This window comes from Methanobrevibacter arboriphilus JCM 13429 = DSM 1125, assembly GCF_002072215.1.
In the GTDB taxonomy this organism is placed as follows: Archaea; Methanobacteriota; Methanobacteria; order Methanobacteriales; family Methanobacteriaceae; genus Methanobinarius; species Methanobinarius arboriphilicus.
Window position 1 is genome coordinate 1 of sequence record NZ_JXMW01000031.1, and the last position, 45663, is coordinate 45663.

Here is a 45663-nt window from a genome sequence, read left to right on the forward strand (position 1 = left end):
TCCATGATATTATCCAAAAAAATCCTTTTTTTAAAATTTATAATATTTTTAAAATAAAATTTACATAAACTTTCCATACTTAGATTAGATTCATGATTATAACATTTAAAATCATACTTAAAATAATTATTAAAATAATTTTTAAATTTATCTTTAAAATAATCTTTAAAATGATTATTATTAAAATAATTAATCAATATAAATAATACTAAAAAAGGAAAAGAAATTAATATACTATTAAATATTATTGTTAATGGAAATGGATAAATAGCTATTACAGGAAAATCAACCTTATATATACTAAATAAGGTTTGATGGTTAATTAAAAATGGTTGAATAGGTAAAACAGAGCTAATTGCTGTAATTAATTTAACATCTCCTCCACCCCATAATCTAATTTTCCACAATATATAGCATAAAACAAAAGTAATTATAGACAATACTATAGAGTTTATAATCATAAGACTATTTTTAAAAATAATGGAAAAAATGAAATTGATTATGATACCTAATAAAAACAAAGTAAATGTCAGTTTGTTTGGAATTTTATAATATTTTAAATCAGAAAATGTAGCTATCATAGCGAATATTAAGACTATTAAAATTGAAGATAATATTAAAATGTTTTCATAGCTAATATTTAAATTATTTAATATCATATTCCATCAATCCATATTTATAACAATATTTGCCTTTATAAAAAGTTTTATAAAGAATTGTAATTATTTGATAAATTATTTATTTGATTAATTTTATATTTGATTAATTATCTGATCAATGAATATATTGATAAAACTACTATTTAAATTATTACTTTTTTTAAAAATAATATTACTTTATACTTCTAAAATTTCTAAATTTATATAAAATTGTTTTAAAAATAAAAAATATAGATAAAAAACATTATAAAAATAACAACTAAAAAACAAAGAAAAAAAACTCTAAATTAAAAATAAAGAATATTAAAGAATATTGATGAAAAATAGGTAAAATAGGCAAAAATATTGATAAATTAAATATTAAAATATTAAAGCCTAAAAATAAACTAAAAAATAAAAACAAATTAAAAAAATAAGCCAAAAAATAAATTAAAAAATTAAACTAAAAAATATAATTAAATAAAAAATTAAATAAAAAAATTCTGAAAATAAAAGTTTAATTATTTATTTTTAGAATAATTAGATGCAGCTTCCATAAATGATACAAATAACGGATGAGCATTATTAGGTCGTGATTTAAACTCAGGATGAAACTGACAACCTAAAAACCAAGGATGATCTGGAAGTTCTACAATTTCTACAAGGAAATCATCCGGAGAAGTACCAGAAATAACAAGACCTGCTTCTTGAAGTTCATCTCTAAACTCATTATTAAACTCATACCTATGTCTATGACGTTCTTTTATGATGTCTTCATTATATGAAAGATACGCCTTAGTATCTTTAATAAGTTTACAATCATAAGAACCTAAACGCATAGTTCCTCCCATTTGCTTAATCTCTTTTTGTTTTTCCATAAGATCTATAACAGGATACTGGATGTCTTTATCAAATTCAGTACTATTTGCATTTTTCATTTTATTTCTTCTAGCAAATTGTATTACCATAGAGTGCATTCCAAGACAAATTCCAAAAATAGGAACATCATTAACTATTGAGTATTCAACAGCATCAAGCTTACCTTCTACACCTCTTTCACCAAAACCTCCAGGAATAAGAATTCCATCAAGTTCCTTCAATTCTTCTTGATCAAGATCATCAACATCAGAGCTAATATATTTAAGATTTAGCTTAACACCAATTTGAGCTGCTGCATGTAATAAAGACTCTCTAATACTAATATAAGAATCTTCAAGCTCTATATATTTTCCAATTATAGCAATAGTAACAATAGGGTCTTTTTTCTGGAGAGATTTAACAGTAGCTTTCCATTCATCTAAATCTGCAGATTTAGTATCTACATCCAATTGTATCCTATTAGCTATAAAATTACCAACATTTTCTTTATCAAGAGTTAATGGAACTTCATAAATAGATGAGGCATCAGGAGCATTAACAACAGCATTAGGATCTACATCACAAAAATGAGCAATTTTTCGTTTCAGATCTTCATCAATAGGATCTTGACTTCTACAAACAATCATATCAGGATTTATGCCTGTACTACGAAGTTCTTTTGTACTATGTTGTGTTGGTTTTGTTTTAAATTCACCTGCAGCATTAAGGTAAGGAATAAATGTCACATGTACAAACATGACATTGTCATGACCTTCTTCATTCCTAAGTTGTCTTAAAGCTTCTAAAAATGGCTGACTTTCAATATCTCCAACAGTTCCACCAAGTTCAATCAAAATAATATCATAATCATTAATCCCTGCGGTTTTTCTTATCATTGATTTAATTTCATCAGTAATATGAGGAATTATCTGAACACAAGCTCCTAAAAATTCTCCTTCTCTTTCTTTTTCAATAACTGACTGATAAACTTTACCAGTAGTGATATTAGAAACTCCTGGAAGCTCAACGTCTAAAAAACGTTCATAATGACCTAAATCAAGATCACATTCCATCCCATCATAAGTCACAAAGACTTCACCATGTTGATAAGGGTTTAATGTACCAGAATCCCAGTTTAAATAAGGATCAATTTTAATAGCTCCTACTTTCAAACCATAGGATCGTAAAATTCTTCCAATAGATGCAGAAGTAATTCCTTTTCCAATTGAACTAACAACCCCACCAGTAATTATAATATATTTTGTCAGAACATCCACTCCATTATTTATTTAAAACACTTTTAAGATTAAAGAATTAAAATAATTTTTAATATGTTAATAATTTTTAATTATATTAATTCAAATATAAATTAAGCTTATTAATATATAATATTAATATATAAAATTAATATAAAAATTAATATGATTATAATTAATTTTATTCTAATTTTATCTAATATTACTTTATCATAATTAATATATAAATTAATATTAAGTAATATTAGATTTTTAAATTATCATCCTACTAACTAAATTATAAGCTTTATCAATTCCCAAAGACCCATCAATCACAGATTTTTCAGTATAAACTTTCACAGTATCTGAAGAATCCTCTTCAAAACTAGAATAAATAGCTAAAGGAACAGGGTCTCTAGTATGAGTTCTAATATCAATAGGAGTAGCATGATCAGGGAGAATAGCTATTTTATAATTTTCATAATCAGTAATATTATTCATTATTTGACCTAAAACATGTTTATCTATTCTTTCAATAGCTTTAATTTTTTCTTCAATGCTTCCAGCATGTCCTGCTTCATCAGGTGCTTCAACATGAACAAATAAAAAATCATTATTCTCTAAAGCATCAGAAGCATATTTACCTTTAGCCTTATAATCAGTGTCAAAATAGCCAGTAGCTCCAGGAACATCAATATTATTTAACCCTGCAAAAACTCCAATACCTTTTAATAAATCCACACCAGTAATGACAGAACCATTTAATCCAAAAATATCTTGAAATTTCGGCATTGAAGGTTTTAATCCTTGACCCCATAACCAAACCATATTCGCAGGCTTTTTATTATTAGCAATTCTTTCTTGATTAATAGGATGATTTTCTAAAACTTCTTTTGAATATAACATTATATTCTTTATATCTAAAAATTCATCAGAACTCCAATTTGTAAAATCATCAATATTTTGACCAACAATATCATGAGGAGGAGTAGTTTTTAAATCAGAAAGTTTTGAACCATTTTTAACAAATAAATGCCTATAACTTATTCCAGAATAGAATTTTCCATCTCCAAATTTATCAATGACTGAATTTTTTAAAAATTCCTTGTTTAAATCATTTATAAGGATAGCAGCTTCTTTAGAAGTTATATGACCTGCATTAAAATCATCAATTTTTCCATTTTTTTCAGTTATTAAATTACAACGAAAAATAACTTCTTCTTCACTAGTTTCAATACCCATGCTGCCTGCTTCAAGAGGACCTCTACCAGTATAATATTTTTGAGGATTATAACCAAAAATACTCATATTAGCTACATCAGAACCAGGTTCAAAATTATTTGGAACTGTATTTAATTGACCCGCCTTTCCTTTTCTAGTTAATTCATCAATATTGGGTTTATTAGCTACTTCTAGAGGAGTTTTATTCTTTAATTCAGATATAGGATAATCAGACATCCCATCCCCTATTAAAATTATATATTTCATATTAATTCCTGTGAATAATAAATAATTATTAAATTTTTTTGTATAATTTTTTAGTTATATAAATTATATTTGTATAACATATAGTTATATAACTTATATTTTTTAGATTTTAGTTATATAATTTTTTAACTAATATTTCTTTTTAATTATATTAATAATATCTGTAAGCATAGCAGAAGCTGTTTCAATAGATCCTGCACCTTTTCCAACAACAGTAACTTCATCTGCAAGGTCAGTTCTTATTGTAGCCATATTTAAAGTACCCTCAATAGCATAAGGACTATTATTTTTAACAAGTCTAGGAGATACACTAAGGCCCTCTTTAGATACTTCAGCTATTAGTTTAATAAGATAGCCTTCTTTTTTAGCTAATTCAATAGCTTCAGAAGTAATCTTTGAAATACCTTCTACTTTAACATCAGAATAAGTAGCTGGAACTTTAAAAATAGAATTAGCTAAAATCACAGTTTTACATGCTGCATCAATACCTTCAACATCTTGGGTCGGATCAGTTTCAGCTATTCCTAATTGTTGAGACTCTTCAAGAGTATTTTTATAGGATGATCCTTCAGTAGTCATTCTTGAAAGAATATAATTAGTTGTTCCATTTAAAATTCCAACAATCGAAGAAATATTTGAACTAGGTAAAGTTTCTTCAGCAAAATTTATAATAGGCATAGCTCCACCAACAGAAGCTTCATACTTAAATTCAGCATTATTTTTATCTGCAATAGCTATCATTTCAGAAAAGAACAAAGCTAAATGGCCTTTATTTGATGTTACAACGTCTTTCCCTGATTCAAAAGCTTTAATAGTTAGTGATTTTGCAGGTTCACCATCATCAATATTAGTGGGAGTAGCTTCAACTAATAAATCATAATCAACCTGATTTAAAACATCCAAACCATTAATATCACAACCAAAATCAGGATATTTAGATAGTGTTCCTTCTTTTTCCTTTGTTTCAATTAAAATTTTTTCATCTAATCCATCACCTGAAATAGCTGAAGAAGATGAATCAGCAACAGCTACTAACTTAAGGTTAACATCAAATTTATCCTTAATATTATCTTTTTTAATGGATATTGCTTCAGCCACTCCTTTACCAACAGCACCAAATCCCATTAAAATTATTTTTAAATCTTTCATTTTTCTTCCTCTAAAAATTTAAAAAGCATTTTTAAAAAAATATTAATTTTTAATATATATGATTTCATAAAATATATGATTATTGAGTATATTATAATCTATAAGATATAGCCAATAAAAAATAATTCATAAAATATAATTCATAAAATATAATTCATAAATATAAGATCATAATTTATGATATAAAATATGATTTATGATATAGAATTATAATCTATGGTATATTTATACTTCATTTACAACTAAAAGTCCTTTATTATCAGCAATATCTTGAATTTTATTGAGAACAATAGATTTTTTACCAGCATCAGATTCAACAATAATCATAGCAGAAGATTCTAATTCTTCTTCAAGTTTAACATCAAGACCAACGACTGATACTCCTTCAAGAGCATTAATCTTATCCATCGTATCTTTAATATCAGTATCAATAACATGACCAATTAAGATAGTACTGAGTTTTTCTTTTACAACTACTCCATCTAATTCAAGAATAGTTATATTCATTTCTTTTAATTTCTCTATAACTTGTTTAAGATTTCCTCTTTCACCTTCAATTGTTATTTGAACAGGAATCATTCCTCTTTCATTTTTAAAATCCCTTTGGTGAATAACAGTTACTAAATTTGTGCCAAGAGTACTAATTGGCTCAAGTACTGATAAAAGCTGCCCTGGAACATCTTGAAGTTCTAGAACTAAGTTCATTTTCATTTTATCACCCTTAAAAATAATGTTTCTATAATTTATACAATTAACATTTAATAAATAAATATAATTTAAATAAATATAATTTATATAAATAAATTTATAAAACAATAAATATCTAAATTTATAAAGTATTATACTCTATTCATAAATTCTATTTATATAGTATATTTATATACTCTATTAATAAATATGATATAGATATTTAAAAAATTTAATTAAAAATATTGATAATTTAAAAATATAAAATAACAATTTAATAAAAATAGATTATTGATAAAGATTTTATTCAAATGATTGAAATATATTGGACTATATAAAATCTTAAGTTTTAACCAATTAAACCTATCAAAATAATTAATATTTAATTATATTTTACTATTATATCCTATTAATAATATTAGTAGTCTCTTAATTAATATTAGTCTATAATTAAGCCTATAATTAATATTAGCATAGTAATTAATGTTATATCTAATTAATCCATTCAGCTTTTTTAACTAGTAAATGACCATCTTTATCGGTTTTAGCATTTTTCATGATTTTTTCTGGATTTTTTTCATTAGCTACATCTTTGCGTGTGAGATTCACATTATCAACTATGTAATGAGTTTCTTCAAGGTCCGGAATATTTTCAAGCGTCTTAGAAAAATCTTTAAGAATTTTTTCTGCATCTTTTTCAATTTTCATTATATAATATTTATTAATAAATTATATATAAAAGTTTTGTATTTTTCATGATTATATGGACTAAAATATAAATAGAAATTCACATTAAATTCACATTGATTTATCTACAAGCAAATAATCAATTGTTTTTAATATAATATCTTCAAAATTCTGGCTTAGATTTATAATAACTTATAAAAGTATAATAATCATTATAAGGAGGGTTAAACCATAAGATGTGAAAAAATCTAAAATTTATAGTCCTAAAAATTATATAAGGTCACAATCCTTGTTTAGAATAATTTATGCAATTTTAATCTTTATTAACCTTAGAATCGTGGAACTTATTGCTATAATTGTTAAAATAAGGATAGTGTAAGATATAATTCCTATTAATTGATAAGAAAATAAATAAATTATACAAACTAATCCCGGTAACAACATTGTAAGGATACCAAAACTCCTTCCAAGCCAATCAAAATATAAAAAATTATCTTTTTTAGTTTCAGAATGTATAGTAGAATTGATCTTTTTGTAATTTTTTAAAAATTTAGAAGTAATTACAAACTCAAGGAATTTAAAAATAACAATGAATAAAAACCAAATTGGAACAACATTCAAATAACATAAAATAGTTGTAGATAAAAATGAATAGAAAATATCTGCAAAAATATCTAAATTAGCACCAAAAGCACTTACGAAATTCAGTTTCCGAGCTAAGTAACCATCCAAAATATCAGATATTATAATAATAGAAAATAATAATAAAGATATTATTGACCCAGTTCCTAAAATTAAATCATATAAAGAAAAAATAAAAGGGATAGTTATTATAATTCTTATTGATGATAAAATATTAGGAATATTTTTAGTTAATTGAAAAATCATAGCGATCATATTGATATTTTAATCATAGTTTTTTACCCCAAACTATAATACGATTAGAATTAATTAACATTTCTTCAATTGGTAAATTAATTGGGCAAACATGATGGCATGAAAGAGATTTACCACATTTATCATAATAATTTTTGTTATAATTATTTATTATTTTATTTTTATGATCATTATTAGGACTTTGATTAATCAGCTTAAATATATTAACCATTCCTAGTGCACCAAGAAATTCACTCTTTTCACTAAAATTTGGACAAATTTCCAAACAACACCCACACATTAAGCATTTGGATGATTGATATTCCGAATCAATGATATTTAAATTTATTTTAGCTGTTTTTTCAAGCCATAAATGATTTTCAACCATTTTTTTAAATATATTTTCTCTATCCACAATTAAATCTTTAACTATAGGAAATTTACTTAGAGGTTCAATAGTAACTATTTTATCCTTATTTGATATATCTTTTAAAAAAGTTGAACATGCTAATGAAGGAACTCCATTAATTACCATTGCACAAGCTCCACATTTCTTTTGAAGACACCCACATTCCCATAAAATAGGTGAAGCATGATTTCCTAAGATATTAATTAATCTTTCTTTAGAATTTATTTCTTCAAGTACTGAAGCTATTGATGAATTAATATCTCCTTTAAATAGAAATGTTTCATAGTATGAGCATTTACCATTGTTTCTTTTTATTTTAATAAATACATTAATCATATTATCTTAAATACATTATATTATCTTAAATACTATATTATCTTAAATAAATTAAACATTATCTTATACATTGATTATTATCTTAAATTAACCTAAATTATCTAATCAAATAAATAAGCTTTCATTTTCTAAAATTAGGAATATCTTCAAAATTAATATTAATTTTATTATTATGATAATTCACAACAGTTATCTTTTTAAAATTTATATCATCAGTTTCTGGAAAATCTAAACGTTGATGAGCACCTCTACTTTCTTTCCTTATGATTGCACTTTTTAAAATAGATTTTCCTAAAATACAAAGATTTTCTATATTTAAATTTTCATAAATACTACTTTTACAGTCATAACAATCTTTGACTTTTTCATTAATCAATTTATTAATTAGAAAAATACCATTTTCAAGCTCTTTTTCTTCTCTAAAAATTCCTAAGCTTTTTTCTAATATATAACTTAATTCAGATTTTATTGAATAAATAGATGTTTTTTTATTTCTATTTTTCATTAAATCAATATTATTTTTTAGATAAGAAATTTCTTTTTTAAATATATCATCATACTCTTTTTTTAAATTTATATCATTTTTAATTTCACTAATATCACTTTCACTAATACTATTTTCAATATTATTAATAATGATATTTTTTATATCTAATTTAGACTTAATATCTTCTATAAAAGTATTTCCAGCAGTCACACCTCCAAATATTGCTCCAAGGATTGAATTTCCACCTATTCTATTTGCACCATGATACTGACAACAACATTCACCTGCAGCATACAAATAATTTACTGAAGAATTATGATGTTCATCGACTTTTATGCCTCCCATAAAGTAATGTATCCCTGGTTGAACTTCAATTGGCTCTTTTTTAGGATTTATATTTAAAAATGTTTCGCAATCCTCTAAAATATCCAATAAGTTATCTTCTAGCTTATCATTATTAATTTGAGTTAAATCTAAAAAGACAGAACTTTTTTTCATACTATTCTCTTTATCTGAAAAGATATTATTATCATTAATATTAGTATTATTATTCATAACATTATTATTCATAATCTTCCAAATTTCTTTAGATACTATGTCCCTAGGCATTAAATTTCCTAATTCAGGGTATTTTTCTTCCATAAAATAGCTTTTCTTATTATTATAATTAGTAAATAATCTTCCTCCTTCTCCACGTGCTGCTTCACTTATTAATAAGTTTTTTCTAGAAAATTTAACAGTTGTAGGATGATATTGAATGAATTCAGTGTTTGCTATGGAAACCCCAGAAACAAATAACTCGGCTGTTGTGATACTATTATTATTTAATGACCCTGTTGTGTTTCTAAACAATCCTTGCATTCCACCAGAAGCAATTATCACACCATCACCTTTTAATGGAATTATTTTATCAGTTTTATTATCAATAATTATGCACCCAATACAATTCCCAGTGTTATCTTTCACTAATTTAAGAAAAGAATGAGAACTTTTTCTTTTGATTAAACCTTTACTTTCATATTTGCGCAATTCTTGTATTAATGCAGACATTATTTGCTTTCCAGAGCTACTTTTAGCAAAAGCAGTTCTTTTTTTCTTTTGACCACCAAAATTTCTAAGATCAATATTTCCATTTTCATCTCTATTAAAAATAACTCCAAGCTGAACTAATCTATTTAGTATTGATGGTGCATTATCTGTTAATGCTTTAACTGCATTAGGATCTGCTAAATACCATCCTGACTTAATTGTATCTTCAAAATGATTTTCTACACTATCATTTTCATTTTTTGAATTTAAAGCAGCATTAATTCCTCCTTCAGCCATCACTGACTGAGACCTTTCAGCAGGCATGTTAGAAATTAAAATAACATTAAAGCCATTTTTAGCTACTGTTAAAGAAGCTGAAATACCTGCAAATCCTGATCCAATAATAATTATATTTGGCATATTGATTCCTACTACTTCATTTATTGTAAACTTAATTAAATTAGTTTATTGTATACTTAAAATTCATAAATAACACATATCAATTTACAACCAAGATATATAATATAGTAATATAGACATTATTAAAAATAATGTAATTGAAGATAAAATTAAAAAAATCTTTCTTTTTCTTTCAAATCCATTTGATATTCCTAATGAAATTAGAAGAGGATTTATATTAGAACAAATATGAATAAACAAAAAGATTATCAAAAGCATTTGACTAATCATGTTAATTGTAGTGAATTTAAAAACAACATACGTTCCATCAATTACTTGTCCATATATACCTAAATGAAAAAAAATTAATACAATTAATCCAAAACCAGTTATACGTCTTATCCAAAATAAAATATTTTTTCTAAAATAATTTTTTATATGACTATTACTAATAGCTATTGAGTTAATAGTAAATTTAATACCAATGAAAATATGAATTATTAATAAAAAAATTCCAATCCAAGCTAACCATTTAAAACTAAAGTATGATATACCAAGTAATACAGTAGATCCTGCAATACCATGTATCAAAATTATTAAAATCAATAAAACAGAAATTATTGCATTAATCTTTCTTATCATACTAATAAATCCTTGATTTATCATTTTCAATAATATTTAATATTGAAAATCATTTATTATATAAATTTACAATATTTCAATGATAATATCAATTATTTTCCATCTTTTTATTGCTAGAAAATATAACAATCGTTATTTATCAATTATTTATAACAATATATAAATTTTACTACAAATTTTATTACAGATTTTATTACAGATTTTATTACAGATTTTACTATAAATTTATTACTAATATATTATTATCATACTTAAATGATAATATATGATAATTTGTTTTTTATTAAGCAATCATGAAAAATAATTATTAAAAGTATAGTTTAATTAAAATTTAATAGTTATACAATAAATATAAACCTATTTGTTATTTAAATAGACATTTCTAATTTCATCAATCTTTTTATTTAAATCAATATCTTTTAAAACTTTTTTAATTAATATTTTATGAATTCCTGAACCATATTGAGCTGCTTTTTTAGGACGTTCTGCTATTTCCTTATCGATACCTATATCAATAGCTATATCTCTTAAAATTCTTTTTCTAAGTAAATCTTCATCAGAATTAATTTTATACTTAATTGGGATTTTAAGAGCAAAGTTAACTAATTTTTCATCTAGATAAGGAACTCTAAGATCAACACCATTAAAAGTAGCTATCTTATCATCTCTTTCAAAGTTAACATCATAACCATATTCAATATCATGAATCATGCTTTCTTGAGCAAATTCAGGGCCTTTTTCTTTAAAAGTTGTTAAATATTTGTAATATCCACCAAATAATTCATCTGCACCTTGACCTGCTAAAGTAACTGATATTCCATCATTAGAAGCCATTTTTGTAGCTAGATATAATGTCATTCCCACTCCAATTTTCATAAGGTTAGGCTCTTCAATAGCATCTAAAACAGGATTTAAACTTTCTCTAACAAGAGTTTCATCAATAATTGTTGTTTTAATAGGAAAATCTAAACTTTTAGCAACCTTTTTAGCATATTTCAAATCTTCAGAGCTTTCAACTCCAACAGTATAGAGGTTAACAGATATATCATCTGAAATATTTTTAAGTAAAGTAGCTAATATTGTACTATCAACTCCTCCAGAAAATATTAATCCAACTTTATCTGTGTTTAAGATCCTTTTATAAGTTGAATCAGTGAGTAGATTTATTAAAGAATATTTTATCTCATCATAACTCATTTTATTAATATCAAGATACTTTAATTTGTTATCTTGATTTTTTGATATATTAATTTGATTTAAATGATTTTTTACATTAAAATCATTATTTTTGTTATAATGATTTGTATTGTTATTATAATTATTATTATTATTATTATTTTTGTTATAATGGTTGTTTTTGTTATAATAATTATCTTTATTACCATTATAAAGATTATAATCAATATCCCATGGATTATTTTTTGGAGGGATTAAATCCCAATTATATAGAATATAACCTGGTTTTAATGATTTAATTTCTGAATCTTTAATACCAATTTTCCATAATGCTTTTTTTTCAGAGCTAAAAGAATTAAATGAATTATTGTTGATATGGTAATATAATGGTTTAATACCTATACTATCTCGAACAATACCTAAATTTTCACCATCAAATACAGCGAAACTATATTCTCCATCAATAATTTTAATAGATTTAATAATTGCTTCTTTTAGATTTGAGTGTTCTTGAAGGAATTTATATATTATTTTAGATAATAAAAGCCCTTGATTTAAATTTTTATTTTCATTCTCATTTAGATGGTCTTTTGTAAATGAAATATTAGTATAATTATTATTAATGTTATTAATATGGTTAATATAGTTATTATTAATATTACTATCCAATAAATTATTCAATTCATTTATATTATAAATTATTCCATCAAAAGCTAAAACAATGTTTTTATAACGAATAGGTTGCGATTCATTAATTTTAAACCTATCAGAATAATTAGAACCAATTCCTAAATTATAATCATCTTTAGAAGAAATATTACAGAATTTATCATTATAAATATAGCTATTATCTGACAAAAGAAATATTCCAGAAATATCATCTTTTTTAAAAGATTTAAAATTGGATTTTAGTGATTTTAGCATGAGATGTAAAATATTTCCATTAAATAATCCTTGTAATCCAACTATTCTAGTCATTGTATCAATATTTCCCATATAAAATAATTATCATATTCACTAATTATATTAAAATAATATAAAATAGTAAATATAAAATGGTATCAAGTAATATAAAATTGTATTAATGTAATATAAAATAATTAAAGCAATATAAAATTATATTAAATAACCATAGCAAATAAACATAGTAAATAACTACAGTAAATACAATATTAAATAACTATATTAAATAATTATATTAAATTTAAAAGTGTTTAATTAGATATCATAAAAAGGAACATAATCAGCAGGATCATCAGAACAAGCTTTACAGATTTCAGTAGAAATCCTTCCTTTTTTATCGATTATCTCATTATTATTGGCATTACTACCTAAGCAAGCTTTGCAACCTTCAGGTACTACATCTTTCTCTTTATGTAACATACACAATATATCTTCAGCTTTTGTTTTTCTACAAATTTCACACATTCTTGGGATTAACTCTCTTTTATCAACTTTTTCATTTTTTAAATCATAAGCTAAATTTTTTATCATTTCTAAAATTTCATCACAAAAACCTACCTCATTTCCTCTTTTATCACTAAGATATTGAGAAACAGCAGGCTGTGTAATATCTAAAACTGCAGAAATTTCTTTTTGTTTCATTCCTAAACTAAAAAGCTCTTTAGCTAAAACAGATCTTATCCCAGGTATTAAATACCATACAACAATTTCACATGGAGGTTTCATTTTTTAACAACTCTTTTCCAATGATTTTTTAATTAATATCAAATTTATTATATTATCCAATTTAATCTTTTAATTATTACTTAATAATTATTTTCTAATAATTATTATCTAATTTATTATAATTATCCAATTTATTATAATACTTCTTTTTAATTATTATAAAAATATATATAAAAAGTACTTGTTTGTAAATCATTCTTATTTATTTTTTTTAAGGGATTCAATTTCTTTTTCTAAGTATTCTTGTCTTTCAACAAGCTTTTCTAATTTTTCTTCAACTGGATCAGGGAGTTTTTGATGTTCTTGATCCATTGCACATTTTCTTTTTTCATGAACAACTCTTCCTGGAACACCTACAACAGTTGAGCCCATAGGAACATCTTTTAAAACAACAGAACCTGCTCCAATCTTTGAACCATTACCAAGATATATATTACCAATTACAAGTGCACCTGATCCAATAACAACACCATTACCAACAGTAGGATGTCTTTTTTCTTTAACTGTACTTGTTCCACCAAGCACAACACCTTGATACATTAAAACATCGTCCCCTATTTCTGCAGTTTCACCAATAACTACACCCATTCCATGATCAATAAAAACCCTACGACCAACTTTAGCAGCTGGATGAATTTCAATACCTGTAAAAAATCTATTTATAGATGCAATAAGTCTTGCTGAAAAATAATGATCATGATTCCATAAATAATGAGAAATTAAGTGATACCAAATAGCATGTACTCCAGAATAGCAGAAGAAAATTTCAAATGAGCTTCTTGCTGCAGGATCTCTAATATGCACCATTAATAAATCTTCTTTAATTCTTTTAAACATAATAATCAATTTATAATAATTTATAAATATTATATAAACCATACAAACTAGTAAAAATATATTACTAGTAAATGAATTATTAATATTAAGTAATTAACATTAAAATAATTTAATAAATACTAGAAGTATCTATATTAGAAGTATCTATATTAAAATTATCTCATTATAATATAATTCTCTTTATACTGTTCCATATATAATATAATTTTATTAATAGTGTTTATTAAAAGCAATATCATTAAAATATAATTATATGATTAAATCATAGCCATGAAATCTAAATATATATTAATATATAATATATTAATATATCTAATATATTGATATATAAACTATTAATACAAAAGTTGTTACTATATCATAAATTAAATATAATTAATCACTTAATAAATGGCTAATTTGATCAGTTGTAATAATTCCTTCTATTTTAAAATCATCATCAACTACAGGCAAACAAGAAATATCATTCTCTCTCATTTTCCTTGAAATTGAGTCTATAGTTTCATCAGATTTACAAGTAATTACATTCTTTGTCATTATTTCATCGAGACTACTACAATTAAGAGCTATAGATTTAGACAAATCCCATGCTGTAACAATTCCAAGTAACCTATTATCTTCATTAACAACAGGGAGATGAGTTACATAATCAGACATCATGAGCATTGCAACATCTTTAAGTTCCATATCCTTTTTAATGGTTGAAACATTCTCATCCATAAGATCTTCTGCTAATGTATTAGTTAAAAAATTAGCCACAACATAGTTAAGTTGCCCTCCTTCTAAAAGAAATGCATCATGACCATATGTAGATTTTAATTCAGCATAGCTAACATCAACACTATTAGCATTCAAAGCCATTAAAATATCTTTAGATTGATCTGGAGGATAAAGCCAATCAGAATCAATAGCTATTACTTGAACCTTAGATTTAATATTCTTAAAACCTTCAATTAATGAGCCATTACTTGAAAGATCAAAATAATCTATAGCTTTAGTTATATAAAGATAAGAATTAGCATCAAAACGCTTAACAAATGCATCTCCTTGATAGTGAAGATAGCTCTCAACCTGGAAATCCATAGAAAAATCATAGCTAACTTCTTTTTTATCTTTAAGATCTCTTCCAAATTTTTCATACATGGATTCATCACTAAGATAAGTAATATGGGCTATCATCCTAGCTAAAGCAAGACCATTTCTTGGACCAATTTCTTTGTCATAATAATCCCCATTATTCCAATGAGAATCTGTAATTATTGCTTGACGCCCTACTTCATTGAAAGCTATTTGTTGAGGTGAAGAGTGAGCTGTAGTTGCTATAGGGATAGCTTTTTTAACCATATCAGGATAAGAAACAATCCATTGTAAAACTTGCATTCCACCCATAGATCCACCGACAACAGCTAATAGTTTATCGATATTTAAGTTTTCTACAAGTTTCTTCTGAGCTTTGACCATGTCTTTAATAGTGATAACTGGAAAATCTAGATTATATGTTTTACTTGTAGCTGGGTTTATAGAAGATGGTCCAGTTGATCCACTGCAACCTCCAAGAATATTAGAGGAAATAATAAAGTATTTTTCACTATCAAGTGCTTTTCCAGGACCTATTAATATTTCCCACCAGCCAGGTTTTTTATCTTCATAATGCCAACCTGCAGCATGTGCATCACCAGACAATGCATGGCAAACTAAAATAGCATTATTTTTTTCCTTATTTAATTTACCATAGGTTTCATAAGCTATAGTAACATCTTTGAGAATCTTTCCTGATTCTAATTTTAAATCTTTATCCATGTTGAAAAATTTAGTTTCAACAGAACCAACAGACTCTTTTTTCATAGTAACAACATATATTATATTTTTCATTAATATTAATTTTTCTAATAGATATTTTTTCTAATAGATTTTATTTTATTACAGTTTATTTTATTACACATTTTAATATATTATTTAATATATTATATTTTATTTTAATATACCTTTTATTTTAATATTATATTTTTCATTTTAATATATTTATTTTAATTATATTTTATTTTAATTATATATAATTTAATATTATTTTTTAATATAACCTATAATTTATTTTAATTGTTAATTAAATACATTTAATATTATATAATATTACAATAGTTATAATTTAAGTTAGAATCTTGATATTAAGAATAAAAATAATCTTAATAAATAAGAATAAATATTAAATTTAAATATTAGATGTAAATAATTAGACTTAAATATTCAATTTAAATATTTAATTTAAATATTAAATTTAAGTATTAAACTTAGATAAATATTGAACTTAAGAAATAAGCATTACATTTTAATATAAAAATCATGATAAAAATATAACTATAGTAATATTTATTATATTAGTAAATTTTGATTAATAAATATTTTGATAAAAAAGTAAGAATTAAAAATAAAAAATTAGAAAAAAAGTTAAAAAATAAATTAAATTAATATAAAACTTATTAGCTAATATTTTTTAGCTAATAGAAGTTTATTTAAAGTAAATTTATTTAATAATTTAACATTTAACTATTGAATTAATTAATAGCTTTATTTAATGCTTGATCAATATCAGCTATAATATCTTCAACATCTTCCACTCCAACAGATAATCTAATAGAATCAGGAGTAACACCAGTGGTTAATTGTTCTTCTGGGCTTAATTGAGAATGAGTAGTTGAAGCTGGATGTATAACTAAAGATTTAGAATCTCCAATATTAGCTAAGTGAGATAATAATTCAACACTATTTATGAACTTTTTACCTTCTTCAATTCCACCTTTAATACCAAAACCAACTAAAGCACCGAATCCTCCTTTTAAATATTTTTTAGCATTTTTATGAGATGGATCGTCCTCAAGTCCAGGATAAGTTACCCAAGAAACAGCATCATGACCTTTTAAGAATTTAGCTACTTCAAAAGCGTTTTCACTGTGTTGTTTTACTCTTAAAGATAAAGTTTCAGTTCCTTGCAATAACAAGAATGCATTAAATGGACTTAATGTTGGTCCAACATCTCTAAGGAAGTTTCCCCTAGCTTTTATAATATAAGCTAATTCACCAAATGCTTCAGTATATACTAAACCATTATAAGCAGGATCTGGTGTTGTAAATTCTGGGAATTTTCCATTAGTCCAATCAAATTCACCACCAGTAATAATTAACCCTCCAAGAGTAGTACCATGACCACCAAGGAATTTAGTTGCAGAGTCAACAACAATATCTGCACCATATTCTATTGGTTTTACAAGTCCAACAGCAGCAGTATTATCAACAATTAAAGGAATATCATTTTCATGAGCTATTTTAGCTAATCCTTCAAAGTCAGGAATATCCAATTTAGGGTTTCCTAGTGATTCAGCAAACAATGCCTTAGTATTTGAATCTATAGCATTTGCATAAGCATCTAAATCTTGAGAATCCACAAATTTAACTTCACGCCCAAAGTTAGGGAAAGTATTGTTGAATAAAGAGTAAGTACCACCATAAAGGTTGTCACCAGATACAATATTTTCACCTACACTAGATAGGTTTAATATTGAAGTTGTTATTGCAGCAGCACCTGATGAAAAGGATAAACCTGCGATCCCTCCTTCAATAGCTGCAACTCTTTGTTCAAGAACATCGTTAGTTGGATTTGTTAATCTTGAATAAATCTGTCCAAATTCTTGAAGTGCAAAAAGATTTGCTGCATGATCTGTATCATTAAAAACATACGAGGTTGTTTGATATATAGGCACAGCTCTTGCACCAGTTACCGGATCTGGTTCTTCTTGTCCAGCATGTAATTCATTAGTCCTGTTTCCATATTTTTTGTTATTATTGTCAGTCATTTTAAAAACACCTTTAATTTTGAGAATTTTAATGTTATTAAATTTAAATCTATTTTAACATTAATCTATCTTTAATATTAATCTATATTAATAAGTTTAAATATATAATCTATATTAATATATCTATATTAATATAAGTTTAATATATATTATATACTAGTTTTTATTATATACTAGTTTTAATATTTTTACTATAACTGTTATTTAACTAGATAAGCTTGACATAAAATAGGATTATCAATATAATACTTATTTAGCTATTAATTGAGATAGATATCTAATTAATCTACTATTTTTGTATATTTTATATTTTTATATCCTATTTAGAGATATTAAATATATTGTTTCTAATTAATGAAAATTAAAATTTAATATAGAATTCAATTATTATCAGTATTAAGAAAATTATTATACATTCTAATCTAATATTACTATTATAAATCAATATTATTTATCCTAAATCAATATTATTTAATATCATTTAATATTATATTTTCATATATTATATTTTCAGTTTATAGATTGTTTAATACTTTAATAAATATTTAATAATATTTAATATTGATTTTCTGCTTATGTATATAATGTTTTTTCTTAATATAACAGTGTAATATAACTATTGTTATATTTTACTTATAAATGTTTTGGTTAGATAAGTTAATGATAAAAAATATCCACTAAGATTTATATTATTATATAAAATTATATAAAATATTACATTATGAAATATTGTTTTCTTTTTCTTTTTTGTTTTCTTGAACTCTAAATTCCACGATTTTTCTTATTAAATCATAGGGTATAGGTTCATTATATTGGAATTGGACAGTGCCTTTAGATGTTTTGTACTTTGAAAGATCCTCTTTAAAGTTTTCAATTCCATTTGGGTTTGGATAAAATCCAATATGTTTTTTATAGGCTGCAAAATGAACTAAATTTTTGTTTAAGTAAAAAGTAGGTATTCCCCAACTTATTTTTTCAGTAGCCTCAGGTGCAACTTCTTTTATTGTTTTTCTAATCTTTTCTAAGATTTTCTGAATATTTTCAGGAAAATTTGATATATATTCATCAATAGTTTCAACACTATCTTCTCCCATAATTTCACCATTTAACATTTTATACAAAATATTATTAGTATATATTATGTTTTTTATAACTATTATTTTTTTTACTATATTTCTTTTCTTTCTTATTATTTTTTTATCCTTCATTTTTATTATTTTTTTTCCTTATCCTTATTTTTATTATCCTTTTTTTTGTTATTATTAGTTATTATTAGTTATTATTGATTATTATTGGTTATTATTTGTATTATTAATATTATTATTAATGACATTAGTATAATTATTAGTTTTACTATTAGCATTGTTATTAATATTATTAGTATTATTATTAAGATTAATATCGATATTAATATTACTATTAAGATTAGTACTGATATTAGTATTACTATTAATATTAATAGTATTATTATTAAGATTAATATTAAGATTAGTACTGATATTAGTATTACTATTAATATTAGTATTGATATTACTATTAATATTTAATATATTATTTATTTTAACAATATTCAGAAATAATTACATTTATATATAATGATAACAAATATAACAATTGTTATATTATATATTTTTGTTATGTTGTATTTTATGTTATTATATTATACCTCTTGTATAATCTACATCCAAATACTATAATTATCAACATTTATATAGTATAATTATTAATATAACAATTGTAATATAAACTATTAATTATATTTTCATTTTATTTAAGCATTTGGTGTGGTTTAATAGAATATTAAAAATATATTTAATAGCAAATATTAACTAATAGAAATAATATATAAAATCAAAGAGGTAAAAAATGTTAATATATAATACAATGAAGCGGGAAAAAGAGTTCTTTGAAAAAAAAAGATATAACAAAAACATTAATCTCTTTGTTTGTGGCCCTACAGTTTATGATGATGCTCATATAGGGCATGGTCGAACATATATAGCCTTTGATATGATAAAATCCTATTTAGAATTTATTGGATACTCAGTATTTTATATAGAAAATATTACTGACATTGATGATAAAATTATCATGCGAGCTAAAGAGAATAATACTGACCCTGCAGATTTAGCTATATATTACGAAAAAAGGTTTAAAGAAGATATGGAAAAGCTTAATGCTGATTCTGTAAATCTTTATCCTAGAGCTACATATCACATGAATGAGATTTTCAATCAAATTCAAGTATTAATTGATAAAGGATTTGCTTATGAAACTGAAACTGGAGTTTATTTCGAAACTTCAAAATTTAAAGATTTTGGAAAACTTTCTAATAGAGATTTAGAAAAGCTTGATTCTCATAGAATAAATGTTGATTCAACAAAAAAAGATCCTAAAGACTTTGCTTTATGGAAAAAAACCAATGAAAATCCATACTATGAATCTAAATGGGGAAATGGTAGGCCTGGTTGGCATATTGAAGATACTGCAATAACTGAAAAATACTTTGGTCCTCAATATGATATTCATGGTGGAGGTCTTGATTTAATATTCCCACATCACGATGCAGAAATAGCACAGATGGAAGCAATTTCTGGAAAAGAGCCACTAGTAAAATATTGGATGCATACAGGATTTTTAAATGTTGATGGTGTTAAGATGTCAAAATCCCTTGGAAACTTTATAACAATTAGAGATTTACTTGAAAAATGGGATCCTATGGCATATAGGCTTTTCGTACTATCAACCCACTATAGAAGTCCTATTGACTTTTCTTCAAAATCATTAGAACAAGCCTCAAAAAATCTTGATAGATTGAATAAAACAATAGAGAATTTAAAAGATACTTCAATAAAATTAGAAGAATTTTCTTCTATTAAAATTCTTAATGAAACAAATGAAATAGAGTCTAAAAATTCTAAAAATAATTTAGATAATAACTTAGATAAAGATAGTTTAGATAAAAATAACTTAGATAAAGATAATTTAGATAATGATAATTTAGATAAAGTTAATTTAGCTAAAGAGGAATTTTTAAAAAACATGGATGATGATTTTAACACTCCAAAAGCATTAGCTACAATTTTAAGCTTTACAAAAATTATTAATAACAATATTAAAATAATAAATGAAAAAGAAGCTAAAGAACTTGGTATAGCTGATTATAAATTTATTCAAGAATCTTTATCTCTTTTAAAAGATTTTAATTCTGTATTTAGGCTTGATTTATTTGATAAAAAAGAGGAAGTTGAAGAAGATAAATCTTCTGAGTTATTAGAAATTATAATAAACACTAGAGAAAAATTAAGAGAATCTAAAAATTATCAATTATCTGATGAAATTAGAGATAAATTAAATGAAATAGGAATCAATATCGAAGATTAAGAGGAATCAATTTTAAAATTAAGAAGAATCAATATCAAAGACTAAAAATAACTATTTCAAAAGATTAAGAATAATTTATTTTAAAATCATAAGATAATCATAGATTAAAAAAAAGAAATATATTGAGATGAAAAAAATGACTAGTAAAAAAATTGCAAACAATGTATCTGAGTTAGTAGGAAATACACCATTACTAAAAATAAATAATCAAGACCCTGATTTAAAAGCAGAGTTAGTAGGTAAATTAGAGTCTTTTAACCCACTTAGCAGTGTAAAAGATAGAATTTCTGTTGGAATGATTGACAAAGCTGAAGAAGAAGGTTTAATAGATAAAGGCACAGTACTTATCGAACCAACTAGTGGAAATACTGGTATTGGACTTGCTTTTGTTGCAGCTAGTAGAGGTTATAGACTTATTTTAACTATGCCAGATACAATGTCAATTGAAAGAAGAAAGTTATTAGCTATCTTTGGAGCAGAAATTGTATTGACTCCTGGAGCAAATGGAATGAATGGTGCAATAGCAAAAGCTGATGAATTGTTAGAAGAGATTGATAATAGTTTTTCAGTTCGTCAATTTTCAAATCCAGTGAATGTTGAAACACACTATAGTACTACAGCTGAAGAAATTTGGAATGATACTGATGGAAATGTTGATATTGTTGTAGGTGGTGTAGGTACTGGAGGTACAATAACTGGAGTAGGTAAAAAATTAAAAGAAAGTGATAAAAATCCTGATGTTAAAATAGTTGCAGTTGAACCTGCATCTTCACCAGTACTATCTGGAGAAAATCCAGGACCTCATAAAATACAAGGAATAGGAGCAGGATTTGTACCAGACATATATCAAAGTGAGTTAATTGATGAAATTATTCGAGTAAAAGATGAAGATGCTTCAAAAACCATGCTAAGCTTAGCTGCAAAAGAAGGAATTCTTGTAGGAATTTCATCAGGAGCTGCAGCATATGCAGGAATTCAATTAGCTAAAAAAGAGGAGAATAAAGGAAAAAGAATAGTAGTAATATTACCTGATACTGGTGAAAGATATCTTTCAATGGATTGGGTATTTGAAGATATTTATAAAGAATATTCTGATGTATTATAAATAAAGGTCAGATTTTATAAGTCTATCTATTTTATAGGCTGTATATAGGTCTGTATATTTTATTTTCTAATATCAATAATATCTCTAATATTGAATAATATTAAAAAGACCTATATATTATATAATTATTAATATTCTTTTTATCTTCATATATTTTAAATTCTTAAATTATCTTAAATTATATATACGAAAATTGTTTTTATAAAATTATAAGTATATTAACCAGTTAAACTATATTAATCAAGTTAATTAATAATAATAAGTTAAAAAATCATATTAAAGCTATAAATATCTCTAATAAAAATATTTTTAATAAATATATCTTTAATAATAATATTTCTAATAAAAATACATTCAATACTAACAAATATTTCAATACTAACAAATATTAATATATCTCTAATAAAAATACATTCAATGCTAATATATCTAATAAAATATAAAATAATAAATATAAAGTTTTTTTTAGAATAATGAGAATAATAAGAATAATAAAAATATATTTAAAAGTATATTTAAAAAAGTCTATTTAAAAATATATTAAAAATATATTAAAAGTATATTAAAAGTATATTAAAAGTATATTTAAAAATAAATATTATTATTAAATTTTCAATAGTTTTAATATAAAAGAAAAAGATAATAACTATTGATATATTACTGATTAATTTTTATATATAATGATAAAAAATAACCTAAAATTTAATATTTAAATAAATAATAAAAATATTATATAATAAAATTATATAATAAAAAATATTGTATAGTAAACTAATCAAAGGAGCGATATTATGATATATATGGATCATTCAGCCACAGCACCTGTGAGAAAAGAAGTATTTGAAGTTATGGAACCCTATTTTACAAAATCTTTTGGAAATGCATCTACGTTCTATTCTCTTGGAAGAGAAGCAAAAGCAGGAATGGAAGAAGCTAGAGAAAATGTAGCTAATTGGTGCAAATAATGATGAAATAATATTTACAAGTGGTGGAACTGAATCTGACAATATTGCTATCCAAGGAATTGCTTATAAATTAAATAATGCTGGGAAAGGAAACCATATTATAACCTCAGCTATCGAACATCCTGCAGTAATGGAAACTTGTTCTGCACTTGAAAAAAAAGGGTTTGAAGTTACTTATCTTCCAGTTTATGAAGAAGGAATTGTTAAAGTAGAAGATTTAAAATCAGCTATAAAAGAAGAAACTATACTAATAACAATTATGCATGCTAACAATGAAATTGGAACTATTCAACCTATAGCAGAAATTGGAAAAATAGCTAAAGAAAATAATATTAAATTCCACAGTGATGCTGTTCAAAGTGTTGGAAAAATCCCCGTAGATGTAAATGAATTAAATGTTGATTTATTATCTATATCATCACACAAAATATATGGACCAAAAGGAGTCGGAGCATTATACATAAGGAAAAGAACTAGATTAGAACCTATTCTATATGGAGGAGGTCAAGAAAAAGATTTATCTCCAGGTACTGAAAATGTTGCAGGAATCGTTGGTTTAGGTGAAGCTTGTAGACTAGCAAAAGAAGAGTTAGATGAAAATATTCCTTATATAACAAACCTTAGAAATAAGCTAATTGATGGAATATTAAATTCTGTTGAAAAGTCTTATATAAACGGAGATATTGAAAAAAGGCTTCCAGGAAATGTAAATTTCAGATTCACAGGAATTGAAGGTGAATCATTAGTACTTATGCTTGATGCAAAAGGAATAGACGGTTCAACTGGATCTGCGTGTTCATCTAAAAAACTTACTGCTTCCCATGTTTTAAAAGCTATAGGTTTAGAAGATGTTGATTCACACGGGTCTTTAAGATTAACAATTGGTCCTGAAAATACAGAAGAAGAAGTTAATACTGTTATTAAAGAAATACCCCCAATTGTTGAAAAACTTAGAAGTATGTCTTCAATCTGGGAGAAAGAAGAGTCTTTATTGAAAAATAATACAAAAAGATGTGATATCGATTAATATACTTCATATAATTAGATATTAATCATCTCTTAAAAGTAAAATCTTATAAACATTAAAAAATAAATATAAACAATTAATACTATCAAATAAGATATTATATTATCAAATATATATTATCAAATAGAAAATTTTTAAGGTGAAAAAATGTACTCAGAAAAAGTTATGGATCATTTTACTAATCCTAGGAATGTAGGGGAAATTGAAAATCCTGATGGAGAAGGAACTGTAGGAAACCCTACTTGTGGAGATATGATGACCATTTATATTAAAGTAAAAGATGATAAAATTGATGATATAAAATTTAAAACATTTGGTTGTGGTGCAGCTATAGCTACAAGTAGTATGATAACTGAATTAGCTAAAGGAAAAACAGTTGATGAAGCATATGCTATTAGTAGAGATGATGTAGCTGATTCTCTTGATGGTCTTCCAAAAGTTAAAATGCATTGTTCTAATCTAGCTGCAGATGCTCTTCAAAAAGCTATTGAAGACTATAGATCCAAAAACAATTAATTTTATATTTTAATACTTTAAATCTAAAAAATTTATTCTTCAATAAATTTAATTAATTTCTAATTTAATTAATTTTTATTTCTAATTATAATAATTTTAACTATATTTTTAATTATAATACTCTTAACATTAAAATACTTTTAATAATAATATTTTTAGCTATATTTTAATGTTAATTGCTTAATATATATCTTTAATAATAATATTATTAATTAAACATTCTAATTATAATATTGTTAATTTAGGATTATAATATTATTAATAACATTATTAAATTTCTAGTTTTTCAATAGCTTTTTGTGCAGCAATTTGTTCAGCTTCTTTTTTACTTTTACCAGTTCCTACTCCGATTTCCTCATTATCAACTAATATTCCTATAACAAAAGTTTTATCATGAGGAGCACCATATTCTTCGATTAGTTTATATTCTACATTAAGCTCATTAGCATCGCCATACTCTTTAATTTTAGATTTAAAATCAGTAAAAAATATTATTTCTTCATCAATAGCAGGAAAAACAGTTTGTGAAAGAAACTCTCTAGTTTTTTCTATACCTTGATCTAAATAAATTGCACCAAGAAGAGATTCAAAAACATCAGCACTAATTGAAAAGATTTCATTTATACTAACTTTATTATCATCAAGTTCTAATTTTATCATATTTGTTAGGCCTAATTCATGAGAATAGTTAGCTAATGCAGTTTCACAAACATAATTAGACCTTAATTTAGTTAAGTCCCCCTCTCCAATGTTTTTATATTTTTTGTATAAGTAATCTGAAACAATCATACTAAGTACAGCATCCCCTAAAAACTCTAACCTTTCATAGTCATAGCTAATATTATGTTTTACACCATAAGATTTATGCATAAAAGCCATATTGAAAAGTTTAGGATTGTTTGGAATTATATTAAATTTATCAAGTATCTTCATTAAATCACGAATGTTTATAATTTATTAAAATTGAAATAAAATCATTGTAACTATTATAAATAATATTCAATATAAAATGATAGCAATATTATCTAAATAAAATTATCTAATAAAGCAAAAATAAATTTATCTAAATAAAATTACAATTGAAATATTATATTATTTTATAAAAAATTATCTAATAAAAAAATTATCTAATTATTTAACATTAATGTAATTACCATATAATATTATTAATCATAATATCATTATATATTTTTTGCTATAATAATTATATTTAATATACTATAATATTATTTTTGTTAATATCTAGTATAAATATTATTATAATAAATAATCATAGTATTAAAATTATCTATTATTGTTGATATTTTAAATAAAAATTAATTAAAGAAAATTAATTGAAAAAATTAATTTAAAGAATTAATTTAAAGAATATTATGAAAGAATACTTATCATATGCTCTAGGATTATCCATTTATATTCTATTTTATATACTATATTTTTCAATAAGTTACGACCCTTATTGAAAAAATTGGTAATTCCTTATATTTCTGTAAATAACTATAAATCATAAGATAAAGATATTTTCCACAAAATGAAATAATACTTTAATAATATTTTAATAGTATTTTAATAATATTTAATAATATTTCTTTAATTATATCTTTATTAGGATAAATAGTTATGAAATGGATAAACATGAATAATTATGTAATAAAATAGTATAATCTATTTTATGTTCATAATTTTTAATATAATAAATAGTTATAATTCTATTAAACTTTAGAAATTTAATAGTTTAAAATTCTAAGGTTTAAGAATTTAAAATTTAAAAAAGTTTAAGAGGGTTTTATATGATATTAAACTGGCAAAAAGAGATAACAAATATTGATCCTGGAATGAAATTTAGAAGTGAAGGTGGCTGGCTTAAAACCATTGAAAAATTAGATAAAAGTGTTTCTAATGGATATTCATTAGTTGGAGATTTTGTAAAATCTGGTGATTTTGAAGAAGATTATTCAGAAGGATTATATTTAGATTGTAATAAAGAACAAGGAAAAAAGAAAAAACAACAAACTGATTATCGATTATTTAGATTAGCTAATGGTCAATTAAGACTTTTAGATATGATTATTGATGGAGAAGCCAGTTGGGCATGTGAATTTTGGGATACAATAGAAGAAGAATTAGAAGAATTTTAAATTTAATACTAATATAGTTTTATTGAACTAAATATAGTTATATTAAATATAATCATATTAAATACAGTTATATTAAATAAAATTCTATTAAATAAAGTTCTATTAAATACAGTTATATTAAATATAGTTATATTAAATGCAGTTATATTAATATATATTAATCTTAATGCATTATAATTTTCTATTAATTAATTTTCTAATAGAATCTAAAAGAATTCCATTTAACATTAAAAATAATCCTACTATTATTAACATTATAGCTATAACAGTAGGGCCAAAGTTAATACTTGTACCATTTAAATAATCATTTAAAAACCATATACCACTAATGATTCCTATTAAGAAAATTATAAACCCTGGTAATGTAAAGTAAATAAGAGGTCTTCTAAGTTCCATATCCTTAATTATTTTTAAAAGAACACCAACTCCATGAGTAATAGGATTTTCAGTAGACCCATCTAAATCATATCGGACAGTTATTGGAACTTCAACAACTTTGATTCCAGCTTCAGCAGCATCAGAAAGCATTTCACTTTCAATTCCAAAACCAGAATCATTAAGCTTAAAAAAAGGAATAGTTTTTTTTGAAAATGCTCTGAAACCACTTTGAGAATCAGTGATATTTAATCCTGAAGATATATTAGTAGCTTTATCTAAAACTTTTTGACCTACACGCCTATACCCAGGAGTATCATCTTCTTTTGAACCTTCTAAATATCTACTACCATTAACAAAATCAGCTTCACCTGAAATTATAGGTGCAACAAGTTGTGGAATTTCATCAGGGTTATTTTGACCATCACCATCAATTGTAACTATTATACTAAAAAATTCATCATAATTATTATTCTCGTTGAATGCATGAACAAAATTAAATCCTGACTTTAATCCTTGACCTTTTCCTAAATTACTAGAGTGAGAAATAACTTCAGCACCAGCTAATTTAGCCACATCTTCAGTTTTATCAGAACTTCCATCATTAACAACAATAACCTTATCCACATATTGTAAAGTTCTTAAGATAACACTTCCTAAAGCAACTTCTTCATTGAATGCAGGGATAATAGCTACAATTTTACTCATTTTATTACCTTATTTTAAAAACTAATCAATATTATAAAATTCTTTCATCCATTCAACAGTTTTTTCAATTCCTTCTTCAGGAGAAACCTTAGGTTCATGTTTTAAATCACGAATAGCTTTTGAAAAATCAATAGTTTTTACTTTTGTAGTGAAAGGTTCAGCTTCATGATAAGTTACAAGAGAGTCATCTATACCTACTGCATTAAGAACAATATCAGAATATTCTCTAATATCTTTTTCCCATTCTTGCTTACTTCCAACATTATATACTTCACCAGGAATGAAATTATCTACAATATTAGCAAAGGTATTTGCAGTATCTCCAACATAATCAATAATACGTTTATGTCCTTCATAAACATCATAACCTTGATTGTGAAGAGCTTTATAAATAAAAATTGGAATGAATCCTTTATATGGAGAATATTCTTCATGAGGACCATAACAATTTACAGGGCGAACTCTAACAGTTTCAGTTTCAAACATTGTAGCTGAATTCATACACATTAATTCTCCAGCCCATTTAGTAATTGCATAATCATTCATTTGATAAGTATCCTTTATAGGATTGTTGATCATTACATCTTCACCCATAACTCCATCATAATCACCATAAACTTCAGCAGAAGAAAAGAATATCATCTTAAAACCAAGTTTTTCTTGTAGGCGAATCATGTGTTTGGTTCCTATAACATTAGTTTCCCATAAGTTTTCATAGTAACCTTCACCATTCCATCTACCATACTCGGCAGCTAAATGATAAACAAAATCAAAGTCATCATTTTCCTCAAAGACACGTTCAATCTGACGATACTTACCAACATCAGCACGAATATAATTATCCCTTGGTTTATGTAAAAGGTCGCAAGCTAAAACTTCGTGACCTCTGTTTCTTAATTCATTACATAAGTTAGTTCCAATAAAACCTGCCCCACCAGTAATTAATATTCTTTGTGTCTCCATATAAACTCCTCATTACTTTTATACTTATGATTCTATGTTTATTTACCTATTATAAGCATTATATCATTATTATATCTAGTATATTGTGTAATTAATTATTTAATATAATATTATGTAAATATTTTCTAATATACTATTTATTAATATAGTATTAAATATAGTATTTCTTAATATACTATTTCTAATATTATATTTCTTAATATAATATTTCTTAATATAATTTCCTAATATAATATTTTTAATATATTGTATAATAATACTATGTAAATATTTTGTAATATAATAATTTATAATATACTGTAGTATAATAATTATGTAATATACTGTATATTGTAATTTATTATAGTTATCATAGTTTAATTATATACTCTTTTAATTATCTTTTATATTTAATATGCTCCTTATTTTTATATTTGGCATATTTTTCATATTTTATAAAATATTCATCAAGATTATTAGGATAATTACTTCTAATAAAATCAAATGAACTTAGATTTTTAAAATCATTGATAATTTCTTTTAAAAGAAGTATTTCTTCTCTTGAATCATCTAAAAGTTCTTTTGTAATTTCTAATCTATGTTTTTGCTTTAAAAATTCATCAGATAATTTTTGAGAATCATTTAATTTTTTTTCAATATCAATAGTTTCATATTTGATGATTTCTTTTTTAAGATTGTCTTTCTCATTTCTAATGTCTAATAAACGATTCTGACAATATTCTAATTTATTTTCAACTAATTCTAATTCAGTTTTTGTTTTAGATAATTCTTTTTTAACTCTTTCAAATTCTTCTTTTAAATTAGAATCCATTTAAATCACTGAAATTTTATATTATTAAGCAAAAAACAAGAATAAGGGAAGAATATTAAATAATTATAGCTATTGAAATTATAATAATAAAGTTAATAACAATATACTAAATACAATATAATAAATAATCCATATTAATATTAAAAATAATACTATTAAAAATAAATATTAAGAATATAATTGAAGAATAATCAATAATAGCATTACTAACATTATTAAAAGTTGTTAATAATAATATAAGAGTAATTAATAGTATACATTAATAAAATTATTATATTATATCAAAAAATTAATCATTTAAAGCTATAACATCCTTTAAATATTTTATTAATTCATTTTTAGCTTCTTCATCATCCATAGCAAATTCTATAGAAGTTTTTAGCCATTCAATCCTATTACCAATATCATAGGTTTTTCCTTCAAAAACTTGACCATAAATACTATCTAATTTTGCTAAAGCATCAGTTAATTGGATTTCTCCACCAAAACCAGGTTCAGTATTCTCAATATGTTCAAAAATATCTGGAGTTAGAACATATCTACCCATAATAGCTAAATTAGAAGGTGCTTCTTCAACTTTTGGCTTTTCAACAAGTTTTTCAATATTATATAATAAACTTTCAACTTCAGTTCCTTTTATTATACCATATCTTTCTACTTTTTCACAGGGAACTCTTTCAACAGCTATTGCAGAAGCATTAAACTTTTTATAAACATCAATTAATTGTTGTGTACAAGGAATGGTACTTTTTGTTATGGTATCACCTAGCATTACAGCAAAAGGTTCATCTCCAACATGTTTTTCAGCACAATAAATAGCATCCCCAAGACCTTTCTGAGTCTTCTGTCTTACATAATAAATATCAGCAAGATCAGAGATTTCTTTAACTTGTTCTAGGTAATCATTTTTATTATGTTCTTTTAAATGATATTCAAGTTCAAAAGATCTATCAAAGTGGTCTTCAATAGGTCTTTTACCTTTACCAGTGACTATTAAAATATCTTCAATTCCAGAAGCTACTGCTTCTTCAATAACATATTGGATTGTTGGTTTATCAAATACTGGTAACATCTCTTTTGGTTGAGCTTTAGTAGCAGGTAAAAACCTTGTTCCTAAACCTGCTGCTGGAATAACTGCTTTCATAATAACACTCACATTATAATTGTAATGGTTTATAATAATAATTTAATTTATAATAGTTTATAATATATAGTTCATAATATAGTTTATAATAATAGTTTATAATAATAGTTTATAATAATAGTTTATAATAATAGTTTATAATAATAGTTTATAATAATAGTTTATAATAATAGTTTATAATATAGTTATATTCATCATAATTGTATTTAAACATATCTAAATATATAATTAATCTTATTTAATCTAATATTATTAGTTTTATAATAATAATTAAAGAGATTAAAGAATTAATTATATAAATGAAACTTTAATGTTAATGAAACAATAAACAACAAAAGAAGATGAATAATGAAATAAAATAAATAATGAAATAAAATTAATAATAAAATAAACAACAAATAGAAATAAAACTACAAACAATTCAAAAATAATATTATTAAAAATATTATTAAAAATAAATCAGCTTATAATATTGTAAAAATGGTGCAGGGAACGGGATTCGAACCCGCGAAGGGACTAACCCAATAGGCCCTCAACCTATCGCCTTTGACCGCTCGACCATCCCTGCAAAAGAATAGACACTAAACCAAATGGAATTTATGTCTAATAAATTAATATTAAATAATACTAAGTAATTAAAACAAGTATTTATTGTTATTTCTCTTTAAGTATTTAAACTTTTCTCTTATTTTATATAAAAAAATTATAATTTTATAGTTATATAATTAATATCATGGCTTTATAATTATTATATCTTTATAATTATTATAATTATAATTATTATATGACTAATATCATAAATTTATAATAATATTGTAATTTATAGTTTATATCTTAGCATAATAACTCCTACTCATCCCTACTTATTTTTTTTTTTGAGTAGACTACTGCTGTTGAAGATTTTTTAAGATTAAGATTAGAAGCCTTAAAAACAAACTTATTCTGCTTTTTATCAAAAACATAATTAGTATTTCTAGATTTACGAACCTTAACCAAACTATAAGTCTTAGGAATATTAATAACATAACTATTAGAAACCAGCCAATGATACCGATTCTTATAAATATGTTTTTGAACTACAGTATCACGACCATTCCAAACATTAAGCTTTCTCTTAATCTTAAAACTAATTTTCACAACCTTATCATAATCCAAACTATTAACAAAAACCTTCAAAATCCTTGTCTTCTTATCAAAAGAATACTTAACATTATTTGAACCAACAAAACTCACCAAATTATAAGCAGCATTGATGTTAAACTTAAATACTTTAGACCCAGTCAATTTCCCAAAGTTACGAATAAGATAACTATACTTTACAATCTTTTTACCCACTTTGTCAGTAGAAATAATTTTAGAAAACTCTTGCTTTTGAATATCAACAGCCAAAACACTAAAACTAGAATTCTTAGAAACAGCATTAGTATAATTAACATTACCACTATAACCCACACTTAAAACATGATCACCTATACCAATACTAGAAGATTTAATTGTGATATTCCATTTGCCATTAACAAGAGGAACATTCCAAGATTTACCACTAACTTTCACAGTAACAAAGCCAGTTGGAAAACTACCGCCCACAATTCCAGACACATTACCACTAACAATAATACTCTTACCATAATTAACATCACCCACACGACTAACAAAAACCTCAGGATGAGCAGGAGTAATACTAAAACTTAATTTATCATTAAATGCAGGAGTATAATTATTATCACCATCATAAGTTACATTAACAGTGTAAGATCCTGCACCATTATCAAAAGCACTAGAATTAGTAGTTTTAAAAGTATAACTCCAGTAACCAGTATTATCCAAATCAACAATCACAGCATTACCATTGTTAAAGTGTATTGTAACATTACCAGTCGGAACACTTCCCACACCAACAACATTACCTGTAACAGTAACATTATTTCCATAAACAACATCATTTACAGGATTAACAATAAGCACAGGACTAGTCTGGAAAATATTAAAGCTTATTGTATCATTAAGAGCATGAGTATAATTATTATCACCATTGTAAGTTACATTAACAGTGTAAAATCCCAAACCATCAGTGAAGAAACTATGATCAGTAGTATTGAAAGTATAACTCCAACCACCAAGAGTATCTAAACTGATAGTAATATTTTCACCATTATTAAAGTGTATAGTAACAGTTCCAGTTGGAATAATACCCACACCGGTAATAGTTCCGGTGACATTAAAAGTATTACCATAAGTTTGATTATCTACATTATTCACAGCAATAACTGGAGTAGCATGATTAACAAGAACAGAACTAACAGTGTTAGTGTTAGTATAATTCACATTACCGTTGTAATTTACTTTAACGGTATAGGTTCCAGCAGATCCTATGGCAGTGCTATTAAGCACTAGATTCCAAAAGCCATCTGTATTGTTAATATTTGCAAGTGTTGAGTAGTTACCAATAGTAATATTAACAGTTAATTGAGGGGTGATTCCAGTTATTCCAAGAATGCTACCATTAATAATAATATTTTCGCCAAAAATAAGATTATTTATGGGATTGACAATTATGGATGGTGTGAAAGGGTTAATATTTAGAAGTAGAGTATCATTGAGATAAGTTAGATGATTGGTATCACCATTATAAGTCACATGAATGTTGTATGTTGTGTTAGCATCACCCACTTCAGTACTGTTAAAAGATACACTCCAGAAACCACCATTAACAATACCGGTATGTGTTTGATTACCAATAATCACACTCACATTACCAGTAACAACAGTTCCAAAATCTGATGTAACAGTGCCAGAAACAGTGAAATTACTTCCAAAGGTTATATTATTAACTGGATTAACAATAACACTTGTATTGGCCTTAGTAAGATTCACAAACATACTAACATTATTTTGACTAGTATAATTAATATCACCAGAATAAATTACTACCACATTATAATAACTTACATTACCAACATCAGTAATGTTTATAGTTATGTTCCATTCACCAGATCCATTTAGTGAAATTGTCCTTGTGAAATTACCAATAGTAACATTCACAGTTCCAGTTGCATTAGCAGTTACATTAACAATTCTACCAGAAACAATAAAATCATCACCATAAATCACAGAACTAACAGAATCAACAATAACAACTGGACTAGCTTTATCAATTGTCACTGAGCTAATAATAATTGTATCAGTATAATTATCATCACCATAATAAATTACACTGAAATTATAAGTTCCAGCAGACCCCATACCAGTACTATTAAACACTACAAACCAATTACCATCACCCACAAAGGTTACATTATACAATTTACCATTAATCAATAAAACCAAATCATCAAACTTAGAAGCATTAGTTGGGATAACACCACCAACACCAAGTAAAGTACCATTAACAATGACATTATCACCAAATGTAACATTAACAACAGGATTAACAATCAAAATTGGAATAGTTTTAGAAACATTGAATGCAATTTGTTTTATTTCAGAAGCATTATAATTAATATCTCCATTATACTGGACATTAACAATATGAGTATTATTTGCAGGAATACCAATATCTGAACTATTTAGAGTAATATTAAATGATCCATCAGGATTTAATGAAACAATAGTATTAGTATAATTACCAATGCTTATATTCACATATCCAGTGGGAGTAACACCTACACCAGTAACAAAACCAGAAACTGTGAAAATATCACCAAACACCACAGTACCAATATTGTTAACAGTGATTATAGGAATAATAGATGAAACTTTAAAGGTTACAGTAGTGTTAGATTCATTATATTTATCTTCACTTCCAATGAAAGCAACATTGAAATTATAAATACCAGTAGGAAGCATGCCCAGGTTTATAACACCAATACCATTAATAAAGTACACAGTGTAAACTGTATTATTGATAGTTACATTATAATAATCATTATCAATTGGTCTACCATTACTAAGAGTTGCATTAATTGTTAAATTAGATTCTACACCATAAAAAGTATCAACAGCAGTAACATCTAATATTGGTTGAGTTTTAGGTACATTAAATATTGTTGAATTGGTAAATTCAGCATGATCAAAATCACCATCCCAACTCACAACAACAGTATAATTACCAACAACTTTTGGGGTGAAAACATAATTCCAACCTTCAGCAAAGTTAATAACAAAATCATCAAAAATACCATAGGGCGTGATGATACTAATATTGAGAACAACATTATATACTGGTTCTCCAACAGAATTAATTAAAGAACCATTAATAATTATATCATGTCCAGTCTGAATATTATCAGAAACACTGATAGTACTATTTACACTAGGTGCATATTTTACTAAATAATATATATTCTCTAAATCAAAATTAGTACTCATACGGAAATATGAAGGCATATATATAGTAGGTTTATAAGAACCATTGAATCTACGAGAACTATTACTTATTATAATAGCTGTAGGATCAACATTATTAGTATACATTATTATTAGGTCAATTATGAAATCAGGTAAATAATCAATCTCACCAAAGCCACCATCATTAAACAGTGCAAAAACATACTCAAGTGTTAAACTATCTGGACCACGGTATAAAAGAGTACCATTATTAAATATCACACTAACGTCATTAGCTGTTAAAGTAATAACATACCAATCAATAATAATAAGAGTTCCAGAATTGTTTTGATAATACTTTGTAATATTATTGTTTCCCCACCAATTATAGCTAGCATCAGTATTTGTACCATTATCAACTAAACTTATAGGGTTAACAAGACGATTATAATTAACAATAGTATTCCGAGCAAGATTTCCAATAATTATACCATAAGTATTATTAATTACACTACAACCTCTAATAAGAGTATCATTACCATTAATTAACAAACCAACACTATTATATGTGATATTAGAATTAATAACACTATTATTACCACCTTCAACAATCACACCAGTTGAATTCCCAGTAATATTAAACCCACTAATAATAGAATCAATTATAGTATTATTATAAGTATTTTTATCAAAAATAACACCATTATAATTAGCACCAGGATTATTAAAATCAGATAAAATAGTATAATTACTATTATTACCACTGAGCCTAATAATATACAAATTACCATCAAAAGAAGCATAATTCCAATTAACAATATAATTCAAATTATTAAATAAAAATACAATAGCATAGGTGTTATTATAAAAATCAGTATCTTCAGAAACAAAGCTGAAATTCCCATTTGTTGTTGTAAAAGCCTCATTATTATTGTTAAAAGTAGAACCTGAAAAACTAACAATACCACCATTATTATAAATAACACCACGGTTAGCAGTATTATTAGTGAAATTAGAACCAATAATACTTATATTAACATTGTTATTATAAATAGCACCACCATTACCAGTAGTAGAAATAGCATTAAAAGTAGAATTTATAATAAGTAAGTTATTACCTGTATTATAAACACCCGCACCATTAGTACCAGAAATATTAAAGAAAGTAGAATTCACAATATTACAATTATCAGCAACATTATTAATATTAGAATAAGTGTTAGTAAAAGTAGAATTAACCACATTTAAACCTTCTGCATTATTAGTATTATAAAGAAAGGCATTATTATTGGTATTATTAATAAAACTACAATTAAAAATACTCAAATTTTTACCTTCAGAATAAAAAGTAAATACTCTACTTTTATTATCAATGAAAGTACAATTAATCATCGTGAAACCGTTACCAATAACACGAATTCCCGAAATACCATTATTACCATTTGTATTAATAGTATTTGCTGAATTGTTGAATAATTTACAATTAACTAGTGTACCATTAATACCATTCCAATAGATAGCACCACCACTATAAGTTAAACTTAAAGAAACATTACAATTTTCTACAGTACCATTAGTACCACTCCAATAAATAGTACCTCCACCATAATTATTATTCTGATCATTAACAATAGGACAATTAACAGTATTGTTAAAGAATTTAGAATTATAAAGTCCACCGTTTAATCCAGTCCAATAAACACCACCTCCCCAGTTATTAGCATGATTACCAGTGAAATCACCACCATTAATATAACCAAGACCCGTATTATAAATAGCACCACCAATACCACCAATATTATTAATGAAAGCAAAATTAGTAATATTTAATATTCCAGTAGAATAAATAGCTCCACCATAATTAGTAGCAGTATTACCAGTAAAATTAACACCACTAATAGTCACATTACCAACATTATATATAACACCACCATTAGTAGCATTATTACCAGAAAAATTACCATTACTAATAGTCACAGTAGCATTATTATATATAACACCACCATAAGTAGCATTATCACCAGTAAAACTACCACCAGTAATAGTCACATTACCAACATTATATATAACACCACCATTAGTAGCATTATTACCAGAAAAATTACCATTACTAATAGTCATAGTACTAGCATTATTATATATAACACCACCATTAGTAGCATTATTACCAGAAAAATTACCATTACTAATAGTCATAGTACTAGCATTATTATATATAACACCACCATTAGTAGCATTATTACCAGAAAAATTACCACTATTAATAGTCAAGGAAAATTTACCACTACCATAAATAGCACCACCTTCCTCTGCTGTGTTACTAATAAAAATAGAATTGGAGATAGGAATAGTGATTCTTTGGGCAGAAGAAGCCGTTGAATAAATAGCGCCACCCCTCCCTGCTGTGTTATTAATAAAAGTAGAATCCATGATTGTTAGTTTCGGAACATTCGAATAAGAAGAAGACGCCAGCGAAATAGCACCACCACTAGTTCCTGTGTTATTAATAAAAGTAGAATTATATATATGAAAATTATTTCCAGGAGCATCAGCCCAATTTATATAAATAGCACCACCATTAGTTCCTGTGTTATTAATAAAAGTAGAAGAACTAATATTAAGAAAAGCGCTACCATGAGTCCCTTTACCTATACTAATAGCACCACCATTAGTTCCTGTGTTATTAATAAAAGTACAGTTAATGATATAAATAGTTCTTGTAGATAACCGAAGACTATTATATCCTCCGATTATAGTTAAATTCACTAAACTAACAGTTCTATCCCAAGTAATAATATTAATAAAAAATGATCCTTCTAAATTTATAGTGACATTTTTATTTTTACCAGCGATCTTTAAATTTTTATCAAAAGTTATATTACTATTATTTTCGCCAGAATATACACCTTCATCTAAAATTATCACATCATCATCAGATGCATTAGCTACAGCCTGTTTAATTCCACCATCTGTTTCATTACCAATCTCTATATCAGCTGCATCAACAAAGTTAATTGAAGATATAAGAAGAATTGTAAAGAATAATAATATAAAAAGCGTAGCTAACAATTTATTACATGAATCAGGTTTATTATTAATAGTATTCATAATATACACTATAAAATTTTAGATCATTAAGGATTTGTTTATTTTAAAAAACAAGTGAATACTCACTTTTTATAATTAATATAAAAATTTCATATATGAAAGATATTTTAAAATAAATAGTTATATTATATAAGAAGAAAGTTATCACCAAAATGTAGAAAACATTCACTTTTGAATATTTAATTATTGATAGTTATAGTATATAAAGTTAACCCTAAATCAGATGGTTCACAAGAATCAGATTTCATTATAAAAACAACCTCCGCCCCCCCCCCCCTTTAAGAATAAAAAATAAGCTAAAAAATAATAAAAAAAAGATTATAAACTGTTAAAATTAATAAAAATACTATAATATTTTATAAAAGAAAAATTTAAAGGCTATGAAAATAGCTAGTATTCACTATTAAAAAATAATATTAAAAAATTATAGTTTTTCAATTTCATCCAAAGAAAGACCAGTAATTTTAACTATATCATCAAATGAAAAATTGAAATCTTTCATTCTTTTAGCTACATTCAATTCATTTTGTTCTATACCCTCTTTCCTACCTTGCTCAATACCTTTTTCCATACCTTCTTTCCTACCTTTTTCCATGCCCTCTCCTATACCTTCTTTCTTACCTTCATCTTTAGCATAAGCCATTTCACCCATATATTTTAAATCAGCTTGTTCTCTTTTATTCAATTCATGTAGAAAAGCTTCGTCTTTTAATAATTCTTCAACCTTTTCATGAGCTGTTTTTATATTTTCATCTTTACTCATAGCCATTTCTATCATCTCCCTTGTGCTTTTTTTATCTAAAAATACCAGCCATCTGTGTAAAGGATTATCAAAATCAATGCTTTTTAGTCTTCTAAAAGCAGAAACATTAACATTAATAATCTTTATACAGCCACTGTATTCACAATTTAATTCTGTTTTATCTATCATATTAAATTTTCGACTAATTATATTATTTTTACAAAATCCAAAATCAAGGATATTAATTAATATATGTGACTTTAATCTTTCCAAACCTCCTTTTTCAGCAGAATTAGAAAATTCACGAGATATATAAAGATGACTTCTCCTTCTAAAGTATTTTTCACCCTGCTTTTGAACTTCAATATTAACCACACGACCATCAAAAGATTTAGATCTTAAATCTAAAATACAATTTTTATTATTAACTACTTTACCTGATAAAAATTTATTATCAATTATTTCTAAATTAAAAACACTCTCCTCATTATTTTCAACTAAAATAGCATTAATCAAACCAGTCAACTGCCTTTCACAACCTTTACTTGCCATATAATTACTAAAGAGAAAATCATATAAAGGATCATAACCTCTTAAAATTTCATAAATAATAAAATACCTCCTAAAAAAAAATTAATATTTTCAACAAGTAAAATATTAAAAAAGAAGTATAAAAGCTTTATTCAAAAATAAAAGTAAAATTAGCATGAAAAGACAAAATTGAAACAAAAATAAAAAAATAAAACCAAAAAGAAAAATTCATATTAAAAAAAAATTAAAAAATAGAAGAAAAAAATAAAAAATTAATAAATACCTAATAAAAATTAATTTATAGCTAATCTTAATATAAAAAATCCTAAAATATAGGTCTTAATATAAAATAGCTATAATATAATGAATAAGATCATCCTCTTGGTTCTTTTGCTTTATATCTTAAACCCTTGTAACCACATTTTCTACAAGTTTTAGCTGCAGCGGGATTACGAGCATTACATTTTAAACAAATTTTAACCTTAAAGATTCTATTTTCAGCTTCTTCAAATCTGGCCATTAATAATCCTCCATATAATCATTAATCAGTAGTAATAAATTTTAAATATGAGATATGTAAAATTTAGTAATTGATTTATTCAATCTCATAAATATATTTAATCTCATAAATATTATATTATGGAATAAAATAAGAATTTCTCTAATATCCACAATTAATTAAGAACATTAAAGTTTATTAATTTAATAGTATTTAAAGCTTTAGTTATTTTCAAAAAAAAATAATGCTTAAAAAAGAAGCCTTAATTATAAAGCCAAACACCAGCTGTATGATTACTACTTGAATTTTCAGCGATAATTTCATTATTTTTTAATATTTTAATTTTTAAATCTTTTTTACTTCCATAATGAGTACTATTAACATAAACGAATAATTTATCCCCATTTTGACGTTTTATAGTAAAGTCTAGTGGTCCTCCACCCATAATAGTTTCATGAGTGGTTGTTCCATTTAAAGTTAGTTCATAGTAACCAATCCATTCTCCTTCAGAAACAACAGATAACTCTTCTTCATAGGAACCATTATCAACATAAATAATAACTGCCAAACCAATAACTGTTATTACCCCAAGAATTATTAAAAGCTTTTTATTCATTATTTCACCATAAATATATATTAAAATAATATAATTTAAATATCTAATAAAACATATGAATATTATTATTTTTAATATAATTTAATTGTTGTTATATAATTTTCATTTAATTTAATAGTTTTTATATTAATAAAAATTAGCTAAGATTAATAAAATAACATTAAATAGTTATGAAATGTACTATGCAATAATATTATAATATGTAATAATACAATAATTATAATATTTAATAATACAATAGTATGTACTGTTATACAATAAGATAAATTATACAATAATAAAAATATTTATAAAAACCACACTAAAATATTTATAAAAACACAGAAAATTAATTAAAGTATATAAAATATTACTAAGTTCTCTTAGAGGTGATATAATGGATAATAAAGAAATAATGACAATTGTTGGAATGTTTATAATACTTATAATCTTAATTGTGATAATTAACAATTTATTTTCAAATGGAATCACTAGATTTTCTATAACAATTCTAGTTGCGATTGTTATAGGATTAATTATTAGAAAAACAATAAATAAATCTAATAAATAAACCTAATAAATAAATCTAATAAATAAACCTAATAAATAAATCTAATATATAAATCTAACATATAAACATTATTTTAATATATAATTACTATTTTATAATTACTATTTTAGTCTAATAGTTATTTTAACCTAATATTTATTAGTTTAATAGTTATTAGCTTAATAGTTATTCAGTCTATAATTATTCAACCTAATAACCATTTTAACTTAAATAATTATCTTAATCTTCATATTGCTTTAAAAATTCGTTTTGAATAGCTACTACCTCAGAACTATTACTCGCACCACTATAAGCTTCAAGAAGTTCTAAATTCAATTCAATAAAAGTATGTCCCCATTTAAAACCATTCATAATATCCTTTGCAGTATCTTTAAAACCAACTATATAAAAAGTAGCAGCTATTGCTTCAGCTGTTGAAAGCTTACAAGGTTTACCATAATTAACAGGACTAGCAGCTATTAAAAAAGGAAGACTTCTATGATATTTAGTGAGTGAAAAGAATTTAGCTGAAGAAGAAACCTTATTCCAAGAACAATCAAGCCCTACAACACCTTTTTTTAAAACTAAATCTTTATCTTCAGGAGAAGCCGATTTATCTGAAAAAGGATTTAAAATAATAGCTCCACGAGGTATTTGATTAAGATTATAAACAATACGTGCTTTATTCTGTTTTTCTAATTTAAATGCAGTGCATTTCTTTTTATCACATTCATCTGCATGAAAAATAGTTATCTTAAACTTTTTCATAGACTAACTTATGATTTTATATATAATAAATTTAATGAAATAAAATCTAAAATAATAAAATAATATTAAATTAAATTTTATTATTGATTATTATTTAATAATAGGTGTTTCAATCCCTAATTCATCACAATATTTCTTTATTTCTTCATCAATAGCTTCAACTTTATTATCAATTTCTTTTATTTCATTTATAATTTTATTTGAATCAATTAATTCTTCTTCAAAAGTATCAACATATCTTGGAATATTTAAATTAAAATCATTTTCTCTAATTTCATCTATCGTAGCGATATGTGAGAATTTCTCAATTTCAACTCGGTTACTATAAACTTCTATAATTTTATCAATATCATTATCTCTAAACATATTTTGATTTTTAACCTTTTTAAAGTTTTTAGATGCATCAATAAATAGTACATTATCTTTATTCTCCCTATATTTTTTAAATATTAGGATAACTGTTGGAATACTTGTTTTATAGAATATATTAGCTGGAAGTCCAATTACTGCATCTAAATAGTTTTTATCATTTACTAAATATTTTCTAATTGTTCTTTCAGATGTACCTCTAAAGAGAACACCATGAGGCAAAATTATTCCCATTGTTCCATTTTCATCTAAATGATATATCATGTGTTGTATAAATGCAAAGTCTGCTTTTGATTTTGGTGCTAGTTTTCCATAATCTAAAAACCGTGGATCATTAAGAAATTTTTTATCTGAACTCCATTTAGCTTGAAATGGTGGTTTTGCAACTATAACTTCAAATTTCATATTTTTATGAATTGGTTTTTCAAGTGAGTCTCCTTGTTGAATATCAAAATCATTATATTGTATATTATGTAAAATCATATTCATTCTAGCTAAATTATATGCTGTTGATTTTAATTCTTGCCCATAAAAGTTTTCTACTTCTATTTCTTTAGCTACTTGAAGTAAAAGTGATCCTGAATTACATGTTGGATCATATACACTTTTAAGCTTCTGATTTTTAATTTTATCTCTTTTAATTTTATCTCCTTTAAATTTCTCTCCTTTAAATTTTTCTTCTTCAAATTTCTTTTCTTCAAAATTTTCCCCTTCAAATTTGTTTTTTTCTAAAGTAACTATTTTAGCTAGTATCTTTGATACTTGTTGAGGTATGTAAAGATCTCCTTTTTTATCTAAGGATAATGCAAATTGTGAGATTAAATATTCATAAGCATCACCAATCACATTCTTATCTTGATCTTCTAGTTTAAAGTCGATTTTAGATAGTTGTATTAATATTTTACTTATTGATTCGTTTTTATCTTCTAATTTATTTCCAAGTTTTGATGATTTAAGATCAATATCTTCAAATATTCCTATGAAAGCTTCTTCACTTTCCCGACCTAATGATGAGTTTGATATTTCATTCAATGCTTTTTCTAAATCATCTAATATTAGCTCATTTTTATTAGCTTTTTTAACAATATTTGAAAACAAGAATCTTGGTTCTAAAAAGTAGCCTAAATTCTCAAGAGTTAATTCTTTTAAATCATCTTTTATATCTTCAATTTCATTTGCTTTGTCAAATTTTAAATTATTTTGAATGAATTGTTTATTCAAATATAACTCTATCTTTAGACATATATATTTATAAAAAAATAAGCCTAAAACATAACTTTTTAAATCATATAAATCTATATATTCCTTTAATTTATCAACCATAGCCAATAAATCAGATTCTAAATTGTTTCTATAATCATTCAAAGTATAATCATTTAATCTATAATCATTCAATCTATAATCATTCAAATAATAACACCCTTAATTATTCATATTTTTAAGTATTTTTACATTTAAATTATAATTTAGATAAAATATCATCTTTAAGCTTATTTTCAAGCTCAATTTTTCTTAAAAGTAGTTCTTTTCTAATATCCAATAAATAAAAAAGCTTTGCATATTCAATCTGTTTATAACTACTTCTTTTTTTTATTTTAATATCTTTTAAATTATTAATTTTAATAATTGGAATATTGGTTCCTTCAACCAATCTTCTCAATTGTTTTTTTACATTAGGACCATTTAGAACATATGCTAAAAATACTGATATAAATTCATCTTTAACTCTAATTATAGCAAAATTAGATGGAACAATAACATCATTTCTCTTAAAATCAACTACTGCTGCATTATAAGGAGGAGTTAACTTTATTATAATGTCTTTATAATGAGCTAAATATTTATTTTCAATTTTTTTATTAGTAAAAATTATTTCAAAAGAATTTGAATCAATATTATTATCAAAAACAGATTTTTGAGGAATATAATAATATTTGAATGAATTTTGGTTTCTATCTGGAAATTCTGATGAATTGAGATCATCAAAAGACGATTCATTAAAACTATTAGAAATAATAGATTTATTGAATTTATTAGATTTAATAGATCTAGATAAATCAAATCTATTTAAAACTAAGCCAGATGAAATATTAGCTATATCTTTAAGATTTACTTTATTTCTGATTCTTTCATTATTAAATTTTTTATTATTGATCCTTTTATTGATCCTTTTATTAATTTTATTATTAATTTTATTATTGATTCTCTCATTATTTGCTCTTTTTTCATTCATTATTTGCTCCATTTATTAGTAATAATAAAAAGTATTAATTGAATACCATATCATATTTAATATTCTATATTTATTATATAATAACTAAATTTACCATATATAATAATTATATAATAAATTTTTTTATATAATAAATTTTTTGTTATATATAATTTATGACAAAGAAAATATAATAGTCATATTTATATTATGACATTAATAGTATATAAATTCTTGTCATATAATTAATATGACATATATTAATATATAAATATTATATAATAGAAAATTTAAATATTAGTCTAAAACCTAATTAGAATAATATAAACAGTTTAAATAGCTATTAAAATTGTATAG

General features: G+C 24.3%; 32 protein-coding genes, 1 tRNA gene and 2 pseudogenes. 6 read left to right on the plus strand and 29 right to left on the minus strand.

Features of this window, described 5'->3' with window-relative positions; all coding sequences use genetic code 11:
* From MBBAR_RS09675 to MBBAR_RS09750, 16 genes and pseudogenes are all read right to left on the minus strand, one after another.
* A partial coding sequence (locus MBBAR_RS09675) for an A24 family peptidase (protein ID WP_143746194.1) occupies nt 1-659 on the minus strand: 659 nt, incomplete at its 3' end.
* Between the two features lie 500 nt (nt 660-1159).
* Nucleotides 1160-2773, minus strand: a complete 1614-nt coding sequence (pyrG, locus tag MBBAR_RS09680; protein ID WP_282956057.1) for a glutamine hydrolyzing CTP synthase — start codon at nt 2771-2773, stop codon at nt 1160-1162.
* Nucleotides 2774-3004: 231 nt separating this feature from the next.
* On the minus strand, nt 3005-4219 hold the full coding sequence (locus MBBAR_RS09685; RefSeq protein WP_080461142.1) for a cofactor-independent phosphoglycerate mutase: 1215 nt from the start codon (nt 4217-4219) through the stop codon (nt 3005-3007).
* A gap of 129 nt (nt 4220-4348) precedes the next feature.
* Entirely contained in the window at nt 4349-5368 is a 1020-nt protein-coding gene (locus MBBAR_RS09690; RefSeq protein WP_080461143.1) for a homoserine dehydrogenase, read from the minus strand.
* Between the two features lie 225 nt (nt 5369-5593).
* A complete protein-coding gene (locus tag MBBAR_RS09695) occupies nt 5594-6079 on the minus strand; it encodes an amino acid-binding protein (protein ID WP_080461144.1) in 486 nt (161 codons plus the stop codon).
* 468 nt (nt 6080-6547) lie between these two features.
* Entirely contained in the window at nt 6548-6763 is a 216-nt protein-coding gene (gene gatC / locus MBBAR_RS09700) for an Asp-tRNA(Asn) amidotransferase subunit GatC (RefSeq protein ID WP_080461145.1), read from the minus strand.
* Between the two features lie 282 nt (nt 6764-7045).
* Nucleotides 7046-7639, minus strand: a complete 594-nt coding sequence (locus MBBAR_RS09705; protein ID WP_080461146.1) for a CDP-alcohol phosphatidyltransferase family protein — start codon at nt 7637-7639, stop codon at nt 7046-7048.
* Nucleotides 7640-7652: 13 nt separating this feature from the next.
* A complete protein-coding gene (locus MBBAR_RS09710; protein ID WP_080461147.1) occupies nt 7653-8363 on the minus strand; it encodes a 2Fe-2S iron-sulfur cluster-binding protein in 711 nt (236 codons plus the stop codon).
* A 121-nt stretch (nt 8364-8484) separates the two neighbouring features.
* Nucleotides 8485-10299 (minus strand): FAD-binding protein, encoded by a 1815-nt coding sequence (locus MBBAR_RS09715; RefSeq protein WP_080461148.1) that lies wholly within the window; start codon nt 10297-10299, stop codon nt 8485-8487.
* Nucleotides 10300-10383: 84 nt separating this feature from the next.
* Nucleotides 10384-10920, minus strand: coding sequence for a pilus assembly protein PilX (locus tag MBBAR_RS09720; RefSeq protein WP_080461149.1), 537 nt, complete (start codon nt 10918-10920; stop codon nt 10384-10386).
* 357 nt (nt 10921-11277) lie between these two features.
* Nucleotides 11278-13074, minus strand: coding sequence for an asparagine synthase family protein (locus tag MBBAR_RS09725; protein WP_158082582.1), 1797 nt, complete (start codon nt 13072-13074; stop codon nt 11278-11280).
* Between the two features lie 348 nt (nt 13075-13422).
* Nucleotides 13423-13785: pseudogene (locus MBBAR_RS09730) on the minus strand (transcriptional regulator); the annotation flags it as partial.
* A gap of 198 nt (nt 13786-13983) precedes the next feature.
* The gene (gene cysE, locus MBBAR_RS09735; protein WP_211272934.1) at nt 13984-14622 is read right to left on the minus strand and encodes a serine O-acetyltransferase; all 639 of its coding nucleotides are present in this window, start codon (nt 14620-14622) and stop codon (nt 13984-13986) included.
* 375 nt (nt 14623-14997) lie between these two features.
* Nucleotides 14998-16467 (minus strand): homoserine O-acetyltransferase MetX, encoded by a 1470-nt coding sequence (gene metX / locus MBBAR_RS09740; protein WP_080461151.1) that lies wholly within the window; start codon nt 16465-16467, stop codon nt 14998-15000.
* Nucleotides 16468-17174: 707 nt separating this feature from the next.
* Nucleotides 17175-18470, minus strand: a complete 1296-nt coding sequence (locus tag MBBAR_RS09745) for an O-acetylhomoserine aminocarboxypropyltransferase/cysteine synthase family protein (RefSeq protein ID WP_080461152.1) — start codon at nt 18468-18470, stop codon at nt 17175-17177.
* Between the two features lie 719 nt (nt 18471-19189).
* Nucleotides 19190-19564: an iron chaperone gene (locus MBBAR_RS09750; RefSeq protein WP_080461168.1), complete on the minus strand. Its 375-nt coding sequence runs from the start codon at nt 19562-19564 to the stop codon at nt 19190-19192.
* Between the two features lie 772 nt (nt 19565-20336).
* Between MBBAR_RS09750 and cysS the strand changes: the two genes are divergently transcribed.
* From cysS to nifU, 4 genes and pseudogenes are all read left to right on the plus strand, one after another.
* Entirely contained in the window at nt 20337-21854 is a 1518-nt protein-coding gene (cysS, locus tag MBBAR_RS09760; RefSeq protein WP_080461154.1) for a cysteine--tRNA ligase, read from the plus strand.
* A gap of 136 nt (nt 21855-21990) precedes the next feature.
* Nucleotides 21991-22959, plus strand: a complete 969-nt coding sequence (cysK, locus tag MBBAR_RS09765; RefSeq protein ID WP_080461155.1) for a cysteine synthase A — start codon at nt 21991-21993, stop codon at nt 22957-22959.
* A 794-nt stretch (nt 22960-23753) separates the two neighbouring features.
* Nucleotides 23754-24951 (plus strand): annotated as a pseudogene (locus MBBAR_RS09770) (cysteine desulfurase family protein).
* A gap of 147 nt (nt 24952-25098) precedes the next feature.
* The gene (nifU, locus tag MBBAR_RS09775) at nt 25099-25467 is read left to right on the plus strand and encodes a Fe-S cluster assembly scaffold protein NifU (protein WP_042703863.1); all 369 of its coding nucleotides are present in this window, start codon (nt 25099-25101) and stop codon (nt 25465-25467) included.
* A gap of 270 nt (nt 25468-25737) precedes the next feature.
* Here the strand turns inward: nifU and rnc are convergent, their stop codons facing one another.
* On the minus strand, nt 25738-26400 hold the full coding sequence (gene rnc / locus MBBAR_RS09780; protein ID WP_080461156.1) for a ribonuclease III: 663 nt from the start codon (nt 26398-26400) through the stop codon (nt 25738-25740).
* A gap of 857 nt (nt 26401-27257) precedes the next feature.
* Here rnc and MBBAR_RS09785 point away from each other — a divergent pair.
* Nucleotides 27258-27605: a hypothetical protein gene (locus MBBAR_RS09785; RefSeq protein WP_080461157.1), complete on the plus strand. Its 348-nt coding sequence runs from the start codon at nt 27258-27260 to the stop codon at nt 27603-27605.
* Between the two features lie 171 nt (nt 27606-27776).
* On the opposite strand, the gene MBBAR_RS09790 is transcribed toward MBBAR_RS09785, so the two are convergent.
* The 9 genes from MBBAR_RS09790 to MBBAR_RS09830 form a co-directional block, all read right to left on the minus strand.
* Nucleotides 27777-28688 carry a glycosyltransferase family 2 protein gene (locus tag MBBAR_RS09790; protein ID WP_080461158.1) on the minus strand — a complete coding sequence of 304 codons (912 nt, stop codon included), beginning with the start codon at nt 28686-28688 and terminating at the stop codon, nt 27777-27779.
* Between the two features lie 21 nt (nt 28689-28709).
* Nucleotides 28710-29651 (minus strand): NAD-dependent epimerase/dehydratase family protein, encoded by a 942-nt coding sequence (locus MBBAR_RS09795; RefSeq protein WP_080461159.1) that lies wholly within the window; start codon nt 29649-29651, stop codon nt 28710-28712.
* Between the two features lie 376 nt (nt 29652-30027).
* Nucleotides 30028-30462 (minus strand): hypothetical protein, encoded by a 435-nt coding sequence (locus MBBAR_RS09800; RefSeq protein WP_080461160.1) that lies wholly within the window; start codon nt 30460-30462, stop codon nt 30028-30030.
* 289 nt (nt 30463-30751) lie between these two features.
* Complete coding sequence (gene galU, locus MBBAR_RS09805) at nt 30752-31606, minus strand: UTP--glucose-1-phosphate uridylyltransferase GalU (RefSeq protein WP_080461161.1); 855 nt, start codon at nt 31604-31606, stop codon at nt 30752-30754.
* A gap of 481 nt (nt 31607-32087) precedes the next feature.
* Nucleotides 32088-32174, minus strand: a tRNA-Leu gene (locus tag MBBAR_RS09810).
* Nucleotides 32175-32455: 281 nt separating this feature from the next.
* Nucleotides 32456-39040, minus strand: a complete 6585-nt coding sequence (locus tag MBBAR_RS09815; RefSeq protein ID WP_080461162.1) for an Ig-like domain-containing protein — start codon at nt 39038-39040, stop codon at nt 32456-32458.
* A 424-nt stretch (nt 39041-39464) separates the two neighbouring features.
* Nucleotides 39465-40394, minus strand: a complete 930-nt coding sequence (locus MBBAR_RS09820; protein WP_318526267.1) for an Rpn family recombination-promoting nuclease/putative transposase — start codon at nt 40392-40394, stop codon at nt 39465-39467.
* A gap of 292 nt (nt 40395-40686) precedes the next feature.
* Nucleotides 40687-40833 carry a 50S ribosomal protein L40e gene (locus MBBAR_RS09825; protein WP_042703853.1) on the minus strand — a complete coding sequence of 49 codons (147 nt, stop codon included), beginning with the start codon at nt 40831-40833 and terminating at the stop codon, nt 40687-40689.
* Nucleotides 40834-41074: 241 nt separating this feature from the next.
* Nucleotides 41075-41428, minus strand: coding sequence for a hypothetical protein (locus MBBAR_RS09830; RefSeq protein ID WP_080461164.1), 354 nt, complete (start codon nt 41426-41428; stop codon nt 41075-41077).
* 376 nt (nt 41429-41804) lie between these two features.
* On the opposite strand from MBBAR_RS09830, the gene MBBAR_RS10365 reads away from it, so the two are divergent.
* Entirely contained in the window at nt 41805-41978 is a 174-nt protein-coding gene (locus MBBAR_RS10365; protein WP_158082583.1) for a hypothetical protein, read from the plus strand.
* Nucleotides 41979-42197: 219 nt separating this feature from the next.
* Here the strand turns inward: MBBAR_RS10365 and MBBAR_RS09835 are convergent, their stop codons facing one another.
* From MBBAR_RS09835 to MBBAR_RS10370, 3 genes are all read right to left on the minus strand, one after another.
* The gene (locus MBBAR_RS09835) at nt 42198-42725 is read right to left on the minus strand and encodes a DUF367 family protein (RefSeq protein ID WP_042703848.1); all 528 of its coding nucleotides are present in this window, start codon (nt 42723-42725) and stop codon (nt 42198-42200) included.
* A 90-nt stretch (nt 42726-42815) separates the two neighbouring features.
* On the minus strand, nt 42816-44504 hold the full coding sequence (locus MBBAR_RS09840) for a type I restriction-modification system subunit M (RefSeq protein WP_249025064.1): 1689 nt from the start codon (nt 44502-44504) through the stop codon (nt 42816-42818).
* A 49-nt stretch (nt 44505-44553) separates the two neighbouring features.
* Entirely contained in the window at nt 44554-45327 is a 774-nt protein-coding gene (locus MBBAR_RS10370; protein WP_080461165.1) for a hypothetical protein, read from the minus strand.
* Between the last annotated feature and the right edge of the window lie 336 nt (nt 45328-45663).

Coding starts and splice junctions, on each gene's coding strand:
- MBBAR_RS09695 (WP_080461144.1), bottom strand. CDS start 6,079: ATGAAAATGAACTTAGTTCTAGAACTTCAAGATGTTCCAGGGCAGCTT.
- MBBAR_RS09710 (WP_080461147.1), bottom strand. CDS start 8,363: ATGATTAATGTATTTATTAAAATAAAAAGAAACAATGGTAAATGCTCA.
- MBBAR_RS09745 (WP_080461152.1), bottom strand. CDS start 18,470: ATGACTGACAATAATAACAAAAAATATGGAAACAGGACTAATGAATTA.
- galU (WP_080461161.1), bottom strand. CDS start 31,606: ATGAAAGCAGTTATTCCAGCAGCAGGTTTAGGAACAAGGTTTTTACCT.
- MBBAR_RS10370 (WP_080461165.1), bottom strand. CDS start 45,327: ATGAATGAAAAAAGAGCAAATAATGAGAGAATCAATAATAAAATTAAT.
- MBBAR_RS09750 (WP_080461168.1), bottom strand. CDS start 19,564: ATGGGAGAAGATAGTGTTGAAACTATTGATGAATATATATCAAATTTT.
- MBBAR_RS09825 (WP_042703853.1), bottom strand. CDS start 40,833: ATGGCCAGATTTGAAGAAGCTGAAAATAGAATCTTTAAGGTTAAAATT.
- MBBAR_RS10365 (WP_158082583.1), top strand. CDS start 41,805: ATGGATAATAAAGAAATAATGACAATTGTTGGAATGTTTATAATACTT.
- cysS (WP_080461154.1), top strand. CDS start 20,337: ATGTTAATATATAATACAATGAAGCGGGAAAAAGAGTTCTTTGAAAAA.
- MBBAR_RS09785 (WP_080461157.1), top strand. CDS start 27,258: ATGATATTAAACTGGCAAAAAGAGATAACAAATATTGATCCTGGAATG.
- nifU (WP_042703863.1), top strand. CDS start 25,099: ATGTACTCAGAAAAAGTTATGGATCATTTTACTAATCCTAGGAATGTA.
- cysE (WP_211272934.1), bottom strand. CDS start 14,622: ATGTTTAAAAGAATTAAAGAAGATTTATTAATGGTGCATATTAGAGAT.
- MBBAR_RS09685 (WP_080461142.1), bottom strand. CDS start 4,219: ATGAAATATATAATTTTAATAGGGGATGGGATGTCTGATTATCCTATA.
- rnc (WP_080461156.1), bottom strand. CDS start 26,400: ATGAAGATACTTGATAAATTTAATATAATTCCAAACAATCCTAAACTT.
- MBBAR_RS09725 (WP_158082582.1), bottom strand. CDS start 13,074: ATGACTAGAATAGTTGGATTACAAGGATTATTTAATGGAAATATTTTA.
- MBBAR_RS09690 (WP_080461143.1), bottom strand. CDS start 5,368: ATGAAAGATTTAAAAATAATTTTAATGGGATTTGGTGCTGTTGGTAAA.
- MBBAR_RS09800 (WP_080461160.1), bottom strand. CDS start 30,462: ATGGATTCTAATTTAAAAGAAGAATTTGAAAGAGTTAAAAAAGAATTA.
- gatC (WP_080461145.1), bottom strand. CDS start 6,763: ATGAAAATTGAAAAAGATGCAGAAAAAATTCTTAAAGATTTTTCTAAG.
- MBBAR_RS09720 (WP_080461149.1), bottom strand. CDS start 10,920: ATGATAAGAAAGATTAATGCAATAATTTCTGTTTTATTGATTTTAATA.
- MBBAR_RS09715 (WP_080461148.1), bottom strand. CDS start 10,299: ATGCCAAATATAATTATTATTGGATCAGGATTTGCAGGTATTTCAGCT.
- MBBAR_RS09790 (WP_080461158.1), bottom strand. CDS start 28,688: ATGAGTAAAATTGTAGCTATTATCCCTGCATTCAATGAAGAAGTTGCT.
- MBBAR_RS09795 (WP_080461159.1), bottom strand. CDS start 29,651: ATGGAGACACAAAGAATATTAATTACTGGTGGGGCAGGTTTTATTGGA.
- MBBAR_RS09705 (WP_080461146.1), bottom strand. CDS start 7,639: ATGATCGCTATGATTTTTCAATTAACTAAAAATATTCCTAATATTTTA.
- metX (WP_080461151.1), bottom strand. CDS start 16,467: ATGAAAAAAGAGTCTGTTGGTTCTGTTGAAACTAAATTTTTCAACATG.
- MBBAR_RS09835 (WP_042703848.1), bottom strand. CDS start 42,725: ATGAAAAAGTTTAAGATAACTATTTTTCATGCAGATGAATGTGATAAA.
- cysK (WP_080461155.1), top strand. CDS start 21,991: ATGACTAGTAAAAAAATTGCAAACAATGTATCTGAGTTAGTAGGAAAT.
- MBBAR_RS09815 (WP_080461162.1), bottom strand. CDS start 39,040: ATGAATACTATTAATAATAAACCTGATTCATGTAATAAATTGTTAGCT.
- MBBAR_RS09830 (WP_080461164.1), bottom strand. CDS start 41,428: ATGAATAAAAAGCTTTTAATAATTCTTGGGGTAATAACAGTTATTGGT.